We start from the raw sequence: 47,215 nt of genomic DNA on the forward strand, positions 1-47,215 counted from the left end.
GATCAAGAGCCGGTCGGCCCTGCGGTGGTCGTCGATGAAGTCCGCGATGACATCTGCGGTGGTTGCCATGGCCGTGGGTTCGCCTCCCGGGTGTTCGCGGCTGCCGCGGCGGGTCCGCGGCTCCACCACGACGCTTCCCGCGCCCCGCCGAGTCACGCGCACCTCACCTCGGGCGTGACGGCGCCGCCGACGCAATCGACTTCGCCGGACCGCGCCGCTCGGGCGCCCGCCGTGCCCGCCGCGACCGGGTCATAGTTCCCAGGGGCTCTGCCCGCCGATCGCCGCCGATGCCTCGCGGGCCCGGTCGGCGATGGTGCGGGTCCACATCGCGCAGGTGCGGGCGGGTACGCGGCGGCGGCCGGCCACGACGGAGATGGTGTAGCGCTGGTTGCCGTGGTGGTCGTGGACCGGGGCGTGGATGGTGCCCACGTCGGTGGTGCCTTCCGGGACCGACGCGGTGAACTCCGCCCAGTCGACGTCCGGGAGGTAGCGGCGGAGCGTTGTGATGACGGCCTCCGACATGCCCGAAGTGACCAGGTCGGCCAGCACGTCGTTGCGGGCGGCGGGGGCCTCGGTGAGGCGTTCGACAAGGAAGCCGGACGCGCGGGCTTCCCGCACGATGCGGCGCAGCGTGCTGCGCCGCGCGGCGACGGGGAGCAGCGGCGGCTGGTCCAGCCAGGAGTCCACGACCTGGTCGCTGCTCCACAGCAGTTCCGGCAGGCCGAGGGGCGGGATGGCCGGGAAGCGCTCGCCGACCAGGTCCCGCGGACCGCCGACGGTGATGGCGCCCACGCGGCCGACGACGACGAGGTCGCCGTCCCGGAGCGTGGTCAGCAGGCAGCCCAGTCCGAGGTCCTTGTGCAGGGTGTGGAGGAACGGGACCAGCACGTCGAGTGGCGCGATGCCGCCCTCGGCCGCCCGGCCGATGCGGGTGAGTGCGGGGCCCAGGCGGTAGGTCTTGTCCTCGGTCCGGTGGGCGAACCCGGTCTCCGTCAGGGTGGTCAGGATGCCCAGGCAGGTGGGCTTGCTGAGGTCGAGGCGCTCGGCGATGACGGCCAACGGCAGGGGCGCGCCCGCGTGCTCGGCCAGGAGGTTGAGGACCTGGGTGACCCGTTCGGTCGGCGGGGAACGGCGTTCGGGCATCGTGTGCCTCCTCCTGCTTCTTGTCGGTACCGGTGGCCGGCGCGCCGCCCGTGCCGCCGTGAGGCGGCGGTGGACGGCGCGCCGGAAGGATCCCATACCAGGAGGTGGCGACGCCGGTCAGGTGCGGCGCCGTCCCGTGGTCAGGCGCGTTTCACGCGCCCGCGGTCCAGCCGCCGTCGAAGACGAACTCCGAACCGGTGGAGTACGACGACTCGTCCGAGGCGAGGAACAGCGCGAGGCCGGCGGCCTCTTCGACGGTCCCGATCCGGCCGAGCGGCAGTTTGGCCATGGGGTCCAGGCCGGATTGCCGTGCCATGTCGAGTCCGTCCCGCGCCATGTCGGTGTCGACGGCTCCGGGGTGCATCGAGTTGACCCGGATGCCCTGCGGGCCCAGTTCGATGGCCGCCGCCTTGGTGAGGCCGCGGATCGCGAACTTGGTGGCGACATAGGCGCTGGTGTAAGCGGCGCCCACGAGTCCGTTCATCGAGGACACGTTGACGATCGACCCGCCGCCGGCCGCGCCGATGGCCGGTGCGGCGGTCCGGATGCCGAGGAAGCAGCCGAGCAGGTTGATCTCGACCACCCGCATGAAGTCGGCGGTGGTCGTGTCGGCGATCGACGCGAAGTGGTTGACGCCCGCGTTGTTGACGAGCACGTCGAGCCGGCCGAACCGGTCCGTCGCGAGCCGGACGGCCGCCGTCCAGTCGGTTTCGCTGCGGACGTCCAAGCGGGTGTAGACGGCGTCGGCACCGATCGCCTCGGCGACGTTCCCGCCCTCCCCGTCCAGCACGTCGGCGAGGACGACCCGCGCCCCCTCCGCCGCGAAGCGCCGTGCGTGCGCCGCTCCTTGCCCCTTGGCCGCACCGGTGATCAGGGCGACTTTGCCGGCCAGCCGGCCGCTGTCCCGCTCCACGGAATCTCCTCTCCCCTGCGTTGTTCGCGCCTCGCCGCCCAGCCGGGAACGTGCACCGGGCGACGGGCGCTTCGGCGACTTCCGGTGACTGCTCAGCCGGTGAGGGCGATCTGGTCCATCAGCAACTGGCCCTCGCTGACGAGGGCGACTCCCGTGATGCCGGTCCGGGAGATCGTCGACGTGGTCGCTTCCTGCCAGACCCACAGCGGGAGGTCCTTGCCGGTCTCGCGGACGAGGTCGGTGTACGCCTGCTTGCGGGCCTCCGGCGTGGTGGCCGCGCGAGCGGCGTCGAGGGCGCGGTCGACGGCCGGGTTCGCGTACCCGCCGTAGTTCGACGCGCTGGTCGAGCGCAGCAGCGTGTCGAACGCGGGGTCCGGGTCCGCCTGCCACATGCCGTAGTTCTGCGCCTGGAAGTCCCGGTTGACCAGGCCCTTGGTGATGTAGGCGCCGACCTCGATCGCCTCGATCTCCATGTGCGCGTTCGCGTACTGGTTGATGCGGCTCTGCATGTACTCGGCCGTCTTGCGCGCGGTGGCGTGCTGCTGCGTCAGGAACGTGAAGTTCACCGGCTTGCCCTCGGCCGCCAGCTCGTTGAACAGCCGCTGCGCCTCGGCCTGGTTGTACGAGGGCTGCTGGGCCACCGACGGATCGATCAGCGCCGAGTTCTCGCGGAACATGCCCGGGGCGGCCTTGACGTCACCGTTGAACAGCGTCTTCATCATGGCCCCGGCGTCCATGGCGAGGGCGATCGCGCGGCGTGCGCGCGGGTCGTCGAACGGCGCCCGCTTCACGTTGAAGAGGAGGAACTGCCCGCCGTCCACCTGCTGCGTCTGAACGCTGAGCTTCTTGGCCTTGGCGTCCGCGCCGGCCTGGCCGTCCGAGGTCACCGTCAGGTCTGCCTGACCCGAGGTGATGGTGTTGAGGATCTGCTGGTTGTCGGCCATGGTCTTGAACGTCACCTCGTCGAGGTGCGGCAGGCCCTGCTGCCAGTACGCGGTGTTGCGGACCATCGTCTGGTGGTCGCCGCGCACCCATTCCTTGAGCTTGAACGGGCCCGCACCCACCGGCTTCGCACCGAAGCCCGCCGGGTCTGCGCGGAACGCGGTCGGGGAGGCGATGAAGGACAGGCCGTAGGCGACGGTGCGGTCGAAGCTCAGGTTCGGCGTCGCCAGCGTGATCCGCAGTTCGAGCGGGCCCGCGACCTCGGTGGTGACACCCGCGACGAGGCCCCGCCGCAGGGACTTCATCGCCGGGTCGGCGTGCGCGTCCCAGTTGGCCTTGACCGCGGCCGCGTCGTAGGGCGTGCCGTCCGTGAACGCCACGCCGGGGCGGATCTTCAGCGTCCAGACCTTGCCGGCGGCGTCGGGCTTGAGGCTCTCGGCGATGCGCGGGCGGACTTCCCCGGTCTTCGGGTCGAGCGTCATGAGGAAGTCGTACAGCGCGGCCATGCGGCTGCCGTCCGCGGTCGCCGTGTAGGACGCGACGAACGGGTCCAGCGACCGGGAGTCGACGGGGAGCGGGATGCTGATCTTGCCGCCCTGCCGGGCGGGCGCGTCCGACGCACCGCTGTCCGCCGTCTTCGAGCCGCCGCCGCATCCGGCGGCCCCGAGAGCGAGGACGACCGCGGCCGCAATGGCGGGCAGGCCACGCGTCCGGCGCGCCGCGCGGCGTCCCGAATCGACGTGGCCTCTGGAGAAAGCGGGCCGCAAGGCCATCGGTGGCTCCTGGTTCATGGGGGTGAAGCGGCACCGCGCCGCCGCAGCCCATGATGCTTGCCTGTGACAAGAAAACAAGACCAACAGAAGCCAAAGTTGGAATAAGCGTTCCACAGTAGGAACGCCGTGACGGAGGCCGAGGGGCTGCGACGCCCCGGAAACGGGCATGGCGATCCGCGGAACCGCGACGACGAACTGCTGCCGTCCGCCCGGATCCCGGGCGGACGGCAGCAGGCGTCGGAGCGCGGCTCAGTTGTCGTGAAGTGCCGTGCGCAGAGCCTCGATCGCCAGGTGGCGCGCGACGTTCGCGGCGCGGGTGTCGCGCAGGCTGTCCAGCAGCAGGAAGTCGTGGACCATGCCGGCCACCCGGACCGAGGTGACGTCGACACCCGCCTCGCGGAGCTTGTTGGCGTACATCTCGCCCTCGTCGCGCAGGACGTCCGCCTCGTCGGTGATGACCAACGTGGTCGGCAGCCCTCGGAGCTGGTCGAGGGACGCCCGGAGCGGGGAGGCGTAGTGCTGCTTCCGCTCGGCCGGGTCGGTGGTGTACGCGTCCCAGAACCACTTCATGCCGTCGCGGGTGAGGTAGTAGCCCTCCGCGAACTCCAGGTACGACGGCGTGTCGAACTCCGCGTCCGTCACGGGATACAGCAGCACCTGGGCCTTCAGGTCGATGCCGTCCTCGCGCTCCTTGTTCATCAGGGCGAAGACCGTCGACATGCACCCGCCGACCGACTCCCCCGTCACCGCCACCCGCGAGGTGTCCAGGCCGTGGTCGGCGCCGTTCTTGCGGACCCACTGGCCGACCGCGTAGTTCTGCTCCACCTGGGTGGGGTACTTCGCTTCCGGCGCCCGGTCGTACACCGGGAACACGCCCGCGGCGCCCGCCCCGACGACCAGCTCCCGGAACAACCGGTCGTGTGTCTTGTCGTCACCGAAGACCCAGCCGGCACCGTGGATGTAGACCACCACGGGGAGCGCGCCCGTCGCGCCCTTCGGGCGGATGATGCGCGTCCGCACCTTCCCCCACTTTCCGGCGTCGACCTCCACCCACTCCTCGTCCACCTCCGGGCGGGGGACGCCCTCGCCGCTCTGCAGACCGGCGAGGATGTCGCGGCCCTGCTCGGGCGGCACCTCGTAGATCCGCGGGTGCGGTTCCGTGGCCTCGGCCAACTGCCGTGCGGCAGGCTCCAAGTACGGCGTGACGGGCGGCGGAAGCTGCGTCATGTGTACTCCAAGTACGTGCTGACGCCCAGATCAGGGCTCGGGCCCCCGGTGTCTCCCCCGAACCATGATTCCGGCGCGGGAGGCCACCGCAAGCGGGGACGCGTGCCGCTAGGCCACCGGTGCCCCTCCCGAAAGACGACCAGGTGCCGAACGCCGACCGTCAGGGAACTCGGATCCCGTCGTCATGCGTCCGGGCCGAGGATCGTGACGCGGATCTGGTTCGGCCCGACGATCGGGCGGTCCGGCAGTGCGGCGAGCGCTTCGGCGAGCCGGGGCGCCGCGTGATTGCGGACCGCGAGGGCGGCCAGTTCGGCGGGACGCGCCGGGTAGACGGCGCCGACCAGGGCATCGTGGAGATCGGCCGCCGTCAGGTCTGCCGAGCCGTGCGGTGCGATGTCGGCGATCGGGTCGACCGGGAGCGGGTGGGACGGCGTCACCACGGGTTCCTTTCCGGGGCGTCGTGGGGTTGATCGTGAAACGGACGGCATCGGGTGGTGCCGGACGAAGGGCGCGGCTGTCCGCGAAACGAACATCGCCCGGGTCGAGGCGCAGGCGCGCCGGTCGTTCGTGAGCGGAGGACGGCGGCGGACGCGGGCACACCGTGCCGGGCGCAGCGGCGCCGGGCACGGGGCCTCGGTCCACTTCGGTCCGCTTCGGTCCACTTCGGTCCGTTCCTGTGCGGAGGGAGGCGTGCAAAGCTTCCGGTGCTCTCAGCATGTGAGCGCCGGGGTGCCGCGGCAAGACAAATAACGAAACACAATTCATGCATCACACCGCAGCTTTCCTCGGGCATGATGGGCCCATGAACGACGCACGCGGCGCGGGATGGACCTTCCTGACGAACCATGCCCGTGTTCTCACCGCCGTGGCCCGCGACCCCGAGACGCGCGTACGCGACATCGCGTCGACGTGCCTGCTCACCGAGCGCGCGGTCCAGCACATCCTCACCGAGTTGGAGCAGGCGGGTTACCTCTCGCGCACCCGCACCGGACGCCGCACCACCTACCGGGTCATCCCCGGGACGGCGCTGCGGCACCCGGCCGACGGCGGCCGCCCGGTCGCGGAAGCCCTCGGGATCGGCACCGACCTCGGCTCGGAAGCAGGCGCACGGGAGCACGGCGCCGCGGCGGACCCGTGGCAGCCGCGGGAACCCTCGTACGCCCGCGAACGAGACACCGCGGAGGAATGATGCAGACGCTTTCGTTCAGCAGTTCGGACCTTGCCGAGACCCAGGAGTTCCTGTCCTCGGCGTACACCCCGATGAGCATCGGCGGAAGGCCGGAGCACTCGCGGGCGCGGATCGTGCGCCATGCCGCGGACCGGCTGATGGTCGACCGGCTCTCGTTCGACTACACGATGGCGTACGACGCCGGGTGCCTGAACCAGGTCTGCCTCGTGACCGTGCACGAAGGCAGCTTCGTCGACAGCACCGACGGAGCGCACGAGGTGTTCGGCGTCGGCGAAACGTTCATGATCGCCCCGTTCGACCGCCCGTACCAAGGCGAGGTCCGTGCCGCCCGCTACACGATCACCATGTTCGACCCGGCGCTCCTCGGCGAGGTCGCCGCCACCGGCGGCGGGACGCGCGGCGACGTCCGATTGACCGGACAGCGGGCGATCGCACCGCAGGCGAACCGGGCACTGGGCGCGGCGGTGGCCTACCTGCGCGACCATGTGCTCACGGACGACGCGGTCGGCAGCAGTCCCCTGGCGGTCGCCACGGCGGCCCGGCACTTCGCGGCCGTGGCACTGGCCTCGATGCCCAACAGCATGGGGGCCGAGACGGCGGCCGACAGCCTGGACGCCGACAATCGCACCGTCCGCACCGCCATCGCCTTCATCGAGGCGCACGCCCATCTCGACATCGCGCTCTCCGACATCGCGGCTTCCGTCCCCGTGACGCCGCGCGCCGTGCAGTACGCGTTCGCGCGGCACGCCGACACCACGCCGCTGGCCTACCTCCGGCAGGTGCGCCTGGCCCGCGCCCACGACGATCTGCGGGGTGCGGACCCCGCGGCGACCACGGTCACGGACGTCGCACTGCGCTGGGGGTTCGCCCACCAAGGCCGCTTCGCGGCCGCGTACCGCCGGCGCTACGGCGTCCCCCCGTCGACGACGCTGCGCGGCTGAGCCCGGACCCGCCGGTACCCGGATATCCCGTCGCCGTCCGGTATGTGCGCCAAGGCGTTGCGCGGGATTTCCGCGGGGCGGTCCGGAATCTCCGCGTGCTCGAGGCCGCTCGGGATTGCGTCGACGTTCATGCTGGGGCGGCTGCCCGGCTGCGACGACGGGATGCATGCCGGAGACGACCCGGCTTACGACTGCGCCGACCGGCGCAATCCGTTGCCCGGCCGGAGGCGGGCCGGTGCCCGAGGCCGCAGGGTGGGACGAGGGCCCCCCGATCCGGCGGCCCGCAGTTGACGATCCGATCCGAGGAGTTCCGCGATGAGCGGCGACAGCGCGATGGACAAGCTCAAGGGCAAGGCCAAGGAGGTCGCCGGGAAGGTCACAGGCGACAAGCGGCAGGAGTCCGAAGGCCGGACCGACCAGGCCAAGGGCGAGGTCAAGGAAACCGCCGAGAAGGCCCGTGACCAGGTCCAAGGGGTGCGCGACTCGCTCACCGACAACAGCTCGGACGAGTCCTGACGCGTAGCCCTGCCGGGTTGAACGCGGCCGGGCGGCGGCACGCTCCGCAACAGCGGCGTGCCGCCGCCCGGCGTCACGATGCGGGGCCCGCGCCGCGGCTGCGCAGCGGCGGGCCCACCGCGGCTTTGGTCAGGGTTCCTTGCGGTCCCGCGACAGCGAGTCCCGGACGCCGCGCGCGCGGTCCTGGAGATCGTCGACGGCGTCCTTGGCCTTGCCCTTGGCCTGGTCGGTCCGGCCTTCGGACTCCTGCCGCTTGTCGCCCGTCACCTTCCCGGCGACCTCCTTGGCTTTGCCCTTGAGCTTGTCCATCGCACCGCGGTCACTCATGAGAACTCCTTCCGTCGGGCCGTGCTCACGCGACCGCCGGCACAGTGCCTGCCGGGCGGGCCTCGAGGAGACGGCGGCGGGCCGCTGCCAAAGCCGCGTCGATGTCGGTGGTTCCCGTCGATACACACAGGGTGTAAGCGACATCTTCCATGCGCCTGCGGGCCTCCTTCGCGCCGTGCTCCGCGTGGAGCAGGTTCAGGGCCTCGTAGCTGTCGATCAGTTCGGCGAGGACGGCGGGGTGCGCAAGCAGCATGGATGGGTTCCTTCTCCGCGGCTGTACGCCGTCCGGAGGGGCGGCGTGGGCAGTTCGCTACCCGGATCCGCGAGAGCCATGCACGGCGTCCGCCCGCAACGCCAGGAGTGCGATGTCGTCGGTGTAGCGGCTGTCGGGGTAGGCGTGCCGCACCAGCCGGTCGATGAGGTCGCCGAGGTCGGCACCGCGGAAGGCGCCGAGTACGGCGACCAGTTCGGCGGTGCTGCGGTCGATGTCGACGCCCGCATGTTCGACCAGTCCGTCGGTGTACAGGACGAGGATGTCCTCCGCTTCCAGCTCGTACCCGGTGACGGTGTAGGCGGTGTCCCGCTCGATACCCAGGAGCGGCCCCGGCTCGACCGCCAGGGTGCGGGCCTGCCCGTCGGCCTGCCGCAGCAGGGGTGCCGGGTGGCCCGCACTGGCCAGGCAGACACGGCGCCGGGCCACGTCGAAGTGGGCGTACACGCACGACACCAGAAGATCCGGTTCGAGATCGGCCATGACCCGGTTGGTACGGGCGAGCACCTCTTCCGGACGGTCCGCCGCCGCGGTGGCGTGCGCGTGCACGGCGGTGCGCACCTGGCCCATCAGCGCGGCAGCGGCGATGTTGTGGCCTTGCACGTCGCCGACGACGGCCGCCGCCGTGGTGTCCGTGAGACGGATCAAGTCGTAGAAGTCCCCGCCGACTTCCACCCCGTGCACGGCGGGCAGGTAGCGGGCCGCCACGGTCAGGCCGGGAATCTCGGGCAGCGCACGCGGCAGCAGCGCCTCCTGCAGCGCGTGCGCCAGATGGTGCTTCGCGTCGTACATCCGGGCCCGGTCGAGGGCGTGGGCGACGAGGCCCGCCAGCGAGGTCAGGACCGCGCGTTCGTCGTCCGTGAACTCGTGCGGGTGCTCGTACGACAGAACCCAGCAGCCCGTGGTGCGGCCGGCCACGATCAGGGGCAGGAAGGCCCAGGCCATCTTGGCGGAGACGGTCTCTGCCCCGGGATACACCCGCGCCAGCTCCTCGCGGTCCTCGAAAAAGGACGGGATGCCGCTGTCCAGGACCCGGCCGGCGGGCGTGAGCACCGTGTCCACCGGCAGCCCGTCCAGCCCGCTGATGGTCTCCCGCGCGTACCCGCGGTGGCCGAGGATGCGCAGCCGGCCGGCCTCGGCCACGGAGAGCACCATCCCGTCCGCGTCGAAGGCGGGGAGGATCTGGTCCGCCACCATTTCCGCCACATCGGCGACCCCGGTGGCCTCGGTCAGCGCCGCGGCCAAGTGCATCAGGAAGTACAGGCGCCCCACCCGGGGTGAGCGTCCGGCGGCGGTCGGCCAAGTCGCCGGGAGCGCGGTGGCCGCGCTTGGATCCTCGACCGCGGGCAGGACCCGGACGCTCACCCCGGTCCCGTCGGGGTACAGCGCGAACGACAGCCACCGGTCGGGCGGGCGCAGCGCGGTGAACGCCACCGGCGCCCTGCTGATCACCGCCGCACGGTAGCGGTCCTCGTAGACGGGGTCGTCCAGCCACGGAAGCGACTGCCAGGGCAGTGTGCCGAGCACCTGCTCCCGGTGGACGCCGAACAGGTCCAGCGCCGCGTCGGTCACAAACGTGATCCGGCCTTCGAGGTCGAGCGCCATGCTGCCGCCGGGGAGGCGGTCGGCGAACGCATCGGCGGGCTCCGCCGCCGTTCCGTCCGGTTCCAGGCCGATCCGGTACGGCTCGGCCGGCAGCGGCAGCGGCCCCGTGTCCTCGAGCATCCGGCCGGTGTCGTGGGCGAGCGCCACGAACGTTTCGACTTCCTCGGGGCTCACGCGCTGCGGCCGGCCGCCGGGGAACAGCAGGAGCAGCGCGCCGAGCGGCCCGGAGGAACCGGGGATCGGGGCGGCGGCGAGGGCCAATCGATACGGCAGCGCGACCGCGGCCCGCGGGTAGTTGCGTGCCAGGTCGTCGGGTCCGCCTACCCACACCAGCCGTTCCTCGCGCACGGCGTCGGCGACGGGCACGGGCCCGGTGAGCGGCACCCGGCGCCACGGTTCGGCGAATTCCACCGGGACCCCGCACAAGGCCACCAACCGAAGCACGGGATGGCCGGGCTCGGTCACGTACAGCCCGCTCGCCGTTCCGTTGGTCCTGTGCACGGCCGCGCGCAGCACACGGGCGAGAGCCTCGGTATCCGTGCCCGGGCTCGGCGGCTGCTGCTCGTCACGCGGAGCGGACACCGCTCCCCCCGGCGTGACCGGTCGGACCCGGCGCGGAGCGAGCCCGGCGAACGCGGATGCCCATACAGCGACCCTAGTCCTCCGGTGCCGGAGTCGCTCGGGTGCCGGCCCGCTACACGACGTCGATCTCCGCCCACACGGTCTTGCCCCGGGCATGACGCGAGGCGCCCCAGCGGTCCGAACTCCGCTGCACGATGACGAGGCCGTGCCCACCGGGCACTCCCGGCCGGTGGAGACGGCGCGGGGCGGGCAGGACGGGCGAGCCGTCCGCGACCTCGATGCGCATCCGGGTCCCCGTGAAGTCGACGACGAGTTCCAGCGGGCCGTCCGCGTGCATCGCGGCGTTGGCGACCAGTTCGGCCGCGAGGAGGACCACGTCGTGGTCCGCGTCCGTCGCGTCCCCGGGCCACGACCAGTCGGCAAGGGCTTGTGCGGCAAAGGCACGGGCCCGGGCGACGGGTTTGGGTGTCCCCGCGAGTCTCAGCCGCCTCCGCTGTCCCTGGGGAGGCAGGGTGAAGCCGGTGGCACGACGGTTGCCGTCCAGGGTTCCCCGGTTGTTCGTCATGTGCGGGAGCCCCCTCGGTCTTGGTGCCGGTTTCTTCCGGCCGGTTTCCCCGGTCGGACCGGACCATGCGCGCGAATCGGCGAACCGATTTGTTGGGAGGGGCGCTGGGCCACGGCCTCGCGGCGAGGAGACGGATCGGATCCGCACCGACAGGTACGCGCGTTTCCGGACGCGGGGCGCGCCCCGGCTCCCGGACGGCGACAAGACCGTCCGGGAGCCGGGGCGCGGTGTCACAACGGGTCGCCCGGGACGGCGTCCAAGGTGAACAATTCGGCGGCGCCGGTCAGGTCGAGGAGCCGGCGGACGCGACGGCTCGGGGTCAGCAGCATGCGGCCGTCCCATTCCGCGAGCCGTTGGCAGGCGAGGATCAGGGTGTTCAGGCCGCTGCTGTCGCAGAATTCGACCGCCGCCATGTCCAGGTGCAGCCGCTCCGGCCTTTCCGCCAGCGCCTTGTCGAACGCGTCGCGCAGTCGGGGAACACTGTCCAGGTCGACCTCGCCGCCGACGCGGATCCACACGTCCGGGGGATCGCTTTGCACGGCGACCACCAGCGGCGCGGGTTCGAAGGGCATCAGCCCCTCGGCGGCAGGCGGTCGGTGGCGCGAATCGGCATGCGGCATGCGTTCGACTCCGGTGGGGTCGGTGTCATCGGACTCCTGGCGGTTCCAGCGTCCGGCCGACCGGCAGCCGGGCGCAAGACGTAATACGAAGAGCTATTCCGGTATCCCGTTTCGCTTTCTGGGTTCGTCCGAGGACCGCGACTTGGGTCGTCCATCATGGCTCCATAAACGAGGCGCGCACCCCACGGTGGACGTTCCTGACCAACCATGCACGCGTCCTGGCCGCCGTGGCCCGCGATCCGAATACCCGGCTGCGCGACATCGCCGCCACCTGCCGGCTCACCGAACGCGCGGTCCAGGGCATCGTCGCGGATCTGGAACGGGACGGCTATCTCACCCGGACCCGGGCAGGCCGCCGCACCGTCTACCGGGTGACCCCGGACACCGTCCTGCGCCACCCCGCCGACGGCGGGCGTCCGGTCGCCGACGCGCTCGGCCTCCTGCCCGCCCCCGACCACGGCGGCACCGGCGAGGAAGCGGATTGGGACGAGCCGTCCGTCCGGGCCCGTCCGCGCTGACACCGCGAGCCGACGGGCACCGAAACCCGCCGGACGACCCGGCGGGGTTCGGTGCCCGTCGCCGCTCGGCCGGCTCAGCCGGGTGTCAGACGCCCTCGCCGGCCGCCCCGGCCACGCCGCGTTCCTCGATGTAGTCCTTGAAGGGAGACCGCAGTGGTCATGGGAGCGTGAAAACGGATCAGCCCATGGTGTCTTGCCGTGCCGTGGTGATTTCGACGCCGAGGGCTTCGCCGATGTGCCCGGCCGCCGCCATGACCCGTGCGGTGCCGACGACCGGGGCAATGGCGACCAGGACGTCCTGGAGCTGCTCGGCCGTCATCGCCATCTCGGCGCCGGCGGCCAGATGCATCGTGTAGGACAGGGGAGGAGCGTCCATGGCCACGAGCGCGGCGATGCGGGTGAGCACCAGAACGTCCGGTTCGAGGCCGCAGCGTTCCAGTGAATCCAGCGTCATGGCGGCCAAGGTGTCCATGACGGGAGTGTCTGCAGATGTGGTCATGATGATCTTCCTCGCGGATTGTGCGCTTCCGGACGCGCGCTCTGCCGCCGCCCCGCACCGCCGGCAACACGCCCGGGCCCTCCTTCGACCCTAGGACTGCCCGCGCCCCGAAGCATGTCGAAGCGGCGGACCGCATCACCCCTCGGTCGTCCGGGGGCGGTGGTCCGTGCCGGCGCCGGCGGTGACGGTCAGGATGGATGTCGGCCCGGCCATGTCGACCGCGTGCCATACCCCGGCCGGGTTGACGGTGGCTTCGCCCGGCCCGAGCAGAATGCGGTCGGCCACCCCGTCCACGTCGCGGACGACCGTCACCGATCCGCTGAGGCAGACGACCAGTTCGTCGCCGGCCGGGTGGCTCTCCCAATGGTCGCCGGGGCCGTCGCCGTCGAAGATCATCACCATCCGGCCCTCGGCGCCGTCCGAGGCCACGGCAGCGCCGTAGGCCTGGAGCACCTCCGGGTCCCAGGCGAAGCCCTCGACGGGTTTCGCCGTCGAACCCAGCCCGAGGTGGACGGGGGTGGTGCGCAGGTCGACGGGGTTGCGTTCGTGATCCACAAGTCTCATGCCGGCCATCGTCACGCGGCGGTGACCGTGCGGTCTTGAAGAAAAGGGAACAGCGGTGACGCGCGGCGGCTACCCGGCGCCGAGGAGGACCTCGCCGCGACGCCACGCCGTGGGCGACCGTCCCGTGAACTCGCGCCACTCCCGGGCGAGATGGGCCTGGTCGGCGTAGCCGCAGAGGGACGCCAGATCGGCCCACGGGAGCGGGTCGCGCACCGTCGCCAAGTCGTGCGCGTGCTCGAAGCGCAGGACCCGGGCGAACGTCTTCGGCGACAGGCCCAGCTCACCGCGGAACCGGTCGGTGAGGTGGCGGCGGCTCCAGCCGAGTTCCGCGGCGACCGTGTCGATCCGGACCCTGCCGCGCGCGGCGACGAGGCGGCGCCAGGCCCCGGTCACCTCGGCGCGCATCCGGTGCGCGGGGTCGCGGTCGGCGCTGCCCGCGACGGCGCGGAGGAGCAGTTCGTCCAGCACGGTGAACCGCGCCGGCCAGGTCGTCGCCGCGCGGAGCCGGTCGGCCGACTCGGCAGCGAGCGCGCCGAGAAGCTCGTCGAGGGGGACCAACTGGTGGGCGAGCGCGGCAGCGGGCACGGCGTAGACGGCGCGAGCGCCGAGCGGAGTCAGCGACACCTGGACCCCACGCCGGCGACCGTCGTGGTGGATCGCCACCGACCGGCACATCAGACCGCCGGCCACGCCGCCGAATCGGGTGACCGGCGACCCGTCGTCGACGCCCGACGCCACTTCCAAGGGTTCCGACAGGCTGATCACCATGGTGAGGGCGCGGCTCGGCGGGCCGCAGTGCACCCCGGCCGGGAACCCGCGGAAGTCGAAACCCACATACGGGCCGACGTACGGCCGCAGGGCGGGCGCCGGATTCCTGATGGCCGTCTGCTCCTCCACCCGCGCGAGTCTACGAGCCGCCGAGCCCGCCAGGACGGCCGCCGCGACGCCTGTCCGCACGCGCAAACCGAGGTCCCCCGTGGCGGCAAACACCGCGGGGGACCCCTCGCGCATCGTGACCGCCGTGTCGCGCGTTGTGGACACGCAAGCCGGAATCCGATTGGTTGGGCGCGGAGCCCGTTGCTATCAAAGGATCAAGTGACTGTCTGTCAGATGACTGTCAATCAGTTGAACATGCGCGTCTTGAAGCACTCCCCCACCCGAGATTTCTCGAGGAGTTGCATTCCGCCATGCGCGACGGCCTCCGCGTCTTCGACGCCGACTGCCACGTTGTCTACCCGCCCGACCTGTGGCAACGCCATCTCGACCCGGCGTTCCGCGACCGGGTCAGACCGGCCCCCGCCCCCGGCATCGAGACGGTCAATCCGCTGACCGTCGACGGGCGGTACACGCAGCACCCGACGATCCTGTACGGCCGGTTCCAACGCGCCATCGGCTGGACCACCGAGGACATGATCGCCAAGTACGGCCCCGACCTGGTGCACGGCGGGTTCACCGGCGACCGCGTGGCGGCGGCGCTCGCCGTCGAGGGAATCGACATCGGCGTCGTGTACGGCCCGGAGTTCGACATGTGGCCGGACGGCATCGATCCCGCGCTCCAGGCCGCCATGGCCCGCGCGTACAACCGCTGGGGTGCCGAGATGCGCGAGGCCTCCGGCGGGCGCGTCGTGGTCTCCGGGCCGATCCCGCTCACCGACGTGAGCCGCGCGGTCGAGGAGATCGAGTACGCGTACCACCACCTCGGCACCCGCTGCTTCTGGACCCGCCCGAACCTGGTGAACCACCGCGACCTCGGGAACCGCTACTACGACCCGGTCTACGAACTGCTCCAGGACCTCGACTGCGCCCTCGCCACCCACGAGTTCATGGGGCTCAACGCCGTCACCGCCGGGTCCGGGCGCTTCCGGACCTTCACCGAGTGGCACGCCGTCGTGCACTGGCACGAGACCCAGTCCGCGATGCTGTCGATGCTCTGCGGCGGCGTCTTCGACCGGTTCCCCCGGCTGCGCTGCGCCTACATGGAGGCCGGCTGCGGCTGGCTGCCGTCGTGGCTGCACCGCATCGACGAGCAGCTCGAACTCGCCGGCGCCGCGGAATTCCCCGGCCTGACCCGGTCCGCCGTCCAAACGTTCGCCGAGAACTGCTGGATCTCGTGCGAGTGCGACGACCCGCATGTCGCCGACGTGGTACGGCACTTGGGCGACCGCAAGATCGTCTTCGAATCCGACTTCCCGCACCCGGACTCGAAGTACCCGCACACGCTGGACCGCTTCCTCGCGCTCAGCCCCGACGACCTCTCCCCCGAGACCAAGGCGCGGATCCTCTGGGACAACCCGATGGACCTGTACCGCTTCGCCGACGACGACCTCCCCGCGCACTGCCGAACGCCGCTCCCCGCGACCCAGGAGGCCTGATGCCGCAGCCCGCCGAGCAGCCCGACGCGTCGCCGCCCGACGTCCTCCAACTCGACCCCGACCATCCCGAAGTCGCCCGGCACCGGCGCGAATGCCCGGTCTCCCGCACCGCGTCCGGGATCTGGTTCCTGGCCGACTACGCCGCCGTCCACGAAGCCACCGCCCACATGGACCTCTTCGTCGACGGCTTCCGCGAATCCGGCCGGCCCACCCCGCCCGAGCAGCGCTTCATCCACGAGATCCGCGAACCCGAGCACAGCGCGATGCGCCGCGTCATCCACGCCGCGCTCGCGCCCAGCACGCTGCGCTGGATCCCCGGCCACACCCACGAGGCCGGCACCGAACTCCTCGACAAGGCGCTCGCGGAGGACGGCCCCGTCGACCTGGTCGAGGCCTTCGCCGATCCCGTGCTGATCCGCGTCACCGCACGGCTGTTCGGCGTCGCCGACGACCGCATGGAGACGTGGGTGCGCTGGGCCGAGGGCTTCGCGCGCAAGAAGATGGTCGACCGCGGGAAGGGCCTCAGCGACGCCGCGACCGACGTCATCGGGGACATCGACGCCGTCATCGCCGGCAAACGCACCGACCCCGGCGACGACTTCATCAGCCGCATGCAGCGCCCCGTGGAGGGCTACGCGCTGACCGACCTGCAGATCCGCACCCAGTTCGTCTTCTTCCTGGTCGCCGCGACCGGCACCACCACGCAACTCGTCGCCAACCTCGTCTGGCAGCTGTGCGCGCGCCCCGACGTCCAGAGCCGGGTGCGGGAGGACCGCACGCTGGTTCCCGCCCTCGTCGAGGAGGTCCTGCGCGCCGAATCGCCGGACGCGGTGATCCTGCGCCGGACCGCCGAGCCCGTCGAGGTCGGCGGCGTCACCATCCCGGCCGGGGAACGCGTCGCCTTCGGCCTCGCGAGTGCGAACCGCGACCCCGCGCAGTTCCCCGACCCGGGCGAGTTCCGCCTCGACCGGCAGCACGCCACCCGCCACATGGCGTTCGGCTTCGGCCCGCGCATCTGCTCGGGTGCGCCGACGGCCCGCATGATCGCGGCCGCGGCAGCCAACGTCTTCCTCGACAAGGTCGCGGACGCGCGGCTGGCGCCGGACTACCGGTTCGTCAACGTCACCGTCCCGTGGGCGCATTCGCCCGAGACGGTCGACGCCGTCCTCACGGCGGCCCCGGCCTGATGGACCGCCGTACCGAACTCGACCTGGTCGGGCGGGTCATCGCCATGGCGGCGCGGCGCACCACCACGCTCGCCGACAGCGTGCTCCGCATCCCCGCGGACACGTATGTCTCGCCCGACCACCACACCAGGGAACGTGACCAGTTGTTCCGCGCCCGCCCGGTGTTCGCGTGCCTCGGCGCCGACGTGCCCGAGCCCGGCGACCACGTCGCCTTCGCCTCCGGCGGCGTGCCCATCCTCGTCGTGCGGGCGCCCGACGGCGGAGTACGGGCCTACCTCAACGCCTGCCGCCACCGCGGCTCTCCCCTGGCACGCGGCCGCGGCAACACCGGGCGGGCGGTGTCGTGCCCCTTCCACCGCTGGGTCTACGACACCGCCGACGGCCGGCTGCTCGGCCGACCGCGGTCCTGCGGCGGCTTCGACGAACTCGACTCCGAGGACCTCGGATTGGCGGCGCTCCCGGTCGCGGAACGGCACGGCATCGTGGTGGTCCGGCCGACCGGCCCGGAACCGGTCGACGTCGACGACTGGCTGGCCGGTCTGGCCCCGCAGTTCGCGGCCCACGACTACCCGAAACTGCTGCCGTACACGAGCGTCACCACCACCTGGTCGTGCAACTGGAAGCTGCTGCTCGACACCTTCTTCGAGAACTACCACGTCTTCGCCCTGCACCGGGGCTCGCTCGGCGCCTTCTACCTCAGCGGCGCTTCCCCGTTCGACGCCTTCGGCCCCCACAACCGCCTTGTTGTCCCCCGCAGCAGCCTCCTCGACCAAGCCGAGCTCCCGGAAGCAGAGCGCGAACTGCGCCCCCACGCGGTCCTGCAGTACTTCCTCGCACCCAACGTGATCGTCAGCAACGTCGCCGACTACGTGATGACCTGGCGCTTCACCCCGGACGCGGTCGACGCCACCACCGTCGAACACGCTCTCTACACCTACCGCCCGGCCGAAACCGACGAAGACCGCGGCTATTTCGAGGACCGCTTCGACGCCGCCGAGTCGGTCACCGTCGCCGAGGACTTCCCCGAATCGGAGCTGATCCACCGCAACCTGGCATCCGGCCTGATCCCGCACACCCACGCGGGCCGCAACGAACCGGGGATCATCCACTTCCACCGGTCCATGGCCGACCACCTCTGACGAATTGGAGGAGAGCCGGCGCGGAACGGCAGCGGCCCGCCCTGTCGCCCGGGCGGGCCGCTTCACCGTTCACACCGAACCGCACACGGCATCTCGTGTTTGGTGAGATCAACGTACGCGGCGGCACCGACAACGGCCCCGGCGGTGCTCCGCGGGCTCGCAGGGGACCGGCGTTTGGTCGCCGGGCGCATGATCGGGCCGGTTCCGGCAAGCGAATCCTCAGGGAGGAGGCGCCATGTCGGACGCTGTCGGAACAGTACAGGCCGCCGGAAAGGAGGTCGCGGCAAGCTCGTGGCTGGGCTCGCTCGCCCGCCTGGGGCTCGTCGCGCGCGGGGTGAACTACGTGCTGGTCGGCGTACTCGCCGTGCAGATCGGGACGGACGCCCCGGGCAAGGAGGCCGACCGGCAGGGTGCGCTGCGCACCGTGGCCGGACAGCCCGGCGGCGGCGTCATCGTATGGGCGATCGCCGTCGGCTTCGCCGGGCTCACTCTGTGGCGACTGGTCGAGGTGCTGTACGGCCGGCCGGGGCCGGACGGCGGAAAAGCCACCAAGCGGTTGACCTCGTTGGCGCGGGCGATCGTCTACGGGGTGGTGTGCGGCAGCATCATCGCCTTCGTGACGGGGAGCGGCGGCGACCGGTCGAGCGACGAGCAGTCCAAGGACTTCACCGCGCGTGCGATGGGCCACACCGGAGGCCGCTGGCTCGTCCTGCTGGTCGGCATCGGCGTCGTGGTAGGCGGCGTGGTGATGGTGGTCAACGCGGTGCGCCGACGCTTCCTCAAGAACCTGAGACTCGGGAAGATGTCGGAGAGTTCGCGTGTCCTCGTGGAGACGTTCGGCGCCGTGGGGCGCTCCGCCCGCGGCGTCGTGGTCGGCGCGGTCGGCGTGTTCCTGGTCGCCGCCGCGGCCGCGTACGACCCGCGGAAGGCCAAGGGCTTGGACGACACCCTGCGCCAGACCGCGTCCGGCCCGCTGGGGCCGTGGCCGCTGTACGCCATCGCCCTCGGCCTCGTGGCGTTCGGCGTGTCCTCGGTGTGCGAAGCCCGCTGGCGCGACGTCCACCCCGAGCCGAAGACATCTCGCTGAGGGTCCCGCCGCCGTTCCCACGGGGCGGCTCGGGCTCTTCGGTAGCCTCGGTCGGCATGCGCCCCTGGATCCTGCCGCTGGTTCTCCTGCTGTGCGGCGCCGTTCTCGCTGCCGGGGCCGCGTTGAGCGGAGCCCCCGGCGCGGCCCCTCCGGCGTTCCTGGTCGGGTTCGTGGTGGTCGCGGTCGTGCACTCACCCCTGGTCTTCCCTCGGCCGATCCGTGCGACGGAGGCACAACGCCGCAGCGCGGCCGACGGCCACCCGATCGTGTACTGGCGGCCGGGCTGCACGTACTGTCTGCGGCTGCGCTTCCGCTTGGGTCGCCGGGCACGCGCGGCGCACTGGGTCGACATCTGGCGCGATCCCGCGGGAGCGGCCGCGGTCCGGGCGGTCAACGACGGCAACGAGACCGTGCCGACCGTCGTCGTGCACGGCCGGGCGCACACCAACCCGGACCCGTCCTGGGTACGCGAGCAGCTCGCGGCCCGCCGGTGAGCCGTGTGCTCTCGGTCATCCCGTCTCGCCGGGCGGGTCGGAGGCGGTGAGCGGAAGCCGGACCTGGAACCGCGTGTCTCCCGGCACCGACTCCACCCGCAGATCCCCGTGGTGCTTGCCGACCACGATCCGCCAGGAGATGTCGAGGCCGAGGCCGGTGCCTTCGCCCACGGGCTTGGTGGTGAAGAACGGGTCGAAGATCCGGTCGCGGACGTCGGGAGGCACGCCGGGGCCGGTGTCGCCGATCTCGACGAGTACGCGGTCGTCGTCGCGCGTGGTGCGGATGGTCAGCGTTGCCCCGGTGCCGGTGCCGTCCATGGCGGAGACGGCGTTGTCGACGAGGTTGGTCCACACCTGGTTCAGCTCGCCGGGGTAGGCAGGGATCCGCGGCAGGCTGCGGTCGTAGTCCTTCACGACGCGGACCCGCGTGCCGATCTTCTTCGACATCATCACCAGCGTGCTGTCCAGCAGCTCGTGGACGTCGACCTGCTGGTGCGGCGCGCGGTCGAGCTGGGCGTAGCTCTTCGCGGCTTCGACCAGCGTGGAGATCCGGAGCGTGGAGTCCTCGATCTCGCTCAGCAGCAGCTCGGTCTCGACCGTCGAGTTCAGCCAGTGCATCGCCGGGCCGAGGACGTCCGGGGCCAACGCCGCGGCCACCCGGTCGAGCCAGGCCGGGTCGAGTCCGGCCTGGACGAACGTCGGGGCGAGCCGCCATCCGTCGGGGATGCCCTGCTCGTCCAGCCGGTCGGCAACCGCGTCCTCCCGGTCGGACGCCTCCAGAGGGCTCAGCACCGGTGCGTGCGCGGCGCGTTCGGCTGCGTCCTCCTGGAAGCCGGTCAGGGCGATCACCGCGTCCCGGTGCACCGGGTTCGCCGCGATCTTGCCGAGCTTGTGGCGCATCCCGGCGACGCGTTCGCGGAGTTCGGCGGTGGCCCGGACCGCGGCGGCGGCCGGGTTGTTCAGCTCGTGGGTGAGTCCCGCGGTCAGGGAGCCGAGTGCCAGCAGGCGCTCGCGCTGGCCGATGGCCTGCTGGGTGTTCTTGGCGCCGAAGAACAGGCCTTCCAGCAGGTGCACGGCCATGGGGAACCAGTCGTGCATGATCTCGGCGAAGGTCTCGGCGGGCAGCACGAAGAACCGCGACGGCTCGGTGACCCGCATCGAGTTGTTGTAGACCTGCGGCACCTGGTCGCCGAGGTACGCCTGGAAGGCACCCGCGTAGACGCCCCGCGTGGAGCTGCGGTTGACGTCCACCTCCTCGCCGCCGACGCGGCGGGAGAGCACGACGGTTCCGTCGATGAGGACGTAGAAGCATGCCGCCTCCTCCCCCTCCCGGTAGACCGGGCCCGGGTCGTGCCCTTCGACGCCGCCGTCCCGGCAGAGGCGGGCGAGCTGGTCGTCGGAGAGCTTCTCGAAGAGGAACAGCGTGCGCAGTTCGTCGACGTCGCATTGCAGGCGGGGCACGGTCACGACTGCTCCAGGTAGCGGTGGACGAGCATCACGGCCATGGCGCCTTCACCGACCGCGGAGGCGACCCGCTTGGCGGATTCGGCGCGTACGTCGCCCGCCGCGAACACGCCCGGCACGCTGGTCTCCAGGTGGTACGGCGGACGGTCCAGCGCCCACGTGTCCGGCGGGCTCCCGTCGGGCGTCAGGTCGGGGCCGGTCAGGACGAAGCCGTGCGCGTCCCGCAGCACCGCGCCGTCGAGCCAGTCGGTCAGCGGCGCGGCGCCGATGAACACGAACATCCACTGGGTCTCGACGGTCTCGGTCTCGCCGGTCCCGGTGTCGCGCAGCGTCAGCTTCTCCAGGTGGTCGGTGCCGTGCGCGGCCTCGACGACGGTGTTGGTGCGCACCGAGACCGTCGGGGACTCGGTGATCCGCTGCAGGAGGTAGTGCGACATGGTGGCGGCCGGGGTGGGTCCGCGGACCAGCAGGGTGACCGACCTGGCGTTGCGGGACAGGAACATCGCGGCCTGGCCGGCGGAGTTCGCGCCGCCGACGACGTAGACGTCCTGGCCTTCGCAGGACGGAGCCTCGGTGAGCGCCGACCCGTAGTACACGCCGCGGCCGGTCAGGTCGTCGGCACCGGGCACGTCCAGCTGCCGGTACGACACGCCGGTGGCGAGGATGACGCTGTGCGCGGACACCTCGGTGCCGTCGGAGAACCGCAGGACGCGTGCCGCGCCGCGGGCCTCCAAGGCGGTGACCTGGCGTGCGGTCAGCAGCTCGGCGCCGAACTTGGTGGCCTGGCGGCGGGCCCGGTCGGTGAGCTGGGCGCCGGAGACGCCGTCCGGGAACCCGAGGTAGTTCTCGATGCGGGAGCTTTGGCCGGCTTGGCCGCCGGTGGCCTCGCGCTCCACCAAGACGGTGCGCAGGCCTTCCGATGCCCCGTACACGGCCGCGCCGAGGCCGGCGGGTCCGCCGCCGACGATGACGAGGTCGTAGAAGTCCGCGGCTGGTGTCGTGGACAGGCCGACGCGGGCCGCCAGCTCGGCCTCGTCGGGTTCGACCATGGCGGTGCCGTCCGGCGTGACGACGAGCGGCAGCCGCAGTCCGTCCTCCCCCGCGGCCCGCAGGAGGCGTGCGCCTTCGGGTTCGTCGGACGAGTACCACCGGTACGGGACCTGGTTGCGGGCCAGGAACTCGCGGATCTGCGACGAGCGGGCCGACCAGCGGTGGCCGACGACCTTGGTGGTCGGCGCCTGCTTGCCGTCGGTGACGCGCCAGGACTCCAGGAGGTCGTCCACCACCGGGTACAGCTTCTCCTCGGGCGGCGCCCACGGTTTGAGCAGGTAGTGGTCGAGGTCGACGACGTTGATGGCGTCGATCGCGGCGCCGGTGTCCGCGTAGGCGGTCAGCAGCACGCGCCGGGCTCCCGGGAACAGGTCGAGCGCCTCTTCGAGGAACTCGACGCCGTTCATCTGCGGCATCCGGTAGTCCGCCAGCAGCACCGCGACGTGCGCGCCCCGCAGCTTCAGCTCCCGCAGCGCTTCCAATGCCGACGCCCCCGACTCGGCCCGGACCACGCGGTACCGGTCGCCGTAGCGCCGCCGCAGGTCCCGGGCCACGGCGCGGGAGACCGCCGGATCGTCGTCCACGGTCAGGATGACCGTTCGCGCTGCGTCGACGGCCTCCGACATGAGTCACCTCCGGGAATCGGGCCGGCCCGGCAACCGGCCCACCCTGCACCACTCCCCCGGTCGCGGCCCGGCTACCCCCGTCGGCGCGGGGTTCCGGCCCGGGCCCGCAGGATCTCCGCGGTGGCCTCGTCGGCGGGCAGGAACGCTTCGAGGTGGAGTTCCGCCAGCGTGACGTCCACGGCGGTGGCGAAGGACGTCAGCGTGGTCAGCAGCCGCAGCTCGCCCTCGGGGGCCGCGAGATGCAGCGGCACGGCGAATCCCAGGTGGTCCGCGCCGGGCGGGGGCTTCGCGGGAAGGTAGCCGTCGAGTTCGGCGATGAACGCGTCGAGCCGCGGGTCCGGATGGCGCAGCGCATGGCTGCGCATGTTGTCCGTGACGTGCCGGCCCCACTGGGCGAGGTTGCGGACGCGGGCGGCCATGCCGTCGGGGTGCAGCATCAGCCGCAGCATGTTGACCGGCGGGGTGAGCAGATGCGGTGCGGCGCCCTCGGTCAGCACGTCCAGCGCCGGGTTCGCGGCCACGATTTCGCCGTAGGGACGCAGCACGATGGCCGGGTAGGGCATGTGGCCGTGCAGCACGCTGTGCAGGGCGTCGCGTACCGGGCGCAGCAGCGGTTCGTCGAGGCGGCTTTCCGCGTAGGCGGGGGCGTAGCCCGCGGCGAGGAGCAGCTTGTTGCGGTCCCGGAGGGAGAGTTCGAGGGACTCGGCGATGCGCACGACCATCGCCCGCCCCGGGTGGGAGCGCCCGCGTTCCATGTAGCTGACGTGGCGCTGGGTCGTGCCCGCGCGGATGGCGAGCTCGAGTTGGCTGATGCGGCGTGCCGTGCGGCGGTCGCGCAGCTCGCCGGGGAACCGGTCGGTCGTGGCGTTCACTCGGGTGTTGTAACCCATCGCGCCGCCCGTCCGCGATACCTCGTGGGGAATTGTCGGCAGACACGTCCGGGCGGAGGCTACGAGTCGTCGCGGAGCGGACCATCGCACCGCCGAACCCCCACCACGCCGGGAAAGGACTCGTCTTCATGGACACCACCGCCGAGGTCATCCGCCGGTTCAACGACGCTTTCGTGGAGCGGAACGCCGCTTTGCTGGACGGGCTGATCGACGAGGACTGCGTGATGGTCGGCGTGCAGCCCGCACCCGAAGGCACCGCGTACCACGGCCGTGCGGCGTGTGCGGCCTTCTGGACGGCGCTGATCGACGACCCCGGAACCCGCTTCACCCCGCGGGAGGTCATCGTCGCCGGCGACCGCGCGGTCGTCTCGTGGCGCGCCGAGTTCTCGGCCGCGCCGGACCCCGAGCGCGTCTTCGGGGAAGGGCAGGCCGACTGGGTCCTGGGCGTCAATGTGATGCGGGTCGAGAACGGCCGCATCACGGAGGCGCTCGGCTACTCCAAGACCCCGTGACCGCGACCCCTTCTCCCCATTCCTCCCGTTCCCGTCTCCCCCTGTCCCTTGCACCCGAGGAGCTCTCCATGCGCAGCTACCACCTGGTCCCCGACACCGCCGCCGGCATGGTCGTCCGCCGGCGCCCGGTGCCCGTCCCGGGCGCGGGCGAGGTCCTGGTCCGGATGCGGGCCGCGTCGCTCGGGTTCCGCGACGTGCTGGTCGGCGAAGGCGACTATCCGCTACCCGTCAGCCCAGGGGTGGTGGCCGGATGCGAGGGGGCGGGCGACGTCGTCGACGTCGGCGCGGGAGCGGCACGGTTCAAACCGGGAGACCGGGTGGCGCTGACGGTGTTCCCCGACTGGCTCGACGGACCGTTCGACGTCGAGCACGCGGCCCAGCTCGGCACTACCCGCGACGGCACGCTGACCGAGTACGCCGTGGTCCCCGAATCCGCTCTCGTCCCGGTCCCGGACCACCTGTCCCACGCGGAGGCCGCGGCGCTTCCGCTCACCGCCGTGACCGCCTGGAACGCCCTCACCGGCGGCCGCCGCGTCCTGCCCGGCGAGACGGTCGTGGCCACCGGCACCGGCGGAGTGGCCTTGGCCGTCGTGCAGTTGGCGGCCCTCGCCGGAGCACACGTGGTCGTGACCACCGGGGATCCCGGCAAAGCCGAGCGGCTGCGGGCGCTGGGCGCGCACGCGGTGGTGGACCGCCGCGGCGATTGGCCGGCCGAGGTCCGCACGCTGACCGCGGGCCGCGGCGCCGCGCTGGTGGTGGACGTGGCCGGGGCACTCGGGGAATCCGTGCGCGCCGCGGCGATCGGCGGCGAAGTCGCCTACGTCGGTTACCGCGTGGCGGACGCGCCCACGGGCCCGCCCGTCGACGTGCGGGCGCTGTTCGACGCGGGTGTGCGCATCCGGCCGCTCGCGGTCGGCAGCCGCGCGCAGTTCCTGGAACTCACGCGGGCACTGGCCGTGCACGGCGTACATCCGGTGCTCGACCGCGAGTTCGCTTTCGACGAGGCCGCCGAGGCCTACGCCCGGCACCGTTCGGGCCAGGCCTTCGGCAAGGTCGTCGTCACGTTCCCGACCGGGGACCGACCGGCATCGGCGTCCGACGCCGAGTTCCCCGGCAACCTCAGCCGCGAACTCGCCGGCCACTGATTCGCGCCGGCACGTCCGGCGACCGGGCTTACTCGAGCTGCCGCTCCGAAGGGCTGTCGTCCTGCTCGATGTGGACGTCGTCGACGGCGATGTTGACCTCGACCACTTCCAGGCTCGTCATGCGTTCCAGGGAGTCGATGACGTTCTGCCGGACGTCGTTCGCCACCTGGGCGATCTCGACGCCGTACTCCACGACCACGTCGAGATCCACCGCGCACTGCTTCTCGCCGACCTCGACGTCGACGCCCTGGGCGACGTTCCGCTTCGCGCCGGGGATGCGGCTGCGCATCGCACCGAACGTCCGCGACGCACCGGCACCCATCTCGTGGACGCCCGGCACCTCCCGTGCCGCAATACCGGCGATCTTGGCCACGACCCCGTCCGCGACGGACGTGCGGCCGCGCTCCGAACTCAGCGCGTCCGGGCCTCCGAAGCCCGACGACCGCGGTTCCACCGCACCACCGCCGGACGCCTGACCCCCTTGACCTGCCTGCGAGCTGTTCTTGTCGTGCGTTCGTGCGTCACTCATCGGTGCCTCTCCTCTCGCTTCCCCAACGGCTGCCCACCCGGTCGGCGGGTCATGCACGTTTCGGCCAGTCCGCGGTTCAGGGTCGGATTCCGTCACACGCGATGTGCAGGTGCCGCGGGCCGCGCAGTACCGCGTTCTGCCGGTACGGCGGCGGGTCCTCCAGCAGGCACGGGTTCTCCAGCCTGCGGGCCAGTTCCGCGAGGGCCAGCTGGGCCTCCAGCCGGGCCAGCGGTGCGCCGAAGCAGCTGTGGATGCCGCTGCCCAGGCCGAGGTGCTGGATGTCCGGGCGGTCCGGGTCGAAGCGGTCGGGGTCCGCGAAGCGCCGCGGGTCGCGGTTGCCCGACGCCAGGACCAGCCACAGCGAGGCGCCCTTGGGGATGGTGACGCCGCGGACCTCGACGTCGGCGAGGGTGGTCCGCTGCGGCACCAGTTGCACCGGCGGCTCGAAGCGCAGCAGCTCCTCGACGATGGGCACGGCCAGCCGCGGCTCCGCCCGCAGCCGCTCGAGGACGTCGGGGTTGCGCAGCAGCGTCAGCATGCCGTTGGTGATGAGGTTGACCGTGGTCTCGTGCCCGGCGATCAGCAGCAGCGCCGCCGTGCTGAGCAGTTCCATCGTGGTCATCGGACCGTCTTCGCCCTTGGCGGTCGCCAGCCGGGAAAGCATGTCGTCGCCGGGGTTCTTGCGCCGCTCCTCGATCAGGCCGGCCAGGTACATGCCCAACTCCATGCGGGCATCGTGGGCGACCTTGCCCCGGTCGGCGGGATCGGCGTCCGGGTCGGGGTCGAGGCTCGCGGCGAGGGTGTCCGCCCAGACGTGGAAGCGCGGCTCGTCCTCGCGCGGCACGCCGAGCAGCCGGCAGATCACCGTCACCGGGAAGGGATACGAGACCTGCTCCACCAGGTCGATCCGGCCGGTGTCGCCGATGCCGTCGACGAGGCCGGTGATGATGTCGTGCAGCTCCGGCCGCATCCCGTCGATGTGGTGCGGCGCGTGCGGCGGGCCGAACGGCCGGTTCGTCATGCGCCGCAGCCGGTCGTGCTCCGGCGGGTCGAGCTTCAGGAAGCTCGGCGGCAGGGCGCCTTCCTCCTGCGACGCGTCGGCCAGCGGGTTCGCCGCGGGCGAGGCCAGGTTGCGCGCGTCGGAGCTGATCCGGGGATCGTGCAGCAGGCTGCGGATCTCGTAGTACGTGCCGACCACGTACGGACCGCCGTCCTCGTGCAGAACCGGTGTCTCGCGCAGCTCTTCGTAGAGCGGGTACGGATTGGCCCGGTTGCGGTAGTCCAGGATCCGGTGAATCAGGGATTGCGTCATGGCAGGTCCTCGTGGCCGTGCGGGTCAGTGCGCGGGGGCGAACGTCATCCGGCGGTCGGCCGGCGAGTATCCGCTGACCGTGACGGTGGGGCCGTGGCTCGGGACCGACGGGTCGGGGAAGTCGGCGTCCATCGGCCGCTGTCCGTCCGGGCGCCGGTCGACGGTGGCGAACGTCGGCGGGAACGGCGCGGTCGCCTCGATCAGCTCCTGGTAGAACGGCAGCCAGCGGGCCTGGTCGAAGGCGACGGCGCCGATGACGCGTCCCTGGTACCCGTAGACGCCGACGAACCGGCGGCTTTCCAGCGAGCCCTGCGAGATGAGGATCTCCGTCCCCATCGACGGCACGCCGACCGACTTGATGTTGATGCCGAACTGCGAGGACCAGAACGCCGGGACCTCCATATGGGGGACGCGGTCGACGCTCTCGCTGAGCATGTTGTGCGCCGCGATCTCGGCCTGCGCGACGGCATTGCCCCAGTGCTCCAGCGACAGGAACTGGTAGCCGAACAGCGGATGCGGGCAGCGGGCGACGTCGCCCGCCGCGTAGATGTCGTCGGTGACGATGCCGCGGATGTCGAAGGCCCGGCAGCCCGCATCGCACGCGATCCCCCGGGGCCCTGCCCCCAGTCCGGACCCGGCGAGCCACTCGGTGTTCCGGGTGGCGCCGAGCGAGACCACCACCACGTCGGTCTCCACGGTGGAGCCGTCGGACAGCTGCGCGGCGCGCACCCGTCCCGCGGCATCGCCGTCGAGCGCGGTCACCATCACCCCGGTCCGCAGGTCCACACCGTGTGCACGCTGCAGTTCGGCGGCGACCGCGCCGACGACACCGCCGAGCGCGCCGACCAGCGGCGCCCCGCCGCGTTCGGCGACGGTGACCGCATGGCCGCGTTCGCGGCACGCGGAGGCGATCTCCGAACCCGTGAACCCCGCCCCGATCACCAGGACCCGCCGGGGCCCGTCGGCGAGCCGCCGCGCGAGCGCGGCGCCGTCGTCGCGGCCCCGCAGCACGAAGACCCCGTCGAGCGCCGCCTCGCCCTCGTGCGGCCACCGCCGCGCCCGGACCCCGGTGGCGATCAGCAGCCGGTCGTACGGCACTTCGGCCCCATCGGCCAGCCGCACCCGGCGCGCGGCCATGTCGAGGCCGGAGGCCGGAACACCGAGCCGCCACGTCGCGTCGACGGACCGCAGCCGGGGCAGCGCGGTACGGTCCGCGGACGCCTTGCCCAGCAGCACGCTCTTGGAGAGCGGGGGCCGGTCGTACGGCTCGTGAGGCTCGTCGCCGATCATGGTCAGCTCCCCCGCGAAGCCCTCGTCCCGCAGGGTCTCGGCGGCCCGCAGGCCGGCCAGCGAAGCCCCGACGACGACGATGCGGCCCTCGCGCTTGAGCTGCTCCAGCGCTCCGTTACCGACCACCGGGCACCGCCTCGGCCGGCACGTCCACGGCGTCGACGAGGATCGCCTGGACGGGGCAGGCCGCGGCCGCCTGCGCGAGCTTCCCGCGCTGCGCCTCGTCGACCTCCGGGTTGTACAGCAGCGCCTCCTCGCCGTGCATGGCGAAGGTCTCGGGGGCGAGGAACGCGCACTGCGCATACCCCTGACAGCGGTTCAGGTCGACGGCAATCCTTACCACGGGTTCGGTCCTCTCCAATGGCCCGGCCAACCCTCTTCCCTCCACTGTCGAGGGCCGGACGGGACACGGCGACGCGGAGCGGACCGTTCGAGTGAGGAGTGCGGGTCCCGCCCGGCTCGGCGGACACGATGGCGGCGGAGGGGCGCCGTGGAGGGGGACAGGGGTGGCCGCGCGCGGCGGAGGCCCGCTGTGGTGACGCCGGGAAGGGCACGGCCTCCCAGGGGTGGTGGCTGCGCTTGCGAAGGCCGGGTGCAGGTGCGGCGGTCGATGGCCCACGTGTGGGCGCCGGGACCGATAGGGGCTGCGGGCGCCGCGTTGCCCGATCGTCCGGTCGTCCGCGGGTTCGAGTTTGCGACCAAGCCGGTCGCCCCGCGGTTCCGAATCGGGGAAAGAGAGAACCGTCGCCGGGTCGTTCCCGGGAAGGGAGACCGCACCATGGACCTGCCCAGGCACCGTCGGGCGTGTGTGCCCGCGGTACTGCGGCGGCAGCCGTCCTGGGAGCTGCCGCCGGGACCCGCGGCAGCAGGGTGGGCGCGCCGCCGGGTGCGGTCGCAACTCTTCGTGTGGGACCTGCCGGCGTGCGCGGACGTCGCGGAGCTGCTGGTCAGCGAACTGGTGACGAACGCGCTGCGGCACGGGCGGCAGCCGGTGACCCTCCGCATGGCGCGCTGCCTGGGCGGCCTCGTCGTCGAGGTGTCCGACAGCGGCGCCGGTCTGCCGCGCGCCAGGACCGCCGATTCCGACCACGAGTCGGGACGCGGCCTGCATCTCGTCGAAGCGCTCGCCGAACGTTGGGGGGTGCGCCGTTGCCCGCGCCGGACGGCGGTGTGGTTCCGACTCACGTGCGCGGCCGACCGCCCGGCGGCGGGCGGCGTACCTGTCTCGGCTCCTCATGCGGAGCCGTCGGGCGGTTTGTGGACGATCCAAGCGGAGGTATTGGCGTGCGTATGACCCCGTCCGCGTGGCTCGACACGGCGTTGGACCGCACGATCGTGCTCGGATACGGCGCTCCCGGCCTGCGGGTGCGGCGGCGGCTCCCCGGGTGGCCCGGCGACGGGGAACGCATGGACGGCAAGGTCGTCCTGATCACGGGTGCCGCCTCGGGGATCGGGCTTGCGGCGGCGACAGGCCTGGCACGGGCCGGGGCGTCGGTGCACGTCCTCGGGCGGAACGCGGAACGCGCCGACGAGGCCGCCCGCCGGGTGCGCGCCGCCGCCGGCCCGCGTGCCGGGCGGGTGCTGCCCGAGGCGTGCGACCTCGGAAGCCTGGCCGAACTCCGCGCCTTCACCGCACGGTTCCTGGCGGACGAGGACAGGCTCGACGTCCTGGTGAACAACGCGGGAGTGATGCCGGACCACCGCACCCTCACCGACGACGGCGTCGAACTGGCCTTCGCCACCCATGTCCTGGCGCCGTGGGTGCTCACCGCGGCACTGACGCCGCTGCTGCGGCGGGCCGCCCCGTCGCGGGTCGTCAACGTCACCTCCGGCGGCCAGTACGCCCAACACCTCTTGGCGGGCGACCCCGAATCGCGCACGGACCGCTACTCCCCCAAGCGGTTCTACGCCCGCACCAAACGCGCCCAGGTCGTCGTCACCCAGGAATGGGCGAAGCGCTTGGCCCCGTCCGGCGTCCACGTCCACGCCATGCACCCGGGCTGGGTCGACACACCGGGCGTCCGCAGATGGATGCCGGTGTTCCGCGTGCTCACCCGCCCCGTCCTCCGCGATCCGGAGCAGGGCGCGGACACCATCGTGTGGCTGGCCTCCGCACCCCCGGCGGCCCGCACCACCGGGCTCCTGTGGCACGACCGCGCCCCCAGACCCGCGACCTACGCGCTCGGCGCGCACGCGGACGGCGCGGCGTCCCGCCGCGAACTGTGGACGTACGTCTCCGACCTCGCCGACGTGCCCGTACCGGTCTGAGCGCCCACGCGGGCGTGGACGGCACGGGACGGTCTTCTCGGGTCCGCGCCAATCCGCGGGCGGCCCGGCTCCGAACCAGGGGCATGCAGCGCACCGATACCTTCGGCGGCGTCCCGCCGCCCGGGCTGTACGAGCACTTGGTCGTGCACGTCCGGCACCGGCCGTTCCGCCGCGTTCTGCGGACCCGCGGCTACGTGTGGTTCGTCGACATCGACGCGTTGCCCCGTCTCCCCCGGCTGCTGCGCCCGTTCGCGTACTTCGCCGCGCGGGACCACATGGGCGACCCCCGGGGCACCCTCCGCGGCAATCTCGAACGATGGCTCGCCGAACGCGGCGTGCGGCTCGACGGCGGCCCCGTGCGCATGCTGGCCCAGGCGCGGGTCCTGGGCTACGTCTTCAACCCGCTGACCGTGTTCTGGTGCTGGTACCCGGACGGCCGTCTCGCCTGCGTGGTCGCCGAAGTGCACAACACATACGGTGAGCGGCATCGCTACCTGCTGCCGGGCCCGTCCGCGGACGACCCGGAACCCGGGCTCCCTCCGCCGCCGCACTCCTACGGCGCCGACAAAACCTTCTACGTCTCGCCGTTCTTCACCGTCGACGGCCGCTACGAGATGCGGCTTCCACCGCCGGGCCCTCGGCTGTCGCTGCGTGTGTCCCTGCACCAGGCCGGGGAGCGCGTGTTCGACGCGGTGTGGAGCGGCGTCCGCAGGCCCGTCGGCGCCGCCGCCTTCGCCCGCCTGCTGCTGCTCCACCCGCTCGCCCCCCAGCGCGTCTCCGCCGCGATCCGGCGCCACGGCGCGGCCCTGTGGCTGCGCGGCCTCCCGGTGGTGCCTCGCGGCCGCACCGCGCCCGGTGCCCGCGGCGCGGTGCCGCGCCCTGCGTCCCCCTTCTGCGGTACAGGAGACCGATGAACTCGATGCACCCCGCCGACGGCCCCGCACCGCGCCCGGGCGATCCGACGGGCACCGGCCTGGACGAACGATTGCGCGCGGTCGCCCTCGGCGACGAGGAGGCCTTCGCTGAGGTCTACGACGCGCTGTCCGGCCCGGTCTTCGGGCTGGTCCGCGAGGTCGTGCGGGACCCCGCGCAGTCCGAGGAGGTCATGCAGGAAGTCATGATCGAACTGTGGCGCACGGCCGCCCGGTTCGACCCGGCGAAGGGCAGCGCCCGCACGTGGGCGCTCACGCTCGCGCACCGCCGCGCGGTGGACCGCGTGCGGTCCGAGCAGTCGCAGCACCGCCGCGAGCAGCGGGCGGCAGCGCTGAGCCCCGAGGTGCCCTACGACACCGTCGCCGAGCAGGTCGAATCGCGGCTGGAGCGCCGTCAAGTGCGGCGCTGCATGGGGACGTTGACCCAGCTGCAGCGCGAGTCGGTCACGCTGGCCTACTACGGCGGACTGACGTACCGGGAGGTGTCCGAGCGGCTGTCGCTGCCGCTCGGCACCGTGAAGACCCGGCTGCGCGACGGGCTGATCCGGCTGCGCGACTGCCTGGGGGTGACGGCATGAAGCACCGCAACATCCACCTCGACACCGGGGCCTACGCGCTCAACGCGCTCCCCGCCCGGGAGCACACCGAGTTCTCCCGGCACCTGCGGACCTGCGAGTCGTGTGCCGCGGAAGTCCGCGAACTCGTGGCGACCGCGGCCCGGTTGGGCGGGGCCGCGGCGGACGACCGGCCGCCGCCCGACATGCGCGACCGGGTGCTGCAGGGGATCCGCGGCGTCCGGCAGGAGCGGCCGGCGCCCCCGACGCCCGCCTGGACGGACCGGATCACGCGCCGGCTGCCGGGCTTCGCGCTCGCCGCCTCGGTCGCCTTGGCCGCGGTGTTCGGCGGGGTCGCATGGTGGCAGCACGACCAGGCGCAGGACGCCCGGGCCCGCCAGCAGGCGTCCGACACCGCACAGGCGCGGCTGACCGGCGTGCTCACCGCCCCCGACGCCCGGACGACGGTGGCCAGGCTGTCCGGCGGCGCGGCGGCCACGGTGGTGTACTCCGCGCAACGGAACCAGGCGGTGCTGATCGCCTCGGACATGGCCGCTCCGCCTTCCGGTTCGGTCTACCAGGTGTGGTTCGACCACACCGGCCACATGACGCCCGCCGGTCTCATGGACCCGGCGCGGACGTCGGCGGCGGTGCTGCTCGACGCCGTCGACGGGGCCTCGGGCGTCGGCATCACCGTCGAACCGGCCGGCGGCTCGGTGCAGCCGACGTCCGCGCCGATCGCGCTGCTGCCCTTCGCGACCTGATCCCTCGCCGACCGGCCGTCCCGGGCGCCGGGCCGCACACCTGCGGCCCGGCGCCCGTCGCGGCCCGTCTCCGGTTTCTTCCCGGACCGGGCAAGCCGGTCCGGCACCGGCTCCGAATCCCCTGTGTCCATCGGAATCGACGGAGACGGGTGGGGGGACATGACCGAAACACGGCAGACGTCGCCGCGAGCGGCGGTCGTCGGCGCGGGGGTGGCCGGACTGACCGCGGCTTATGTGCTGCGCCGCACGCACCAGGTCACCTTGTTCGAGGCGGACGCCCGGCTGGGCGGGCACGCGCACACGCACGACGTGGCCGACCCGGCGGGCCCGCTGCGCGTCGACTCCGGGTTCATCGTGCACAACGCACGCACGTACCCCACGCTGCTCCGCCTCTTCCGCGAACTGGGCGTCGAGACCCGGGAAGCCGAGATGAGCATGTCGGTCTGCTGCGACGAATGCGGCCTGCAATACGCCGGCGGGCAGGGACCGCGCGGCCTCTTCCCCGTCCCCGGCAACGCCGCCAACGGCCGCTACCTGCGCATGCTCGCCGAGGTGCCGCGCTTCCACCGCGCGGCCCGGCGGTTCCTCGCGCACGACGGGGACGACCTGGCCACCGTCGGCGAGTTCCTCCGCGACCGGCGGTTCGACCGGTACTTCGTCCAGCACTTCGCGGTGCCGCTGATCGCCACCGTGTGGTCGTGCGCGCCCGGCGTCGCGCTGCGGTATCCGGCGGCGTACCTGTTCCGGTTCCTCGACCACCACGGCATGCTGTCCGTCGGCGGTTCGCCGACGTGGCGCACCGTGTGCGGGGGTTCCCGGGACTATGTCGAGCGCATCCGCAAGGCGCTCCCCCGGTGCCGCGTCGCGGCCCCGGTGCTGGCGGTGCGGCGGCACGCCGACGGCGTCGACGTGACCACGGCCGACGGCGGCACCGAGTCCTTCGACGCCGTGGTGATCGCCACGCACGCGAACCAGGCGCTGGCCATGCTCGACGACGCCGGTCCGGACGAGCGCCGGGTGCTGGGGGCGATCGGATACTCGGCCAACTGCGTCGTTCTGCACGACGATACGTCGGTACTGCCCGCGGCCCACCGGGCCCGCGCGTCCTGGAACCACCGGATGCCGTCCTGCGCCGCCACCGCGGACCACGTGGTGGTCAGCTACGACCTGACCCGGCTGCAGCGGCTGCCCACCGACCGCCGGTACCTCGTCACGCTCGGGACCGAGGCCCGGATCGACCCCGCGTCGGTCATCGCCCGGACGGTCTACGAACACCCCACCTACACGCCGGAGTCCGTCGCCGCCCGGCGGCTCCTCCCGCGACTCTCCGGCCCGGTCACCGCGTTCGCGGGTGCCTACCACGGCTGGGGGTTCCACGAGGACGGCTGCCGGTCCGGCCTGCTGGCGGCCGAATCCCTCGGCGGCCGCTGGTAGGCGGCGCCGAGGACCGCCGGCCCGGCCCGCCTGCTACGCGTCGATCTCCGCCCACACCGTCTTGCCCTGATCGTACGTTTCCGCACCCCACCGGTCCGCGGTCTGCTTGACGATGAACAGGCCGTGGCCGCCGGGCATGCCGGGGCGGTGCGGGCTGCGCGGGGCGGGCAGCACCGTGGAACCGTCGCTGACCTCGATCCGCAGCCCGCCTTCGGAGAGTTCGAGCACGATCTCCCGGGGGCCGCCCGCGTGCATGGCGGCGTTGGCGACGAACTCCGCGGCCAGGAGGACGATGTCGTGGTGCCGGTCCGGCGGGTCGGCGGGCCAGGACCAGTCGGCCAGGGCCTCGGCGGTGAAGGTTCTGGCCCGGGCGACGGGTTTGGGCACGCCGACCAGCCGCAGGCGCCGCCGCTGTCCGCCGGGCGGGACGGGGCGGTCGGCGCCGGGCCGGTTGTCGTTGTCCAGGGTTCCCCTGCTGTTGGTCATGAGCGGGAGCCCCTTCGGTCTCGGTGCTCGGTTCGCGGAGTCGGCTTCCCGGTCGAGGCCGGGTGATGCACGGCCGGACTCCGAAGCGGTGCGCCGCGGCATGGTCACCGCCCGGCGGCGAGCGCCGTGGCGGCGTCGGGGTGCAGGGAGAACACCGCGTCGGCGCCGGTCAGTTCCAGGACCCGCTGGACGCTGGGCGCGCAGGCCGCGAGCAGGAGCCGGGTGCCCCGCGCCTCGGCGCTCATCCGTGCCTGCAGCAGGAGGTTCAGGCCGGAGGAGTCGCAGAAGGCGACCTGGCCGAGGTCGACCACGATCGTCCGCACTCCCGCGGCGACCAGCTCGTCGAGAGCCTGCTTGGCGGGGGCCAGGGTCTCCATGTCGAGGTCCCCCGCCAGCGTGCATATCGCCGTGGACCCGTCGGTGTTCCGCACGCTCACGGCGAGGCCCGTGGGCGGTGGTACGGCGGTATCCGGAGTGCCTTCGGATTCGTTCGCCGGCATCGTCATCGGTTCTCCCTCCGCGCGGACGCCCCACGACCCTACGCGTGGCCGCCGGAGCGGCCAAGCCGCGGCCGCCGGAGCGGCCGGATCCGGGGAAGGCCCCGGGGCATGCGGCGGAGTCCTCATGCGGTCAGCGACGCGCGGAGCTGCTTGAGGGTCCGGCTCAGCAGGCGGGAGACGTGCATTTGCGAGATGCCGAGTCGCGCGCCGATCTCGGACTGGGTCAGGTCTTCGGTGAAACGCATGGAGAGGATCAGACGGTCGCGTTCCGGCAGGGCGGCGATCAACGGCTTGAGGACGGCCAGGTTCTCGGCCATCTCCAGCCGGGAGTCGTCGTCCCCGAGGCGTTCGGCGAGCGGGAGCGTGTCCTCGTGGCCGTCGGTGCCCGGCAGGTCCAGGGAACCGGTGCTGCGGGCGTTGGTGGCCGTGATGCCTTCGACGACCTCCTCTTGGGACAGCCCCAGGTGGTCGGCGAGTTCGGCGACGGTCGGCGAGCGGTCGAGGCGCTGGAACAGCTTTTCCTGGGCCTTGGCGATGTCCAGGTGCAGTTCCTGCATCTTGCGCGGCACGTGCACGGCCCACGTGGAGTCGCGGAAGTGCCGGCGGATCTCCCCGAGAATGGTCGGCAGGGCGAAGCTGACGAACTCCGCGCCGCGGTCCGGGTCGAAGCGGTCGATCGCCTTGATGAGCCCGACGCAGCCGACCTGGAGCAGGTCTTCCTCGGGCTCGCGGCGCTTGCCGAACCGGCGGAGTGCGTACCGGACCAGGGCCAGGTTGAGTTCCACCAGCGTGCCGCGGACGTAGGAGTACTCGCGGGTGCCCTCGTCGAGGTCCGCGAGCCGCTTGAGGAGCGTGCGCGTCAGTTCGCGAGCGTCGGCGGGGGCCATTCCCCGGAGTTCCTCGGGGTCGAGTTCCCGGACCGCCGTCACGGCGTCCTCGGGATCCGATATTCGCGCGGCTGTCGGGGCGTGCTCCGGAAGAGCCGTCGGCTTGAGGAGTTCATCGCGGGTAACGGTCATCTCGCTTCGGTCTCCTTCGTCGGTGCCATCCGGTCGCCCCCCGGCTACCCCGAGTCGGGGATCCCACACCCCCGATCCCAAAACGCGATCCGCGTCACATCGACGCCGCGCGCGGCGTGCCCGGCTCAGTTCTCCTGCCGGGCCGCCGCTCCGCGCCAGTCGAGGCACAGGCAGACCGCATCGTCCGTCGCCGTGCTGTCCCCGCGGAACAGGGCCAGGTCGCGCAGGACCGCCCGGGCGGCCTCCGGGGCCGGGGCGAGGCGGTTCTTGCGGACGCAGGCCGCGAGCAGCCGGTCGCCGAAGACCTCGCCCGCCGCCGAACGGAACCCGTGGACGCCCTCGCCGACCACGACCAGCCGGTCCCCGGGGTGCAGCATGAAGCGCTCCGGGACGTAACGGGTGTCCTCCAGCGCGCCCAGGGCGAACTGGGCGTCCAGCTCGATCCGTTCCACCTGTCCGTCGCGCAGGCGCGTCACCTTCGGAGATCCCGCGTCGATGGCGTCGACCGAGCCGGTGGCCAGGTCGATCTCCAGAAGGACGCTCTTCACGTAGCCGCTTCCGGTGTGCGCCGACCACACGGCCTGGCTGGCGAGTTCGGCCTGGAAGGCCAGGTCCGCCCCGGACCGGCGGGCGTTGCGCAGGGCGCTGACGGCGAGCGCGGTGAGCGAGGCGGCGTGGACGCCGTGGCCCATGCCGTTCGTCACGCTGATGCTGAGCTTCCGTTCGCTGACGGACCAGTCGAAGTTGTCGCCGCGCACCGAGTAGGCGGGCTCCAACTGCGCGCCGAGCGTGAATTCCGGGCGTTCGCACGAGCGTCCCGGCAGCAGGTCCCACTGCATCTCCGCGGCCAGCGTCAGCCGGCGCAGCCGCCGCGCCTTGGCGTAGACGTCCGTGCTGGGATCCGCGGCGACGAGTTCGTGGCCGAGCGCCTGGGCGGCCTCGGAGAGAAGGGAGGTCAGCGTGGGGTCGGCGCCCGCGGGGAGGACCACTTCCAGGACGCCGATGCGGTCGCCGCGCACGGACACGGGCAGGTACGCCGTTTGCTCGGGCGCCTCCGGGGCACCGATGACGACGGGTTCTTGGGACAGGTACGCCCGGCCCGCCGGGGTGCCGCCGACCGGGACGGCGGTGCCCGCGGAGGGCTCCGTGCCGAACGGTTGGAGGGCGCTCACTCCGTAGTCGGCCAGCAGGAGCGTGCACCGGCCGACCCCGAGGTGCTCGTCGAGGACGCGTGTGAGGGCCCGGACCAGATCGTGCGGCGCGGCGGCGCGCAAGGCGCGGTGGAGGTCCAGCAGGGGGTCGGCGGCAGTCACCGGGAGTCCTTTCGGCAGCGCGGTACCTGCCCGCGGCGCGGCATGAGAGAGTGAGGGGAACCATGGACAAGCGGTACGGGCGCAAGAGCCTGCAGTCGAGCACACCGGAGACCGGGCCGGCATCGGCCGCCGGGCGTCCGGTGTCCGCCGACGATGCGGCCGAGTTGCTCGCCCAGGCCCTGGAATCGTTGATCACGGTATGGGGACGGGCTCAGGAGGCGTTCGGCACCACGGTCTCCCCCACCCAATTGCGCGCACTGACCATCATCTCCCGGAGCGACGGCGTTCCCCTGCACGCGCTGGCCCAGGAGATGGGCACCGTGCCTTCGGTGGCGAGCCGGCTGTGCGACCGCCTCGAGTCGGCCGGCTTGGTGCACCGGGAACTCGATTCCGGCAACCGCCGCAAGATCACCCTACGCCTGACCGCGGAAGGCGACGGGCTCATGGGCGCGATCCGCGACCGGCGCGCCGACGACCTGGCCGTCACGTTGGCGGCGATGTCGGCGGCCGATCGCGAGGCGCTGGTCACCGGCATGCTGGCCTTCCAGCACGCGGCCGGGCACGAGCATGCCCACGAGCCTGCCGAGGACGGCAGGCATCCGCGCCGCGGATCCAGCTCGCGAAGCACGCCGTCGTCGCAACGTTCTGCCTGATGCACACGCCCGACTCTACCGTTGCCAAAGGGCAACAGTGAAGCGCGCCCACAGAAGCACCGGCAGCCCCCACTGACAACAGGCGCCGCATGCGCCTCTCGCGAAACACACAGCGTCCGGCCTGACCCGAGTGCGCGGGCCTCCTCGGAGCGGGCACTTCCCGACATCGGCACGTGGTAGCGTGCCGCAGAACTGTTGCCAAAGGGCAACGATTGCCCTTTTTGCCGCGAGGCACACGGTTGCGCGCGATAATGCGGCCGGTCGATGTGTTCCCGGCGCGACGCCCGCACGGGCCGGAGCGGAACGAGGTACGCATGGCAGGCGCGACGGTCGGCGGCGACCCCGGGCAGGACCCGGGGCCGGCCGCCGTCGATACGGTCGGCACGGTCGGCGAGGCCGAACTCCGCCGGCTGCTGGCGGGGCTCACGGCGGTGCGCGACGGGGACTTCGGCACCCGGCTGCCGGACAGCGGCGACGGCCTGCTCGGCGAGATCAGCACCGTGTTCAACGGCATGGTCGACCAGTTGTCGCTCTTCACGTCCGAAGTGACGCGCGTCGCACGCGAGGTGGGCAGCGACGGGCTCCTCGGCGGCCAGGCCACCGTCCGCGGCGTCTCCGGGACGTGGAAGGACCTGACCGACAACGTCAACGTCATGGCGTCCAATCTGACCGGCCAGGTGCGCAACATCGCGCACGTCGCGACCGCGGTCGCCAAGGGCGACCTGTCGCAGAAGATCACCGTCGAGGCCAAGGGCGAAGTGGCGGCCCTCGCCGAGGTCATCAACACCATGGTCGACACGCTCTCCGCGTTCGCCGACGAAGTCACCCGCGTGGCCCGCGAGGTCGGCACCGAAGGCATGCTCGGCGGCCAGGCCCGGGTCGCGAACGTCGCCGGCACGTGGAAGGACCTGACCGACAACGTCAACTCGATGGCCAGCAACCTGACCGGCCAGGTCCGCAACATCGCCTTGGTCACCACGGCGGTGGCCAACGGCGACCTCTCGAAGAAGATCGACGTCGACGCCCGCGGCGAGATCCTCGAGCTGAAGACCACCATCAACACGATGGTCGACCAACTGTCCTCGTTCGCCGCCGAGGTCACGCGGGTCGCCCGCGAAGTCGGCAGCGAAGGCCGGCTCGGCGGCCAAGCCGAGGTGGAGGGCGTCTCGGGCACGTGGAAGCGGCTCACCGAGAACGTCAACGAACTCGCCGGGAACCTCACCCGGCAGGTCCGCGCCATCGCCGAAGTCGCCAGCGCGGTCGCGGAAGGCGACCTGACGCGCTCGATCACCGTCGACGCCTCCGGCGAAGTGGCGGAACTCAAGGACAACATCAACACCATGGTCGGGTCGCTGCGCGAGTCCACGCGGGCCAACCAGGAGCAGGACTGGCTCAAGACCAACCTGGCGCTGATCTCCGGGCTCATGCAGGGCCACCGCGACCTGACGGTGGTGGCCGAGCTGGTGATGGACGAGCTGGTGCCGCTCGTCGCCGCGCAGTTCGGCGCGTTCTATCTCGCCGAGGAGACTCAGCGGGGTGCCGAGCTTGCCCTGATCGCGTCGTACGGCCACCCCGACGACGACGCGCTCCCCCGGCGCGTCCGGCTGGGGCGGACGCTCGTCGGGCAGGCCGCGCGCAGCCGGCGCAGCATCGTCGTCGACGGCATCCCGGACGACTACGTCCCCATCTCCTCCGGACTGGGCAGCACCGCCCCGCGCTCCCTGATCGTGCTGCCGATCGTCGTCGAGGAGCAGGTGCTCGGCGTCATGGAGCTGGCGTCCGTCGGCCGGTTCACCCAGGTCCACCGCGACTTCCTGGACCGGCTCATGGAGGTCGTCGGCGTCAACGTCAACACCATCGTGGCCAACGCCCGCACCGACGAGCTGCTGGGCGAGTCGCAGCGCCTGACCGCCGAACTCCAGGCACGGTCCGAGGAACTCCAGACGCAGCAGGTGGAACTGCAGCGCTCCAACGCGGAGTTGGAGGAGAAGGCGGCCCTGCTGGCGGACCGCAACCACGACATCGAGGCGAAGAACCTCCAGATCGAGCAGGCCCGCCAGGAACTGGAAGAGCGCGCCCAGCAGTTGTCGCTGGCCTCGAAGTACAAGTCGGAGTTCCTGGCGAACATGAGCCACGAGCTGCGGACTCCGCTCAACAGCCTGCTGATCCTGGCCCAGCTGCTCGCGCAGAACGCCACGCGCAACCTGACCGCGAAGCAGGTGGAGTACGCGGGCATCATCCATTCCGCGGGGTCGGACCTGCTGCAGCTGATCAACGACATCCTCGACCTGTCGAAGGTCGAGGCGGGCAAGATGGACCTCAACCCCGAGCGGGTGCCGCTGCGCAGGCTCCTGGACTACGTCGAAGCCACCTTCCGGCCGATGACGACGCAGAAGAGCCTCGACTTCGCCGTCCGGACCGCCCCCGGCATCCCGGTCGACCTCGTCACCGACGACACACGGCTGCGCCAGGTCCTGCGCAACCTGCTGTCCAACGCCGTCAAGTTCACCGAGCGCGGCTCGGTGGAGCTGCGCATCGAGCCGGCCTCGGACCACGAGGTGCCGGAGGACGTCCACCGGGGCGGCGCCGTGGTCGCGTTCCGGGTCATCGACACCGGCATCGGCATCCCGGAGCACCAACTGGCGACGGTCTTCGGGGCGTTCCAGCAGGCGGACGGCACCACCAGCCGCAAGTACGGCGGCACGGGGCTGGGCTTGTCGATCAGCCGGGAGATCGCGTACCTGCTCGGCGGGGCGGTCACCGCGGGCAGCCGGGTCGGCGAGGGCAGCACGTTCACGCTCTACCTGCCGGTCACCCGTCCGGACCTGGAAGCCCGCGCCCTCACCCTTCCGGGGCCGGGGACGAGCGGGCAGGGTGCCGATCCGCTGCCGGTGCGTCCGGCCGTCGTGCCGCCGCAGCGACGGCGTCTGCTGGTGATCGAGGAGCGGCCGCACGGACTGCTGTCCCTGGTCGCGGAGAGCGCGGTCGCCGACCTGGTCGTGGGCCCCGGCCTCCCCGACGCGCGCACCGCCGTCGAGGTCGTCACCGCCGCGGGCGCCCAGGAGGCGGCAGCGGCCCTGGCGGCGCATCCGTGCCACTGCATCGTCCTGGAACTGGACATGCCGGACGCGGAAGCCATCCGCTTCCTCGACGCCATGGACGGGGACCGGGCGCTCGCCGCCGTGCCCGTCCTCGCGCACAACAGCCGCCGGCTGCCCGACGGGCAGGAGCAGCTGCTCCGGTCCCGCGCCGACCGCCGTCCGCTGGAGCTGCTGTCCGGTCTCGACGAGCTGCGCGAACGCATCTCGCTGCACTTGTCCGCCGACCAGCCCGGCGACGTCCTGCCGTTGGCCAGGCCCGGCGAAGGCGGGCCGACGACCGCGCAGGTCGCGGCGAGCGACCTGGCCGGGCGCACCGTCCTCGTCGTCGACGACGACGCGCGGAACCTCTACGCGCTCAGCGGCATCCTGGAGCTCCACGGAATCGCCGTCCTGCACGCCGTGAACGGCCGCGAAGGCGTCGACGCGCTCGCCGCGAACCCGGAGATCGACCTGGTGCTGATGGACGTCATGATGCCGGAAATGGACGGTTACGCGGCCACCGCCGAAATCCGGCGCATGCCGGAGTACGCGGACCTGCCGATCGTCGCCGTCACCGCCAAAGCCATGCCCGGCGACCGGGAGAAAAGCCTGGCCTCGGGCGCGAGCGACTATGTCACGAAGCCGGTCGACACGCGGGATCTGATCGCTTGTGTGCGCCGCTGGCTGACCCGCTGAAGCCCGTCCGCCCGGATCCGGGCCCCTACCCGATGCCGCACCGACCGCAAGGAGCCGTCACCAGGTGAGCACCGCCGAGGACTCCGGCACCCCTGCCTCCGGTCCCGAAGAGGCCGCGGCGTCCATCGGCCGCCTGGCCGCGACCGTGCACCGCCTTCGCCTCGAAGTGCAGGCCGCCCACACGGCCGCCGAAGGGCGCGCCCTCGTCGAGATGGCCAAGGGCATCCTGGTCGAGCGGCTCTCCTGCGGACCGCAGGAGGCCGCCCGGCAACTCGCCGATCTCGCCGCACGAGCCCACGTCTCGCAGCTCGAATTCGCCGCGGACATCGTGAACCGGGCGGCCGGGGACCGGCTCGCCGAGGCGGCCGTCGCGTTCGTCGCGCAGGCCCGCGGCGACAGCGAGCGCCCCGCGGCGGACGCGCCGTCGGTCGCGGTCCGCCTGCGGACCGCCGAAGGCGGCGCGTTGGCGGCACACGACGCCCAGGCGGTGGCCGCCGCGCTGCTCGACCACGCGCTGGCCCCCTTGGGCGCCTGCGCGGTGGCCGTCTGGGCGGCGGCGTCCGACGGCTCGCTGACGCTGCGCGGGCACGCCGGGTTCAGCACCGAGGAGTCGGCCCGGTGGCGCCACGTGCCGCCCGGCGTCGCCACGGTCGCCCGCAGCGCCCTCGCGGAACGCCGCACGGTGTGGCTGCCGTCGCTCCGCGATTCCGGGCTTCCGTCCATCGGCCTGCGCGACCTGCCGGGCGGCCGCGCCGCGGTACCCGCGGGGACGGGCGGCCGCATCCACGGCGTGCTGGAGATCTGCTGGCCGCACCCCCTGCAGCCGCAGCCGCCCCAGGTCCGCCGGCAGGTCGAGGCGCTGGCCGAACTGTGCGCGCACACCCTGGAGACGCACCCCACGGTGCCCGTCGGCGACGCCGACGCCGCCCGGCACATCGGCGAGTTGGTGCAGCTGGCGGACGGGCTGCACGATCCGGCGCTGCTCCTCGTGCCGCAACTGAGCGCCGACGGAAGGCTCCTCGACTTCCGCATCCAGCACGCCAATGCGAAGTTCACCGACCCGGCCGGGCGGCCGCGCCACGAGATCGTCGACGCGCTGCTCCTCGAGGCCTATCCGATGGCGGCGAACGACGGCGATCTGTTCGACATGGCCGAACGCGTGTACGCGACCGGCGAGGCGTTCCGTGCCGAACGGGTGACGGTGACCACGCTGATCGACCAAGTGCCGCTTCCCACGCCCGCCGGCATCAGCATCAGCCGGCACGGCGACACCATCCTGCTGCTGTGGCGGGTGGAGAACGAGGCGACGCGCTTGGCCGGCCTGCTGCAGCATGCGCAGCGACTGGGCAACATCGGCGGGTTCGAGGAGATCCTGCCGACCGGCGAGATCGTCTGGAACGCGCAGATGTTCGACCTGCACGGCCTTCCGCGGACGGCGGCACCGGTCCCCCTCGAGGAACTGCCGTCCAGCGCCCACCCCGACGACGCGGTCGCCATCGGGCGGTTCCTCCGTACGCTCGTCACCCACCGCCGCCCCGCCTCGGCCGCGTTCCGCCTGCGGCGCTCGGACGGGATCACCCGGCACATACGCGTCGCGGCGGAGCCCGTCCTGGCCGCCAACGGCGACCTTTTCGCGGTCCGCGGGGCGTTCCAGGACATCTCGGCGCAGCATTGGACCGAAGTGGCGCTCGCCGCCACGCGCGACCAACTCGCCCACAGTGAGAGGCAGTCCGCGCAGCGGAACCGGCTGGCGCTGCAACTGCAGCACGCCATCATGCCGCCCGAGAGCATGCCGCTGGACGCGCCCGGGCTGGCCGTCGCGGTCCGGTACCGCCCCGCGGAATCGGAGGCGGCGGTCGGCGGCGACTGGTACGACTGCGTGCCGCTGCCGTCCAAGCAGGTCCTGCTGTGCGTGGGCGACGTGGCCGGCCACGGCATCGACGCCGCGACCGGCATGGTGGTCCTGCGCAACGCCCTGCGCGGCATGTCCGTGACCGGTGCGGGCCCGGCCCAGTTGCTGGGGTGGCTCAACATGGTCGCCCACCACCTCACCGGGCAGGTGACGGCGACGGTGGTGTGCGGCATCTACAACCCCGCCGACCGTGTGCTGCGTTGGGCGCGGGCGGGACACCTGCCCCCGATCCTGGTGCGCGACGGCGAAGCCCATCCGCTTCCGCTCCCCGACGGCCTGCTGCTCGGCGCCCTCGCGGACGCCGAGTACGAGGAAGCCGAGCTGCAACTGGCGCAGGGAGACACGTTGTTGATGTACACCGACGGCCTGATCGAGCGCCGCGACCGGTCGGTGCAGGACACCCTCGGCCACCTCGTCGAGAATGCCCGCGGCGCGGCCCCGAACCTCGATCTGCGGCTCGACCGCCTTCTGGTCCGCAGCAAGGCCGATACGGACGACGACACCTGCATCATCGGGATCGACGTCGTCTGAGCGGGGCGTCGGAAGGGGCGCCTACGCTGGGCGGCGTTGCACGGCGCAGTCACGTGCGCGTCAGGGTCCGAGCGGGGAGTTGCCGTCCAAGTGAACAGTTCCGAGAGTGCGGTTGCGCTGGGGGCCGCGGTGTACGCCGCGTACAGTCTCGCGCCCACGGAAACCGCGGCCAAGCTCACGGAGCGGCTGCGGAGCGAGACGCTGCAGGCGCTGGGCACGATCTACGTCCGGCCGTCACGGGCCGCGCTTGCGGCGGTACTCGCGTCGGGCGACCGGGACCTGCTTGCGGCGGTTGCCGGGCACGACCACTTGGACGAGGACGCGGCGCTGGACCTGGCGCTGCTGGGCGACCCCGCGGTGGGGTATGCGCTGCTGACGGCGCGCGGCCGGAGCGAGCGGACGCGGGATGCGGTGTGGCGGGCGGCGGACCAGGCGAGCCCGGGCTGGCGCACGGATGTCGTCGAGCCGTTCCTGGCCGAGGCGACCCTGTGGCAAGTGCGGTCCGCGCTGCGGTCCGCGCTGCGGGCCCCGTTCCCGGAGGTCGTGCGGCTTGCGGTCGGCATGCTCGCGCCGCTGCTGCCGCCGTGGGTGATCGTCGACGGCGCGCTGCGGATCGTCGCGCTGACGGACCATGCCGACGTGCGCGGCGAACTCGATGCTCTCGCCGCGGTGCTGCGCGAGAGCGCCGACGAGCACGGCCACACCGACCTGGCCGACGTCGTCGACGCGGCGGCACGGTCCGGCGACCCGGCCGCCGTGCTGCGGGCGGCCCGGGCGGAACGCGGCGGCGGCCCGGAACCCCGGCCCGCGCACGACGCGTGGCTGGTCGGGCTGCGGTTCGGCGACGAGAGCGAGACTCCGCCGGGCGGTGTCGACTGGGAGGCGGTGCGTGGCGAAGCGGCCCGGAGTCCGTTCACGACGCGCGCGAAGGTGGAGCTGACGCGGCATGAGGGCTGTCCGCCCGACCTGGTGGCCGAGGCGGTGCGCGACGGGATCCGTACGGACAGCGCCCACCGGCTGGGCCCCGTGCCGATGAGTGCGGCGATTCCGCCCGCGGACCCGGGGGACCTGGCGGCGCTGCTGTCGCACGGGCTCGACGCGGGGTGGTACGGCATCGAGGACGTACTGGACTGTCCGGGTCCGGCGGGCGAGGTGCTGCACGCGCTGCACCGGTTGGCGCCGAGGCGGGCGGACGGTGCGGACAAGGGCGGTGTGTTCCACGGGTCCGGCGCCTACCGCGGACGGCTGCCGGGCGCCTTCGCCCCGGCGGTCGCGCGGTTCGTCGCACCGCTGGGCGACGACCCCGAGGCATGGGTCTCGTTGTACAAGCTGGTCGGCCGGTTCCGCGGCAGCTGCCGGGAGTTGGTGGCCGCGGCGGTCGAACACGCTTCCGAACAGCGGGCGGACGGCACCCCGGTGGCCTGGCCCAAGAACCTGGATGCGAAGTTCCCGGCCGAAGCGCCCGAAGGTGCCCGGAGGCAGTTCTATATCCTGCTGGCCGCCGCGCCCGAGCGGGTGCAGCGCGCGGTGATCCCGGCGCTGGACGCCCGGGCGATCCAGCATCTGACGGTGTACTACCCGCTGTCGCCGGCGGTCAGGGCGCATGTCTACGACGTGTGCGGGATGCCGGCCGCGGTGGCGAATGCCGCGCACTGGGAGATGCCTGCCGAGGTCGTCGAGGGCCTGCTCGATCTCGACGATCCGGACGTCAACGCCTATCTCTACGACTTCGGGGCGATAGCGCAGGACGAACGCGTCCGCATATGCGCCGGGCGGCGGCGCGACGGCGGGGCCGGCGAGGTCGCGATCAGCTCCGCGCTCGTCGATCTGCTCGCGCGGACCAGCCCGTCCAGGCGCCGCAGTTGGCTGCTGGCCGCGCTCGATTCGGGCGATCCGACGCTGGTGCGGGCGATGCTGGGCCGCACCCGGCTGAACACCGATGTCGGTCGGCTGCGGGTCGCCATCGGCCTGTGGGAACGCCACGGGCCCGACGCGGTGGCGGCGTTGCTGGACGAGACGGAATACCCTGGCCGGCGCCCGGGCGCCAAGCACCCGTTCCCGGCGAGGACGCACGAGGTGCTCCGCGCCGCGATCGCGGCGTCCGAAGCGGGGCTGGCTTCGCTGCACGAGGCCTTGGCTGCGGCCCGAGCGCCTGAGGAAGTGGCGCGCTACGTGATCGGCCAAGGCGCCAAGGCGGCCGAGCGCCTGGACCACTTCGACGCCGAGTACGGGACGGCGTTGCCGTGGCGCCTGCTGGTCGCCACGGACGCCGAATCACCTTTGCCCGCGCTGGTGCTGGAGGCTCTCGTCGGCCGCGAGGACTGCCCGGGCGAGCTGCTGCGGGCGTATCTCGCGCGCAACAGGGTGCGCTTGTACCGCGTGACCGGCCTCGAGTGGCTGGACACCGCCCTCACGGACGGCCGGCTTCGCACCGAGGACCTGCTGGCCCTCGGCACTCCCGCGGCGGCAGTCGTGGAGCGCCTCACCGAGGCTGTCACCGCCGGGACGCTCCCGCCCCGCGCCGACATCCTGGCCGCGATGGCCGCCGCCGGGTTCTCGCCCGCCGACCCCGACCACTGGGCGGTCGCGCTCCGCCTGCTGCCCGATTTCCCCGGCGCGCTTCCGGAACTGCTGGCCACGACTGTCTCCATCACCAGCTGACTGTGAGGATGTGGATGGCGCCGCTCGGGGGGTCTGACTCCCCAGCTGACTGACGCTGCGGCTGTCCTGCGGTTGAATCGTCGGCCTACCGAGCGGTGCCGTCATGCACGTGGCCGGTCG

General features: G+C 72.5%; 46 protein-coding genes and 1 pseudogene (1 of these 47 running past the window's edge). 21 read left to right on the top strand and 26 right to left on the bottom strand.

Annotation, left to right across the window (positions count from 1 at the left end):
• The 6 genes and pseudogenes from ABEA93_RS42205 to ABEA93_RS31545 all read right to left on the bottom strand — a co-directional run.
• Nucleotides 1–69 (bottom strand): annotated as a pseudogene (locus ABEA93_RS42205) (hypothetical protein) (its annotated part extends 246 nt beyond the left edge of the window); the annotation flags it as partial.
• A 180-nt stretch (nucleotides 70–249) separates the two neighbouring features.
• Entirely contained in the window at nucleotides 250–1,143 is an 894-nt protein-coding gene (locus ABEA93_RS31525) for a helix-turn-helix domain-containing protein (RefSeq protein ID WP_345679274.1), read from the bottom strand.
• Between the two features lie 151 nt (nucleotides 1,144–1,294).
• Nucleotides 1,295–2,056 carry a glucose 1-dehydrogenase gene (locus tag ABEA93_RS31530; protein WP_345679275.1) on the bottom strand — a complete coding sequence of 254 codons (762 nt, stop codon included), beginning with the start codon at nucleotides 2,054–2,056 and terminating at the stop codon, nucleotides 1,295–1,297.
• Between the two features lie 92 nt (nucleotides 2,057–2,148).
• Entirely contained in the window at nucleotides 2,149–3,771 is a 1,623-nt protein-coding gene (locus tag ABEA93_RS31535) for an ABC transporter substrate-binding protein (RefSeq protein ID WP_345679276.1), read from the bottom strand.
• Nucleotides 3,772–4,020: 249 nt separating this feature from the next.
• Complete coding sequence (locus ABEA93_RS31540; protein WP_345679277.1) at nucleotides 4,021–4,998, bottom strand: alpha/beta hydrolase; 978 nt, start codon at nucleotides 4,996–4,998, stop codon at nucleotides 4,021–4,023.
• 182 nt (nucleotides 4,999–5,180) lie between these two features.
• On the bottom strand, nucleotides 5,181–5,435 hold the full coding sequence (locus tag ABEA93_RS31545; protein WP_345679278.1) for a DUF2795 domain-containing protein: 255 nt from the start codon (nucleotides 5,433–5,435) through the stop codon (nucleotides 5,181–5,183).
• Nucleotides 5,436–5,800: 365 nt separating this feature from the next.
• Between ABEA93_RS31545 and ABEA93_RS31550 the strand changes: the two genes are divergently transcribed.
• On the top strand, nucleotides 5,801–6,187 hold the full coding sequence (locus tag ABEA93_RS31550; RefSeq protein ID WP_345679279.1) for a MarR family transcriptional regulator: 387 nt from the start codon (nucleotides 5,801–5,803) through the stop codon (nucleotides 6,185–6,187).
• Nucleotides 6,187–7,128: a helix-turn-helix transcriptional regulator gene (locus tag ABEA93_RS31555; protein ID WP_345679280.1), complete on the top strand. Its 942-nt coding sequence runs from the start codon at nucleotides 6,187–6,189 to the stop codon at nucleotides 7,126–7,128. Before ABEA93_RS31550 ends, ABEA93_RS31555 begins: the two co-directional genes overlap by 1 nt.
• On the opposite strand, the gene ABEA93_RS31560 is transcribed toward ABEA93_RS31555, so the two are convergent.
• Nucleotides 7,092–7,259: a hypothetical protein gene (locus ABEA93_RS31560; RefSeq protein ID WP_345679281.1), complete on the bottom strand. Its 168-nt coding sequence runs from the start codon at nucleotides 7,257–7,259 to the stop codon at nucleotides 7,092–7,094. The two genes, ABEA93_RS31555 and ABEA93_RS31560, sit on opposite strands and share 37 nt — an antisense overlap.
• Before the next feature lie 184 nt (nucleotides 7,260–7,443).
• On the opposite strand from ABEA93_RS31560, the gene ABEA93_RS31565 reads away from it, so the two are divergent.
• The gene (locus ABEA93_RS31565; protein ID WP_345679282.1) at nucleotides 7,444–7,644 is read left to right on the top strand and encodes a CsbD family protein; all 201 of its coding nucleotides are present in this window, start codon (nucleotides 7,444–7,446) and stop codon (nucleotides 7,642–7,644) included.
• 129 nt (nucleotides 7,645–7,773) lie between these two features.
• Here ABEA93_RS31565 and ABEA93_RS31570 read toward each other — a convergent pair whose 3' ends face one another.
• From ABEA93_RS31570 to ABEA93_RS31590, 5 genes are all read right to left on the bottom strand, one after another.
• On the bottom strand, nucleotides 7,774–7,971 hold the full coding sequence (locus tag ABEA93_RS31570; protein ID WP_345679283.1) for a CsbD family protein: 198 nt from the start codon (nucleotides 7,969–7,971) through the stop codon (nucleotides 7,774–7,776).
• Between the two features lie 25 nt (nucleotides 7,972–7,996).
• Nucleotides 7,997–8,224 (bottom strand): DUF5133 domain-containing protein, encoded by a 228-nt coding sequence (locus ABEA93_RS31575; protein ID WP_345679284.1) that lies wholly within the window; start codon nucleotides 8,222–8,224, stop codon nucleotides 7,997–7,999.
• Nucleotides 8,225–8,281: 57 nt separating this feature from the next.
• Complete coding sequence (locus tag ABEA93_RS31580) at nucleotides 8,282–10,429, bottom strand: SpoIIE family protein phosphatase (protein ID WP_345679285.1); 2,148 nt, start codon at nucleotides 10,427–10,429, stop codon at nucleotides 8,282–8,284.
• A 112-nt stretch (nucleotides 10,430–10,541) separates the two neighbouring features.
• Entirely contained in the window at nucleotides 10,542–10,994 is a 453-nt protein-coding gene (locus ABEA93_RS31585) for an ATP-binding protein (protein WP_345679286.1), read from the bottom strand.
• 230 nt (nucleotides 10,995–11,224) lie between these two features.
• Nucleotides 11,225–11,566 carry an STAS domain-containing protein gene (locus tag ABEA93_RS31590; RefSeq protein WP_345679287.1) on the bottom strand — a complete coding sequence of 114 codons (342 nt, stop codon included), beginning with the start codon at nucleotides 11,564–11,566 and terminating at the stop codon, nucleotides 11,225–11,227.
• A gap of 212 nt (nucleotides 11,567–11,778) precedes the next feature.
• Between ABEA93_RS31590 and ABEA93_RS31595 the strand changes: the two genes are divergently transcribed.
• The gene (locus tag ABEA93_RS31595) at nucleotides 11,779–12,132 is read left to right on the top strand and encodes a helix-turn-helix transcriptional regulator (protein ID WP_345679319.1); all 354 of its coding nucleotides are present in this window, start codon (nucleotides 11,779–11,781) and stop codon (nucleotides 12,130–12,132) included.
• 178 nt (nucleotides 12,133–12,310) lie between these two features.
• Here the strand turns inward: ABEA93_RS31595 and ABEA93_RS31600 are convergent, their stop codons facing one another.
• The 3 genes from ABEA93_RS31600 to ABEA93_RS31610 form a co-directional block, all read right to left on the bottom strand.
• Entirely contained in the window at nucleotides 12,311–12,631 is a 321-nt protein-coding gene (locus tag ABEA93_RS31600) for a carboxymuconolactone decarboxylase family protein (protein WP_345679288.1), read from the bottom strand.
• A gap of 135 nt (nucleotides 12,632–12,766) precedes the next feature.
• Nucleotides 12,767–13,195, bottom strand: a complete 429-nt coding sequence (locus tag ABEA93_RS31605) for a cupin domain-containing protein (protein ID WP_345679289.1) — start codon at nucleotides 13,193–13,195, stop codon at nucleotides 12,767–12,769.
• Nucleotides 13,196–13,264: 69 nt separating this feature from the next.
• Nucleotides 13,265–14,092, bottom strand: coding sequence for a helix-turn-helix domain-containing protein (locus ABEA93_RS31610; protein ID WP_345679290.1), 828 nt, complete (start codon nucleotides 14,090–14,092; stop codon nucleotides 13,265–13,267).
• A 290-nt stretch (nucleotides 14,093–14,382) separates the two neighbouring features.
• Between ABEA93_RS31610 and ABEA93_RS31615 the strand changes: the two genes are divergently transcribed.
• From ABEA93_RS31615 to ABEA93_RS31635, 5 genes are all read left to right on the top strand, one after another.
• Nucleotides 14,383–15,567 carry an amidohydrolase family protein gene (locus ABEA93_RS31615; RefSeq protein ID WP_345679291.1) on the top strand — a complete coding sequence of 395 codons (1,185 nt, stop codon included), beginning with the start codon at nucleotides 14,383–14,385 and terminating at the stop codon, nucleotides 15,565–15,567.
• Nucleotides 15,567–16,754 (top strand): cytochrome P450, encoded by a 1,188-nt coding sequence (locus ABEA93_RS31620; RefSeq protein WP_345679292.1) that lies wholly within the window; start codon nucleotides 15,567–15,569, stop codon nucleotides 16,752–16,754. Before ABEA93_RS31615 ends, ABEA93_RS31620 begins: the two co-directional genes overlap by 1 nt.
• A complete protein-coding gene (locus ABEA93_RS31625; RefSeq protein ID WP_345679293.1) occupies nucleotides 16,754–17,893 on the top strand; it encodes an aromatic ring-hydroxylating oxygenase subunit alpha in 1,140 nt (379 codons plus the stop codon). The genes ABEA93_RS31620 and ABEA93_RS31625 overlap by 1 nt, the downstream gene beginning before the upstream one ends.
• Nucleotides 17,894–18,128: 235 nt before the next feature.
• Nucleotides 18,129–18,980, top strand: a complete 852-nt coding sequence (locus ABEA93_RS31630; RefSeq protein WP_345679294.1) for a DUF1206 domain-containing protein — start codon at nucleotides 18,129–18,131, stop codon at nucleotides 18,978–18,980.
• A 56-nt stretch (nucleotides 18,981–19,036) separates the two neighbouring features.
• A complete protein-coding gene (locus ABEA93_RS31635; RefSeq protein WP_345679295.1) occupies nucleotides 19,037–19,474 on the top strand; it encodes a glutaredoxin domain-containing protein in 438 nt (145 codons plus the stop codon).
• 15 nt (nucleotides 19,475–19,489) lie between these two features.
• On the opposite strand, the gene ABEA93_RS31640 is transcribed toward ABEA93_RS31635, so the two are convergent.
• The 3 genes from ABEA93_RS31640 to ABEA93_RS31650 all read right to left on the bottom strand — a co-directional run bounded on the left by ABEA93_RS31640 (nucleotide 19,490) and on the right by ABEA93_RS31650 (nucleotide 23,486).
• The gene (locus ABEA93_RS31640; protein ID WP_345679296.1) at nucleotides 19,490–20,941 is read right to left on the bottom strand and encodes an ATP-binding protein; all 1,452 of its coding nucleotides are present in this window, start codon (nucleotides 20,939–20,941) and stop codon (nucleotides 19,490–19,492) included.
• Nucleotides 20,938–22,614 (bottom strand): NAD(P)/FAD-dependent oxidoreductase, encoded by a 1,677-nt coding sequence (locus ABEA93_RS31645; protein WP_345679297.1) that lies wholly within the window; start codon nucleotides 22,612–22,614, stop codon nucleotides 20,938–20,940. Before ABEA93_RS31645 ends, ABEA93_RS31640 begins: the two co-directional genes overlap by 4 nt.
• Nucleotides 22,615–22,685: 71 nt before the next feature.
• Complete coding sequence (locus ABEA93_RS31650; RefSeq protein WP_345679298.1) at nucleotides 22,686–23,486, bottom strand: helix-turn-helix domain-containing protein; 801 nt, start codon at nucleotides 23,484–23,486, stop codon at nucleotides 22,686–22,688.
• A gap of 146 nt (nucleotides 23,487–23,632) precedes the next feature.
• On the opposite strand from ABEA93_RS31650, the gene ABEA93_RS31655 reads away from it, so the two are divergent.
• Both ABEA93_RS31655 and ABEA93_RS31660 read left to right on the top strand, forming a co-directional pair.
• Nucleotides 23,633–24,016, top strand: a complete 384-nt coding sequence (locus ABEA93_RS31655; protein ID WP_345679299.1) for a nuclear transport factor 2 family protein — start codon at nucleotides 23,633–23,635, stop codon at nucleotides 24,014–24,016.
• Nucleotides 24,017–24,084: 68 nt separating this feature from the next.
• Nucleotides 24,085–25,161 carry a zinc-dependent alcohol dehydrogenase family protein gene (locus ABEA93_RS31660; protein WP_345679300.1) on the top strand — a complete coding sequence of 359 codons (1,077 nt, stop codon included), beginning with the start codon at nucleotides 24,085–24,087 and terminating at the stop codon, nucleotides 25,159–25,161.
• Nucleotides 25,162–25,189: 28 nt separating this feature from the next.
• Here ABEA93_RS31660 and ABEA93_RS31665 read toward each other — a convergent pair whose 3' ends face one another.
• The 4 genes from ABEA93_RS31665 to ABEA93_RS31680 all read right to left on the bottom strand — a co-directional run bounded on the left by ABEA93_RS31665 (nucleotide 25,190) and on the right by ABEA93_RS31680 (nucleotide 28,635).
• Nucleotides 25,190–25,690 carry an Asp23/Gls24 family envelope stress response protein gene (locus tag ABEA93_RS31665; protein ID WP_345679301.1) on the bottom strand — a complete coding sequence of 167 codons (501 nt, stop codon included), beginning with the start codon at nucleotides 25,688–25,690 and terminating at the stop codon, nucleotides 25,190–25,192.
• Between the two features lie 76 nt (nucleotides 25,691–25,766).
• Nucleotides 25,767–27,002 (bottom strand): cytochrome P450, encoded by a 1,236-nt coding sequence (locus ABEA93_RS31670; protein WP_345679302.1) that lies wholly within the window; start codon nucleotides 27,000–27,002, stop codon nucleotides 25,767–25,769.
• A gap of 24 nt (nucleotides 27,003–27,026) precedes the next feature.
• Entirely contained in the window at nucleotides 27,027–28,418 is a 1,392-nt protein-coding gene (locus ABEA93_RS31675; protein ID WP_345679303.1) for an NAD(P)/FAD-dependent oxidoreductase, read from the bottom strand.
• Entirely contained in the window at nucleotides 28,408–28,635 is a 228-nt protein-coding gene (locus tag ABEA93_RS31680; protein ID WP_345679304.1) for a ferredoxin, read from the bottom strand. Before ABEA93_RS31680 ends, ABEA93_RS31675 begins: the two co-directional genes overlap by 11 nt.
• A 435-nt stretch (nucleotides 28,636–29,070) precedes the next feature.
• On the opposite strand from ABEA93_RS31680, the gene ABEA93_RS31685 reads away from it, so the two are divergent.
• The 6 genes from ABEA93_RS31685 (at nucleotide 29,071) to ABEA93_RS31710 (ending at nucleotide 34,244) form a co-directional block, all read left to right on the top strand.
• Complete coding sequence (locus ABEA93_RS31685; protein ID WP_345679305.1) at nucleotides 29,071–29,586, top strand: ATP-binding protein; 516 nt, start codon at nucleotides 29,071–29,073, stop codon at nucleotides 29,584–29,586.
• The gene (locus tag ABEA93_RS31690) at nucleotides 29,583–30,560 is read left to right on the top strand and encodes an SDR family NAD(P)-dependent oxidoreductase (protein WP_345679320.1); all 978 of its coding nucleotides are present in this window, start codon (nucleotides 29,583–29,585) and stop codon (nucleotides 30,558–30,560) included. The genes ABEA93_RS31685 and ABEA93_RS31690 overlap by 4 nt, the downstream gene beginning before the upstream one ends.
• An 83-nt stretch (nucleotides 30,561–30,643) precedes the next feature.
• Nucleotides 30,644–31,474, top strand: a complete 831-nt coding sequence (locus tag ABEA93_RS31695; protein WP_345679306.1) for a DUF1365 domain-containing protein — start codon at nucleotides 30,644–30,646, stop codon at nucleotides 31,472–31,474.
• The gene (locus ABEA93_RS31700; RefSeq protein ID WP_425585183.1) at nucleotides 31,471–32,070 is read left to right on the top strand and encodes a sigma-70 family RNA polymerase sigma factor; all 600 of its coding nucleotides are present in this window, start codon (nucleotides 31,471–31,473) and stop codon (nucleotides 32,068–32,070) included. Before ABEA93_RS31695 ends, ABEA93_RS31700 begins: the two co-directional genes overlap by 4 nt.
• The gene (locus ABEA93_RS31705; protein ID WP_345679307.1) at nucleotides 32,067–32,810 is read left to right on the top strand and encodes an anti-sigma factor; all 744 of its coding nucleotides are present in this window, start codon (nucleotides 32,067–32,069) and stop codon (nucleotides 32,808–32,810) included. Before ABEA93_RS31700 ends, ABEA93_RS31705 begins: the two co-directional genes overlap by 4 nt.
• A gap of 159 nt (nucleotides 32,811–32,969) precedes the next feature.
• On the top strand, nucleotides 32,970–34,244 hold the full coding sequence (locus tag ABEA93_RS31710; protein ID WP_345679308.1) for an NAD(P)/FAD-dependent oxidoreductase: 1,275 nt from the start codon (nucleotides 32,970–32,972) through the stop codon (nucleotides 34,242–34,244).
• Between the two features lie 33 nt (nucleotides 34,245–34,277).
• Here ABEA93_RS31710 and ABEA93_RS31715 read toward each other — a convergent pair whose 3' ends face one another.
• The 4 genes from ABEA93_RS31715 to ABEA93_RS31730 all read right to left on the bottom strand — a co-directional run bounded on the left by ABEA93_RS31715 (nucleotide 34,278) and on the right by ABEA93_RS31730 (nucleotide 37,562).
• On the bottom strand, nucleotides 34,278–34,730 hold the full coding sequence (locus tag ABEA93_RS31715; RefSeq protein ID WP_345679309.1) for an ATP-binding protein: 453 nt from the start codon (nucleotides 34,728–34,730) through the stop codon (nucleotides 34,278–34,280).
• Between the two features lie 104 nt (nucleotides 34,731–34,834).
• Nucleotides 34,835–35,236, bottom strand: coding sequence for an STAS domain-containing protein (locus ABEA93_RS31720; RefSeq protein ID WP_345679310.1), 402 nt, complete (start codon nucleotides 35,234–35,236; stop codon nucleotides 34,835–34,837).
• Nucleotides 35,237–35,352: 116 nt separating this feature from the next.
• Entirely contained in the window at nucleotides 35,353–36,249 is an 897-nt protein-coding gene (locus ABEA93_RS31725) for an RNA polymerase sigma factor SigF (RefSeq protein WP_345679311.1), read from the bottom strand.
• Between the two features lie 125 nt (nucleotides 36,250–36,374).
• Nucleotides 36,375–37,562: a PP2C family protein-serine/threonine phosphatase gene (locus tag ABEA93_RS31730; protein ID WP_345679312.1), complete on the bottom strand. Its 1,188-nt coding sequence runs from the start codon at nucleotides 37,560–37,562 to the stop codon at nucleotides 36,375–36,377.
• Between the two features lie 62 nt (nucleotides 37,563–37,624).
• On the opposite strand from ABEA93_RS31730, the gene ABEA93_RS31735 reads away from it, so the two are divergent.
• The 4 genes from ABEA93_RS31735 (at nucleotide 37,625) to ABEA93_RS31750 (ending at nucleotide 47,095) form a co-directional block, all read left to right on the top strand.
• Nucleotides 37,625–38,215 (top strand): MarR family winged helix-turn-helix transcriptional regulator, encoded by a 591-nt coding sequence (locus ABEA93_RS31735; RefSeq protein WP_345679313.1) that lies wholly within the window; start codon nucleotides 37,625–37,627, stop codon nucleotides 38,213–38,215.
• A 314-nt stretch (nucleotides 38,216–38,529) separates the two neighbouring features.
• Nucleotides 38,530–41,991: a HAMP domain-containing protein gene (locus ABEA93_RS31740; RefSeq protein WP_345679314.1), complete on the top strand. Its 3,462-nt coding sequence runs from the start codon at nucleotides 38,530–38,532 to the stop codon at nucleotides 41,989–41,991.
• A 64-nt stretch (nucleotides 41,992–42,055) separates the two neighbouring features.
• A complete protein-coding gene (locus ABEA93_RS31745; protein ID WP_345679315.1) occupies nucleotides 42,056–44,434 on the top strand; it encodes a SpoIIE family protein phosphatase in 2,379 nt (792 codons plus the stop codon).
• A gap of 90 nt (nucleotides 44,435–44,524) precedes the next feature.
• The gene (locus ABEA93_RS31750) at nucleotides 44,525–47,095 is read left to right on the top strand and encodes a hypothetical protein (RefSeq protein WP_345679316.1); all 2,571 of its coding nucleotides are present in this window, start codon (nucleotides 44,525–44,527) and stop codon (nucleotides 47,093–47,095) included.
• The last annotated feature ends 120 nt before the right edge of the window (nucleotides 47,096–47,215 follow it).

The organism is Yinghuangia aomiensis (genome assembly GCF_039542225.1).
GTDB classification, from domain to species: Bacteria; Actinomycetota; Actinomycetes; order Streptomycetales; family Streptomycetaceae; genus Yinghuangia; species Yinghuangia aomiensis.

Bases quoted from the DNA above. Each gene is read 5' to 3' on its own strand.
- ABEA93_RS31635 (WP_345679295.1), top strand. From the start codon at position 19,037: ATGCGCCCCTGGATCCTGCCGCTGGTTCTCCTGCTGTGCGGCGCCGTT.
- ABEA93_RS31575 (WP_345679284.1), bottom strand. From the start codon at position 8,224: ATGCTGCTTGCGCACCCCGCCGTCCTCGCCGAACTGATCGACAGCTAC.
- ABEA93_RS31715 (WP_345679309.1), bottom strand. From the start codon at position 34,730: ATGACCAACAGCAGGGGAACCCTGGACAACGACAACCGGCCCGGCGCC.
- ABEA93_RS31570 (WP_345679283.1), bottom strand. From the start codon at position 7,971: ATGAGTGACCGCGGTGCGATGGACAAGCTCAAGGGCAAAGCCAAGGAG.
- ABEA93_RS31705 (WP_345679307.1), top strand. From the start codon at position 32,067: ATGAAGCACCGCAACATCCACCTCGACACCGGGGCCTACGCGCTCAAC.
- ABEA93_RS31540 (WP_345679277.1), bottom strand. From the start codon at position 4,998: ATGACGCAGCTTCCGCCGCCCGTCACGCCGTACTTGGAGCCTGCCGCA.
- ABEA93_RS31740 (WP_345679314.1), top strand. From the start codon at position 38,530: ATGGCAGGCGCGACGGTCGGCGGCGACCCCGGGCAGGACCCGGGGCCG.
- ABEA93_RS31695 (WP_345679306.1), top strand. From the start codon at position 30,644: ATGCAGCGCACCGATACCTTCGGCGGCGTCCCGCCGCCCGGGCTGTAC.
- ABEA93_RS31685 (WP_345679305.1), top strand. From the start codon at position 29,071: ATGGACCTGCCCAGGCACCGTCGGGCGTGTGTGCCCGCGGTACTGCGG.
- ABEA93_RS31535 (WP_345679276.1), bottom strand. From the start codon at position 3,771: ATGGCCTTGCGGCCCGCTTTCTCCAGAGGCCACGTCGATTCGGGACGC.
- ABEA93_RS31525 (WP_345679274.1), bottom strand. From the start codon at position 1,143: ATGCCCGAACGCCGTTCCCCGCCGACCGAACGGGTCACCCAGGTCCTC.
- ABEA93_RS31665 (WP_345679301.1), bottom strand. From the start codon at position 25,690: ATGAGTGACGCACGAACGCACGACAAGAACAGCTCGCAGGCAGGTCAA.
- ABEA93_RS31550 (WP_345679279.1), top strand. From the start codon at position 5,801: ATGAACGACGCACGCGGCGCGGGATGGACCTTCCTGACGAACCATGCC.
- ABEA93_RS31720 (WP_345679310.1), bottom strand. From the start codon at position 35,236: ATGACGATGCCGGCGAACGAATCCGAAGGCACTCCGGATACCGCCGTA.
- ABEA93_RS31660 (WP_345679300.1), top strand. From the start codon at position 24,085: ATGCGCAGCTACCACCTGGTCCCCGACACCGCCGCCGGCATGGTCGTC.
- ABEA93_RS31585 (WP_345679286.1), bottom strand. From the start codon at position 10,994: ATGACGAACAACCGGGGAACCCTGGACGGCAACCGTCGTGCCACCGGC.
- ABEA93_RS31625 (WP_345679293.1), top strand. From the start codon at position 16,754: ATGGACCGCCGTACCGAACTCGACCTGGTCGGGCGGGTCATCGCCATG.
- ABEA93_RS31560 (WP_345679281.1), bottom strand. From the start codon at position 7,259: ATGAACGTCGACGCAATCCCGAGCGGCCTCGAGCACGCGGAGATTCCG.
- ABEA93_RS31690 (WP_345679320.1), top strand. From the start codon at position 29,583: ATGACCCCGTCCGCGTGGCTCGACACGGCGTTGGACCGCACGATCGTG.
- ABEA93_RS31710 (WP_345679308.1), top strand. From the start codon at position 32,970: ATGACCGAAACACGGCAGACGTCGCCGCGAGCGGCGGTCGTCGGCGCG.
- ABEA93_RS31555 (WP_345679280.1), top strand. From the start codon at position 6,187: ATGCAGACGCTTTCGTTCAGCAGTTCGGACCTTGCCGAGACCCAGGAG.
- ABEA93_RS31655 (WP_345679299.1), top strand. From the start codon at position 23,633: ATGGACACCACCGCCGAGGTCATCCGCCGGTTCAACGACGCTTTCGTG.
- ABEA93_RS31620 (WP_345679292.1), top strand. From the start codon at position 15,567: ATGCCGCAGCCCGCCGAGCAGCCCGACGCGTCGCCGCCCGACGTCCTC.
- ABEA93_RS31645 (WP_345679297.1), bottom strand. From the start codon at position 22,614: ATGTCGGAGGCCGTCGACGCAGCGCGAACGGTCATCCTGACCGTGGAC.
- ABEA93_RS31630 (WP_345679294.1), top strand. From the start codon at position 18,129: ATGTCGGACGCTGTCGGAACAGTACAGGCCGCCGGAAAGGAGGTCGCG.
- ABEA93_RS31725 (WP_345679311.1), bottom strand. From the start codon at position 36,249: ATGACCGTTACCCGCGATGAACTCCTCAAGCCGACGGCTCTTCCGGAG.
- ABEA93_RS31700 (WP_425585183.1), top strand. From the start codon at position 31,471: ATGAACTCGATGCACCCCGCCGACGGCCCCGCACCGCGCCCGGGCGAT.
- ABEA93_RS31735 (WP_345679313.1), top strand. From the start codon at position 37,625: ATGGACAAGCGGTACGGGCGCAAGAGCCTGCAGTCGAGCACACCGGAG.
- ABEA93_RS31600 (WP_345679288.1), bottom strand. From the start codon at position 12,631: ATGACCACATCTGCAGACACTCCCGTCATGGACACCTTGGCCGCCATG.
- ABEA93_RS31615 (WP_345679291.1), top strand. From the start codon at position 14,383: ATGCGCGACGGCCTCCGCGTCTTCGACGCCGACTGCCACGTTGTCTAC.
- ABEA93_RS31605 (WP_345679289.1), bottom strand. From the start codon at position 13,195: ATGAGACTTGTGGATCACGAACGCAACCCCGTCGACCTGCGCACCACC.
- ABEA93_RS31565 (WP_345679282.1), top strand. From the start codon at position 7,444: ATGAGCGGCGACAGCGCGATGGACAAGCTCAAGGGCAAGGCCAAGGAG.
- ABEA93_RS31670 (WP_345679302.1), bottom strand. From the start codon at position 27,002: ATGACGCAATCCCTGATTCACCGGATCCTGGACTACCGCAACCGGGCC.
- ABEA93_RS31590 (WP_345679287.1), bottom strand. From the start codon at position 11,566: ATGCCCTTCGAACCCGCGCCGCTGGTGGTCGCCGTGCAAAGCGATCCC.